Source organism: Stenotrophomonas maltophilia complex sp. Om-AH-Sm3 (genome assembly GCF_059337855.1).
Genome location: NZ_JBYBLQ010000007.1, coordinates 172,244 through 229,914 on the forward strand (window position 1 = coordinate 172,244; position 57,671 = coordinate 229,914).

General features: G+C 66.6%; 45 protein-coding genes (1 of these 45 cut by a window edge). 35 read left to right on the forward strand and 10 right to left on the reverse strand.

Going from position 1 to position 57,671, the window contains the following annotated elements; all coding sequences use genetic code 11:
* On the forward strand, positions 1–544 hold the 3' portion of the coding sequence (locus AC10QF_RS10980; RefSeq protein WP_494542191.1) for an autotransporter family protein. The gene continues 2,705 nt to the left of window position 1, outside the view; 544 of the gene's 3,249 nt are visible here — the last part of the coding sequence; the start codon falls outside the window, past its left edge; it ends in the stop codon at positions 542–544.
* Between the two features lie 311 nt (positions 545–855).
* Here AC10QF_RS10980 and AC10QF_RS10985 read toward each other — a convergent pair whose 3' ends face one another.
* The 3 genes from AC10QF_RS10985 to AC10QF_RS10995 form a co-directional block, all read right to left on the reverse strand.
* The gene (locus tag AC10QF_RS10985) at positions 856–1,044 is read right to left on the reverse strand and encodes a hypothetical protein (protein ID WP_494542192.1); all 189 of its coding nucleotides are present in this window, start codon (positions 1,042–1,044) and stop codon (positions 856–858) included.
* Between the two features lie 146 nt (positions 1,045–1,190).
* Entirely contained in the window at positions 1,191–1,739 is a 549-nt protein-coding gene (locus AC10QF_RS10990; RefSeq protein WP_494542193.1) for a TetR/AcrR family transcriptional regulator, read from the reverse strand.
* Between the two features lie 5 nt (positions 1,740–1,744).
* Positions 1,745–3,277 (reverse strand): MFS transporter, encoded by a 1,533-nt coding sequence (locus AC10QF_RS10995; RefSeq protein WP_494542194.1) that lies wholly within the window; start codon positions 3,275–3,277, stop codon positions 1,745–1,747.
* Positions 3,278–3,567: 290 nt separating this feature from the next.
* Here AC10QF_RS10995 and AC10QF_RS11000 point away from each other — a divergent pair, with 290 nt between their 5' ends.
* The 10 genes from AC10QF_RS11000 to AC10QF_RS11045 all read left to right on the forward strand — a co-directional run bounded on the left by AC10QF_RS11000 (position 3,568) and on the right by AC10QF_RS11045 (position 19,269).
* A complete protein-coding gene (locus tag AC10QF_RS11000) occupies positions 3,568–4,506 on the forward strand; it encodes a nucleoside hydrolase (protein WP_494542195.1) in 939 nt (312 codons plus the stop codon).
* 88 nt (positions 4,507–4,594) lie between these two features.
* Entirely contained in the window at positions 4,595–4,837 is a 243-nt protein-coding gene (locus AC10QF_RS11005; protein ID WP_079223041.1) for a type B 50S ribosomal protein L31, read from the forward strand.
* 296 nt (positions 4,838–5,133) lie between these two features.
* Positions 5,134–6,411, forward strand: a complete 1,278-nt coding sequence (locus AC10QF_RS11010; protein WP_494542196.1) for a citrate synthase — start codon at positions 5,134–5,136, stop codon at positions 6,409–6,411.
* Positions 6,412–6,723: 312 nt separating this feature from the next.
* A complete protein-coding gene (locus AC10QF_RS11015) occupies positions 6,724–7,827 on the forward strand; it encodes a hypothetical protein (RefSeq protein ID WP_494542197.1) in 1,104 nt (367 codons plus the stop codon).
* A 597-nt stretch (positions 7,828–8,424) separates the two neighbouring features.
* Entirely contained in the window at positions 8,425–8,928 is a 504-nt protein-coding gene (locus AC10QF_RS11020) for a CS1 type fimbrial major subunit (RefSeq protein ID WP_447906248.1), read from the forward strand.
* 62 nt (positions 8,929–8,990) lie between these two features.
* Entirely contained in the window at positions 8,991–11,705 is a 2,715-nt protein-coding gene (locus tag AC10QF_RS11025) for a TcfC E-set like domain-containing protein (RefSeq protein WP_447906249.1), read from the forward strand.
* 32 nt (positions 11,706–11,737) lie between these two features.
* Positions 11,738–12,826, forward strand: coding sequence for a CblD like pilus biogenesis initiator family protein (locus AC10QF_RS11030; protein WP_494542214.1), 1,089 nt, complete (start codon positions 11,738–11,740; stop codon positions 12,824–12,826).
* Positions 12,827–12,837: 11 nt separating this feature from the next.
* Positions 12,838–13,557, forward strand: coding sequence for a fimbria/pilus periplasmic chaperone (locus AC10QF_RS11035; RefSeq protein WP_447906250.1), 720 nt, complete (start codon positions 12,838–12,840; stop codon positions 13,555–13,557).
* Positions 13,558–13,602: 45 nt separating this feature from the next.
* On the forward strand, positions 13,603–18,456 hold the full coding sequence (locus AC10QF_RS11040) for an ESPR-type extended signal peptide-containing protein (protein ID WP_447906251.1): 4,854 nt from the start codon (positions 13,603–13,605) through the stop codon (positions 18,454–18,456).
* 69 nt (positions 18,457–18,525) lie between these two features.
* Positions 18,526–19,269 (forward strand): hypothetical protein, encoded by a 744-nt coding sequence (locus AC10QF_RS11045; protein WP_494542215.1) that lies wholly within the window; start codon positions 18,526–18,528, stop codon positions 19,267–19,269.
* Between the two features lie 177 nt (positions 19,270–19,446).
* Here AC10QF_RS11045 and AC10QF_RS11050 read toward each other — a convergent pair whose 3' ends face one another.
* Together AC10QF_RS11050 and AC10QF_RS11055 are read right to left on the reverse strand one after the other, a co-directional pair.
* Complete coding sequence (locus tag AC10QF_RS11050) at positions 19,447–20,091, reverse strand: hypothetical protein (protein ID WP_494542198.1); 645 nt, start codon at positions 20,089–20,091, stop codon at positions 19,447–19,449.
* 360 nt (positions 20,092–20,451) lie between these two features.
* Complete coding sequence (locus AC10QF_RS11055; protein WP_332328905.1) at positions 20,452–22,875, reverse strand: penicillin-binding protein 1A; 2,424 nt, start codon at positions 22,873–22,875, stop codon at positions 20,452–20,454.
* Positions 22,876–23,094: 219 nt separating this feature from the next.
* Between AC10QF_RS11055 and AC10QF_RS11060 the strand changes: the two genes are divergently transcribed.
* The 14 genes from AC10QF_RS11060 to tkt all read left to right on the forward strand — a co-directional run bounded on the left by AC10QF_RS11060 (position 23,095) and on the right by tkt (position 39,332).
* On the forward strand, positions 23,095–24,153 hold the full coding sequence (locus AC10QF_RS11060; RefSeq protein ID WP_010484061.1) for a pilus assembly protein PilM: 1,059 nt from the start codon (positions 23,095–23,097) through the stop codon (positions 24,151–24,153).
* Positions 24,153–25,037, forward strand: coding sequence for a PilN domain-containing protein (locus AC10QF_RS11065; protein WP_111178309.1), 885 nt, complete (start codon positions 24,153–24,155; stop codon positions 25,035–25,037). Before AC10QF_RS11060 ends, AC10QF_RS11065 begins: the two co-directional genes overlap by 1 nt.
* On the forward strand, positions 25,034–25,690 hold the full coding sequence (locus AC10QF_RS11070) for a type IV pilus inner membrane component PilO (protein WP_005418916.1): 657 nt from the start codon (positions 25,034–25,036) through the stop codon (positions 25,688–25,690). The genes AC10QF_RS11065 and AC10QF_RS11070 overlap by 4 nt, the downstream gene beginning before the upstream one ends.
* Entirely contained in the window at positions 25,690–26,223 is a 534-nt protein-coding gene (locus AC10QF_RS11075; RefSeq protein ID WP_005418914.1) for a pilus assembly protein PilP, read from the forward strand. The genes AC10QF_RS11070 and AC10QF_RS11075 overlap by 1 nt, the downstream gene beginning before the upstream one ends.
* 21 nt (positions 26,224–26,244) lie before the next feature.
* Positions 26,245–28,215, forward strand: a complete 1,971-nt coding sequence (locus tag AC10QF_RS11080; RefSeq protein ID WP_138952622.1) for a type IV pilus secretin PilQ — start codon at positions 26,245–26,247, stop codon at positions 28,213–28,215.
* Positions 28,216–28,388: 173 nt separating this feature from the next.
* Positions 28,389–29,414, forward strand: a complete 1,026-nt coding sequence (locus tag AC10QF_RS11085) for an AAA family ATPase (protein WP_005418911.1) — start codon at positions 28,389–28,391, stop codon at positions 29,412–29,414.
* An 8-nt stretch (positions 29,415–29,422) separates the two neighbouring features.
* Positions 29,423–30,352 carry a DUF58 domain-containing protein gene (locus AC10QF_RS11090; protein WP_095379233.1) on the forward strand — a complete coding sequence of 310 codons (930 nt, stop codon included), beginning with the start codon at positions 29,423–29,425 and terminating at the stop codon, positions 30,350–30,352.
* Positions 30,349–30,798 (forward strand): DUF4381 family protein, encoded by a 450-nt coding sequence (locus AC10QF_RS11095; RefSeq protein ID WP_005418904.1) that lies wholly within the window; start codon positions 30,349–30,351, stop codon positions 30,796–30,798. Before AC10QF_RS11090 ends, AC10QF_RS11095 begins: the two co-directional genes overlap by 4 nt.
* On the forward strand, positions 30,795–31,799 hold the full coding sequence (locus tag AC10QF_RS11100) for a vWA domain-containing protein (RefSeq protein WP_494542199.1): 1,005 nt from the start codon (positions 30,795–30,797) through the stop codon (positions 31,797–31,799). Before AC10QF_RS11095 ends, AC10QF_RS11100 begins: the two co-directional genes overlap by 4 nt.
* Positions 31,796–33,619: a VWA domain-containing protein gene (locus tag AC10QF_RS11105; RefSeq protein WP_494542200.1), complete on the forward strand. Its 1,824-nt coding sequence runs from the start codon at positions 31,796–31,798 to the stop codon at positions 33,617–33,619. Before AC10QF_RS11100 ends, AC10QF_RS11105 begins: the two co-directional genes overlap by 4 nt.
* Positions 33,616–35,331, forward strand: coding sequence for a BatD family protein (locus tag AC10QF_RS11110; RefSeq protein WP_494542201.1), 1,716 nt, complete (start codon positions 33,616–33,618; stop codon positions 35,329–35,331). Before AC10QF_RS11105 ends, AC10QF_RS11110 begins: the two co-directional genes overlap by 4 nt.
* A gap of 57 nt (positions 35,332–35,388) precedes the next feature.
* Entirely contained in the window at positions 35,389–36,708 is a 1,320-nt protein-coding gene (locus tag AC10QF_RS11115; RefSeq protein WP_005418900.1) for a dicarboxylate/amino acid:cation symporter, read from the forward strand.
* A gap of 77 nt (positions 36,709–36,785) precedes the next feature.
* On the forward strand, positions 36,786–37,208 hold the full coding sequence (locus AC10QF_RS11120) for a hypothetical protein (protein ID WP_235646784.1): 423 nt from the start codon (positions 36,786–36,788) through the stop codon (positions 37,206–37,208).
* Between the two features lie 126 nt (positions 37,209–37,334).
* Positions 37,335–39,332 carry a transketolase gene (tkt, locus tag AC10QF_RS11125; protein ID WP_494542202.1) on the forward strand — a complete coding sequence of 666 codons (1,998 nt, stop codon included), beginning with the start codon at positions 37,335–37,337 and terminating at the stop codon, positions 39,330–39,332.
* Between the two features lie 128 nt (positions 39,333–39,460).
* On the opposite strand, the gene AC10QF_RS11130 is transcribed toward tkt, so the two are convergent.
* Positions 39,461–41,413, reverse strand: a complete 1,953-nt coding sequence (locus AC10QF_RS11130; protein WP_494542203.1) for an acetyl-CoA hydrolase/transferase C-terminal domain-containing protein — start codon at positions 41,411–41,413, stop codon at positions 39,461–39,463.
* A gap of 34 nt (positions 41,414–41,447) precedes the next feature.
* Positions 41,448–42,005 (reverse strand): flavin reductase family protein, encoded by a 558-nt coding sequence (locus AC10QF_RS11135; RefSeq protein ID WP_494542204.1) that lies wholly within the window; start codon positions 42,003–42,005, stop codon positions 41,448–41,450.
* Between the two features lie 118 nt (positions 42,006–42,123).
* On the opposite strand from AC10QF_RS11135, the gene AC10QF_RS11140 reads away from it, so the two are divergent.
* From AC10QF_RS11140 to AC10QF_RS11150, 3 genes are read left to right on the forward strand one after another with little or no spacing between them, the layout of a single operon-like run.
* Entirely contained in the window at positions 42,124–42,489 is a 366-nt protein-coding gene (locus AC10QF_RS11140) for a BlaI/MecI/CopY family transcriptional regulator (RefSeq protein ID WP_111128041.1), read from the forward strand.
* Entirely contained in the window at positions 42,482–43,684 is a 1,203-nt protein-coding gene (locus AC10QF_RS11145; RefSeq protein ID WP_494542205.1) for a M56 family metallopeptidase, read from the forward strand. The genes AC10QF_RS11140 and AC10QF_RS11145 overlap by 8 nt, the downstream gene beginning before the upstream one ends.
* Positions 43,681–44,244, forward strand: a complete 564-nt coding sequence (locus AC10QF_RS11150; RefSeq protein ID WP_069139291.1) for a hypothetical protein — start codon at positions 43,681–43,683, stop codon at positions 44,242–44,244. The genes AC10QF_RS11145 and AC10QF_RS11150 overlap by 4 nt, the downstream gene beginning before the upstream one ends.
* 53 nt (positions 44,245–44,297) lie before the next feature.
* On the opposite strand, the gene AC10QF_RS11155 is transcribed toward AC10QF_RS11150, so the two are convergent.
* The 3 genes from AC10QF_RS11155 to AC10QF_RS11165 all read right to left on the reverse strand — a co-directional run bounded on the left by AC10QF_RS11155 (position 44,298) and on the right by AC10QF_RS11165 (position 46,984).
* Positions 44,298–45,098 (reverse strand): MBL fold metallo-hydrolase, encoded by an 801-nt coding sequence (locus AC10QF_RS11155; protein WP_065179072.1) that lies wholly within the window; start codon positions 45,096–45,098, stop codon positions 44,298–44,300.
* 11 nt (positions 45,099–45,109) lie between these two features.
* The gene (locus tag AC10QF_RS11160; protein WP_494542206.1) at positions 45,110–45,928 is read right to left on the reverse strand and encodes a S1/P1 nuclease; all 819 of its coding nucleotides are present in this window, start codon (positions 45,926–45,928) and stop codon (positions 45,110–45,112) included.
* A 426-nt stretch (positions 45,929–46,354) separates the two neighbouring features.
* Positions 46,355–46,984, reverse strand: coding sequence for an OmpW/AlkL family protein (locus tag AC10QF_RS11165; RefSeq protein ID WP_049410595.1), 630 nt, complete (start codon positions 46,982–46,984; stop codon positions 46,355–46,357).
* Between the two features lie 192 nt (positions 46,985–47,176).
* On the opposite strand from AC10QF_RS11165, the gene gap reads away from it, so the two are divergent.
* From gap to AC10QF_RS11200, 7 genes are all read left to right on the forward strand, one after another.
* Positions 47,177–48,181, forward strand: coding sequence for a type I glyceraldehyde-3-phosphate dehydrogenase (gene gap / locus AC10QF_RS11170; RefSeq protein WP_005418885.1), 1,005 nt, complete (start codon positions 47,177–47,179; stop codon positions 48,179–48,181).
* 125 nt (positions 48,182–48,306) lie between these two features.
* Entirely contained in the window at positions 48,307–50,970 is a 2,664-nt protein-coding gene (locus tag AC10QF_RS11175) for a DUF2339 domain-containing protein (RefSeq protein WP_494542207.1), read from the forward strand.
* Entirely contained in the window at positions 50,967–52,343 is a 1,377-nt protein-coding gene (locus tag AC10QF_RS11180) for a DUF3999 domain-containing protein (protein ID WP_065197135.1), read from the forward strand. Before AC10QF_RS11175 ends, AC10QF_RS11180 begins: the two co-directional genes overlap by 4 nt.
* A gap of 642 nt (positions 52,344–52,985) precedes the next feature.
* On the forward strand, positions 52,986–54,161 hold the full coding sequence (locus tag AC10QF_RS11185; RefSeq protein ID WP_494542208.1) for a phosphoglycerate kinase: 1,176 nt from the start codon (positions 52,986–52,988) through the stop codon (positions 54,159–54,161).
* A complete protein-coding gene (locus tag AC10QF_RS11190; protein ID WP_065179512.1) occupies positions 54,158–54,811 on the forward strand; it encodes an HAD hydrolase-like protein in 654 nt (217 codons plus the stop codon). The genes AC10QF_RS11185 and AC10QF_RS11190 overlap by 4 nt, the downstream gene beginning before the upstream one ends.
* A 178-nt stretch (positions 54,812–54,989) precedes the next feature.
* Positions 54,990–56,456: a pyruvate kinase gene (gene pyk / locus AC10QF_RS11195; RefSeq protein ID WP_494542209.1), complete on the forward strand. Its 1,467-nt coding sequence runs from the start codon at positions 54,990–54,992 to the stop codon at positions 56,454–56,456.
* Between the two features lie 196 nt (positions 56,457–56,652).
* Positions 56,653–57,657, forward strand: coding sequence for a class I fructose-bisphosphate aldolase (locus AC10QF_RS11200; RefSeq protein ID WP_019660018.1), 1,005 nt, complete (start codon positions 56,653–56,655; stop codon positions 57,655–57,657).
* The last annotated feature ends 14 nt before the right edge of the window (positions 57,658–57,671 follow it).

Consider the following 57,671-nt stretch of genomic DNA (forward strand, 5'->3'; position numbering starts at 1 on the left):
AGGCGCGTATGTGGATGCGACGGCGCAGTACGGCCGGTTTGCCAACCGCGTGCAGGGCGTGGGCCTGGAGCGCGAGCACTACGACGCGCGCGTGGCCAACGCGTCCTTGGAAAGTGGTTATACGGTGGGTGTGCGGCAGGACCGCAGCGGCGCTCTGTATGTGCAGCCGCAGCTGCAGCTGTCCTACGCGGCATATGCCGCTGACCGCCACGTGGAAAGCAACGGTACGCGGGTTGACCGCGCTGATGCGGGGGGGCTGAGTGGCCGTGCGGGCGTGCGGGTGTTTGGCCACCGCGATGGCATCGCTGGCCGGCTGCAGCCCTATGCAGGCGTGAACTGGCTGCGGGGCAGTGGCCGCAGCACGCTGGCGTTCAACGGTGAACGACTGGGTGCTGATGTGCCGCGCAACCGCTACGAACTGCAGGCCGGTGCCGAGCTGATGCTGGATGCGCGCTGGAGTGCGTGGGGCGGCATCAGTGCGCAGCGCGGTGACCACGGTTACCGCAACATGAGCGGCCAGGTGGGCATGCGCATGGCCTGGTAAGGCGAGGTGGCGGGGTCGGAGCCCATTGCCACGGCAATGGGATCCGGCCCCGGCGGGTCTCTGTAGAGCCGAGCCCATGCTCGGCTGCGCTTCGCGCCGGGGTCAGATCCCTTTGCCACGCAAAGGGATCTGACCCCAACCACGCCGGCGCGTAGGTAGCGCCGGGCCACGCCCGGCGGCATTTCGCGGCCCCCCCCCCTGTAGAGCCGAGCCCATGCTCGGCTGCGCTTCGCGCTGCGCGCATGAGTCGAGCATGGCTCGACTCTACAGAAGCGTCATCCACGCATGGCGTAGATCTACTGGGCAACGACCTACGCCGCCGGCAACTGCATCCCCATATAGTCGGACAACCCGCGGCACGCCAGCAGCGGGCCCTCACGCACGTCATCGCGGACGTTCTGCACCTCTTCGCCATCCACACGCAGGCGCTTACTGGCGTGCAGCATTTCCAGCAGCAAAGTCAGACCCGCCGCCGCGCGATCGACGCGAGCCAACGCCATGCATGGGCCCGGCGAATGCTGCGCACTCGGCCATGGTTGGTCATCGGCACCTGCGCCGTGGCGGAAGCGGCGCAGGCACTCCAGCAGGTGGGGGAGTCTCGGCTCTACTGACGCGGCAGTCGAGCAAGCTCGACTCTACAAACGCGTTACGCTTTGCCGGCCGACAACAATCCGGCAATGCGCTCGGTCACCTGCGCACGCACCTCGGGATCCAGCTGGCCCTCGTACATCGCCTCGTAGATCCACAGCCCATCGGCGGCCAGCCGCGCCACGAAATCATCCAGCGCGGCCGGGTCGGCCACGGCCCTGGCCGGGGGTGACGGTGCCCAGCGCTTCACTACCGGGGCCCACGGGCGTTCGCCCGCTTCCGTGTCCATCGATTCGAGCATGAACATCAGCTCGGCCCGGGTCGCGCTCTGTGCCGACACCCGCACGAACGTCCGGTAGCGCTCCAGCGTCGTTGCCTCCTCGGCGCGCTTGCCGAGCAGTGTTTCCATCGACGCCTCCCAGGCCTTCACCAGGTGCTCGTCGATGCCGCGCAGCAGCGCCTCGCGCGAGGGGAAGTGGTAGAGCAGGCCACCACGGGTCAGCTCCGCCTCGGCTGCCACCGATTCAAAGGTGACGGCACCGAGGCCGTCACGGTTGATGACGCTCACGGCGGCGTCGAGGATGCGGTCGCGCTTGCTGGTTCTCATTGCCGTTATTTTACGCGATCACCTGCGCCGTCGCGGCCACCCACGCGCCCGCGCAGCAGGCGGGCCAGGAATGCTGCACCCGCCACGAGCACCGCCATGATGACCAGCAGCACGATCTGGTAACCGCGATCATAGGCGGCGGCCGCCTGTGCGAACCACGCACCCTGCCCGCCTTCGCGCGCCACGTGCAATGCCTGGCTAAATCCTTCGCGCGCCGCGACCGGCATGTCCGCCGCATTGGGCAGGAAGGCGCCGTACATCGCTGCACCCAGGCTGCCCAGCAATGCCACCGCCAACAAACCACCGAATTCATAGGACACCTCTTCCACCGACGAGGCCATGCCCGCACGGTGCGCCGGCACGTTGTTGAGGATGGCGGTGGACGCGACCGAGATCGCCGCGCCCATGCCCAGGCCGGTCAGCGCCATGCCTGCCACCACCCAGCCCAAGCCATGCGGGAAGCCGAACGCGACCACCGCCACGCCCGCTGCGCCCGTGGCCAGGCCACCGCAGATCAGCGGGCGCAGGCCGACGCGGTGCAGGAGGCTGCCACCCAGCAGTGCGCTCGGCAGGCTGCCCACTGCCGCCACCGAGACCAACAGGCCGGCCTGGAGCGGACTGAAGCCGGCGACCAGCTGGAAGCGCTGGGTGGTGACCAGTTGCAGGCCGGCCAGTGCGAACAGGGTGAACACCGCGGACAACGTGCCGGCGAGGAAGGCGGGATTGCGGAAGATCGCGAAGTCCAGCAGCGGATACGGCAGGTGCTGCTGGCGGCGCGCAAAGGCCACCGCGCTGACCACCGCCAGCAGCAGTGCACCGGCACCGAGTGCATAAGAGGGTGGCGTGGCGATCAGCGACTTGATCGCCATCACCAGGCCGGACAGTGCCGCCAGCGCCAGCAGCGAGGACAGCAGATCCCACGGGCGCGAAGTATCGCGCTGGCCTTCAGGGGCGAGCAGCAACGTTGCAAGGAAGGCCACCAGCACCACCGGCACGTTGACCAGGAACACCGAACCCCACCCGAAGTGCCGCAGCAGCAGGCCACCGATGATCGGGCCGAGCGCCGCACCGACGATGGCCACCGAGCCCCAGATCGCGATGGCGATGTTGCGCTCACGCTCTTCGTTGAAGCTCAGGCCGATGAGTGCCAGGGTGGCCGGCATCATCGCCGCCGCGCCTACCGCGAGGAAGGCACGCGCGCCGATCAGCTGGGCAGGTGTAGCCGAAAATGCGGCCGCCAGCGAGGCGATGCCGAACACCACCAGCCCGATCAGGAACATGCGGCGATGACCCAGTCGGTCGCCCAGAGTACCGGCGCCGAGCAGCAGGCCGGCCATCACCAGTGGGTAGGCGTTGATGATCCACAGCGCCTGCCCGGGGCTCGCCGACAGCCCCTTGGTGAGGGTGGGCAACGCGGTGTACAGCACTGAGTTGTCCAACGTGACCAGCAGCAGGCCGGCGGCGACGGTGAAGAGCAGCGCCCAGCGACGGGCACGGGACAGGGCCGGAGCACCGGCTAAGGGCTGGAAAAGGGCCATGGAGCACACCACGAGGGGATTTTTGGTGACCATAACTATACAGGATGTACTGTGCAGTTATGAGGCCGGGCGCGGGCGTGGTGCAGTTTTCGCCTCTGTAGAGTCGAGCCGTGCTCGACTTCATATAAGCTTCATCCTCGCGTGGCGTGGGTCTGCCGGGGGCGGATCATCGCCCGTACTCTGGGCAAGAGATCCAACCCTGTTCCTGCCGCATTTGCTCCCGTGCAGGGTGGTCTTGCAACGCTCATCAACCCGGTCCACACTTCGTTGCCGATCTGAAGACGGCAACGATGACCCACAAGATCCCGCTGTTGATCGACACCGACCCCGGTGTGGACGACGCCCTGGCCCTGCTGATGGCCTTCGCCGATGAACGGCACGACGTGGTCGCCCTGACCATCGCTGCCGGCAATGTCGGCCTCGACTACACCGTCCGCAACGCGCTCAAGCTCTGCGACATTGTCGGCCGCACCGACGTGCCGGTGTTCGCTGGCAGCCCCGATCCGCTCATCCATCCCTCGATGGACGCTGCCCACGTGCACGGCCGCGACGGCTATGGTGACGTCGACCTGCCGCCGCCCAGCCGCAAGGCCGAGGCCGAGCACGCCGCGCTGGCCATCCTGCGCCTGTCGCATCAGTACGCCGGCGAGCTGATGCTGGTGATGCTTGGCCCGCTGACCAACCTCGCGCTGGCGCTGAAGCTGGACCCGACCCTGCCCCAGCGCATCAAGCGCATCGTGGTGATGGGCGGTGCCGTCACCTGCCACGGCAACATCACCCCGGCGGCCGAATTCAACATCGCCTTCGACCCGGAAGCCGCGCATGTGGTGTTCACCTCGTTCAAGCACCTGCTGGTGTCCGACTGGGAGGCCACAGTCGCCCACGGCCTGCCGTTGGCGCAGGCGGAGCAGTGGCTGCAGGCCGATTCCGACCGCGCACGCTTCTATGAGCTGATCTCGCGCAAGACCCGCGCGCTGTCCGAAGACGCCAAGGGTGGCCGCTGGTACACCGCCGATGCGGTGGCCATGGCCTGGGCGCTGAACCCGGAAGGCCAGCTGCAGGTGGAATCGCGTCCGCTGAATGTGGAACTGAACGGCACGTTCAGCCGCGGCGCCACCATCGTAGACTGGAATCGCCAGACCGGCCAGCCGGACAACTGCGACCTGCTGATGGCCTACGACCAGGCCCGCTTCGAGGCCCTGGTCCGCCAGGCGCTGGGCGCCGATTGATCCCGGCGTGCACACATCGGTTGCCCCGCGCGGCAACCGGTGCTTATAATGCCGCTCTTGACCACCAGCCCATTTACGGTGTGAGCCCATGAAGGCCGATATCCATCCGAACTACCGCGACGTCGTCTTCGAAGACGTCACTTCCGATTTCAAGATCCTGACCCGCTCCACCATGGCGACCAAGGAAACCACCACCTGGACCGACGGTAACGAATACCCGCTGGTCAAGGTCGAAATTTCCTCGGCTTCGCACCCGTTCTATACGGGCAAGCACAAGGTGATCGACACCTCGGGCCGTATCGACAAGTTCCAGAAGCGCTACGCGCGCTGATCCGTCGATCCAGCTGCGAACCGACGGCCGCGCTTTGCGCGGCCGTTTGTTTTTGTACGGCGCTCACCCAACAGGCGTTTGGAATGGCGGAACAGACCGTTCAGGGGATGGCACCTTTGCCCATCAAGGCCGCTTGCCGGCACGGTTGCGCCTGCCCGTCGTCTACGACTTGCGTCTAGCACCCGACAAATGCTGCTGTGCGATAATGGTCTGATCCCCGGCACAGGCCGAGGACGTCATTCACGTGCCTGACCAACGCGCTTGGGCAGGCGCCTTCCCATGAAGGAGCGCACACAGTGTCCGATCTTGATCAGGTCACGCTCAACGCCGGCGACAAGTCGGTCGTTCTGCCCGTCATCAAACCCACCCTCGGCAACGACTGCGTCGACATCGCAAAGCTGACCAAGGAAACGGGGTTCTTCACCTACGATTCCGGCTTTACCGCGACGGCCAGCTGCAAGTCTGCCATCACCTACATCGACGGCGACAAGGGCGTGCTGCTGTACCGCGGCTACCCGATCGAACAGCTGTCGGAGAAGTCCAGCTACGTCGAAGTGGCTTACCTGCTGATCAACGGCGAGCGCCCGAGCGCCGAACAGCTGAAGGCCTTCACCGATGAGCTGGCTGCCGAAGCCAACGTCGATGCGTCGATCAACGCCCTGATCAGCAGCTTCGCCAAGGATGCCCACCCGATGGCCATCCTGACCGCTGCCATCGCGCAGCTGTCGGCCATCTACCACGACTCGCTGGACCTGTCCGACGCCGAACAGCGCCGCCAGGCTGCCGTGCGCCTGATCGCCAAGGTGCCGACCCTGTCGGCCCTGATCTACCGCCACGGCAAGGGCCTGCCGGCCAACAAGCCGGACACCTCGCTGGATTACGTCAGCCGCTTCCTGAAGCAGACCTTCGAGTCGGCTGATGGCCAGTACGATCTGAACCAGGACGTGGTCAAGGCGCTGGACCTGCTGTTCATCCTGCACGCCGACCACGAGCAGAACGCCTCGACCTCGACCGTGCGTCTGGTCGGTTCGACCGGTGCCAACCCGTACGCGTCGGTCGCCGCTGGCGTCACCGCGCTGTGGGGTCCGGCCCACGGCGGTGCCAACGAAGCCGTGCTGAAGATGCTGGAAGAGATCGGCAGCGCCGACAACGTCGAGTCCGCCGTGGTCAAGGCCAAGGACAAGACCTCCGGCTTCCGCCTGATGGGCTTCGGCCACCGCGTGTACAAGAACTTCGATCCGCGCGCCAAGGTCATCGGTGAGATGACCAGCAAGGTGCTGGACCAGCTGGGCGTGCAGGACCCGCTGCTGGACGTGGCCGTGAAGCTGGAACAGGCCGCGCTGCAGGACGAGTACTTCGTCGCCCGCAAGCTGTACCCGAACGTCGATTTCTACAGCGGCATCATCTACAAGGCGCTGCAGATCCCGACTGAGATGTTCACCGTCATGTTCGCCCTGGGCCGTACCTCCGGCTGGGTGTCGCATTGGCTGGAACAGCAGGTCGACCCGGAAATGAAGATCGGCCGTCCGCGCCAGGTCTACACCGGCAGCGACGTTCGCGACTACCAGGGCTGATCGCCCGCGTAGGTTGTGCTGAGAGCGCCCCGCATCCGCGGGGCGTTTTTTTTGCGCCGGATGGGCCTGCCGGGCTCTGGTAGCGCCGGGCCATGCCCGGCGGCTCTTGCCTTTGCGCGCCCGCGCAAAATCATCCACGCATGGCGTGGAACTACTGACACCCGGCACCGTACCCCGGTAGCGCCGGGCCACGCCCGGCGGCTTACAAACGCCAAGACCGCGTGATTTACAGGTCTCACCAGCTTCACAAGCGCTCGCGCAGCCTCGTCATGGCCAGCTGCAGCCGCAGCACTGTTACGGAGCCTTCATTCCATGAGTACCCGATTCGACCCACCCGAGCGAGGCCCGCTCGGCCCCGACGTCGCCACCGTCGTCACCGCCCCCATCGTGGCGCCGCCCAGCGAAAGCGCTGTCTCTTGGGGCGCGATCTTCGCCGGTGCTGCCGCTGCCGCCGCACTCTCCCTCATCCTGCTGATTCTCGGCGTGGGCCTGGGCCTGTCCTCGGTCTCGCCGTGGTCGTTTGAAGGCGTCAGCAAAGAAACCTTCGGCTGGTCCAGCATCGCCTGGCTCACCTTCACCGCACTGGCCGCGTCCGGTCTGGGCGGCTACATCGCTGGCCGTCTGCGTACCAAGTGGACCCAGCTGCACGGTGATGAGACCTACTTCCGCGATACCGCGCACGGCTTCGTGTCGTGGGCCGTTGCTACCCTGCTCACCGCTGGTCTGCTGACCTCGGCCATCGGTGGCGTGCTGGGTGCTGGTGCCAAGGTTGCAGGCGCGACTGCAGGTGCTGCGGCATCCACCGCGGGCGTTGCGGCAGCCGGTGCCGGTGCGGCGGCCGCCGGTGCCCCCGAAGGCGACCTCAACTATTGGGTGGATTCGTTGTTCCGTAATGTCACCACGGCTGGGCCGGATGCCGCCGCTGCACCGCCAGCGCCGGGCACCCCGCCGGCACCGGGTGCCGCGCCGGGCAATGGTCCGATGGACCCGGCTGCACCGCCGCCGCCGGTCGCTGCCAACGCCGCCCCGCGCGACGCCCGCATGGCCCCGCCGCCGCGACCGATGCCGGGCAACGGCCCGATGGGTGATCGCCGCGAAGTGCGTGCTGAAGTGAACCGCATCATCGTCAACAGCCTGCAGGGCGATGGCCTCGACCCGGCTGACACCCAGTACCTGGCCAGCCTGATTGCCCGCGAAACCGGCATGAGCCAGGCCGAAGCCCAGGCCCGTGTGACCGACGTGCAGACCCGCATGCGTGCCGCGCTGGAGAAGGCCGAGAACACGGCCAAGCAGGCGGCTGACGACGCCCGCAAGGCCACCGCCTATGCCGCGCTGTGGCTGTTCATCACCCTGCTGATCGGCGCGTTCTTCGCCAGCCTCAGCGCCACCTGGGGCGGCCGCCGCCGCGATCTGTAACCCGCATTCCATGCAAGGAGATCTGCCATGAAAATGATTCTGCTTTGGCTGTTGGGCGTGCCGATTCCGTTGTTGATCCTCTACGCGATCTTCTTCTGATATCGCGACGTTGAACGAGTACGCATCAGGCCGCCGAAAGGCGGCCTGATGTTTTTTGCGGGGAATGGCCGGGGGCAGGGCATGATGCCGCTCTCTTTACGCATTTCGGTAGCGCCGGGCCGTGCCCGGCGGCTTTGCCGCGTGCGGTGGGTCTCTGCAAAGCGCATCCACTTATGGAGTGCCTCTACTGCGGTACGCGCGGTGCGCTTTGAACGTCGCAATTGACCAGCGTTGCTCCGTCACCGTGTGCTCTGCAATGCATTTAATTGCAATCTTGATTGAGGAAAGTTGTATCTCTCGAATAATTTGATCGCCTTCAAGAATTGCGCTTAACAGGCACAGATTTAGGAATCGTTGAATAGATTCGACAGTCAGACAATTCCTACCATTCTCTCCGTCGCCCCACCACCCACCCTCCGGTGAGGTGACGCTCTCCTCCCACCCTCCTTCCTCCGGGAGGGGAGCACCTTCCTTCTATTGTCCGAGAGAGACAACCCGATGAATACTCTTCTGAAGAAGGCCGCGTTGGCTGCAGCGCTGGTCACCGCGTCGCTGTCCGCGCATGCTGCCCAGACCGATATCACCATCGTCGCAACCGTCGACAACAACATGACCCTGCTGCGTGCCGACGGCAGCGCACTGCCGGACTCGGTCAAGATGAGCTACAACCCGGTGCGCGGTCTGAGCACTTGGAGTGACCAGGTGCGCATCTACTCCAACGACACCACCAAGGACATCCAGGTTCGCCTCACTGCGCCGGTGGAACTGGTGCCGACCAATACGGCGGGTACCCCCGTTCCGGTGCCGCTGACGGTCAGCATGAAGGGCAGGGCACTCTCCACCACGGTCGAGGAATTCACCGCGGCGGAACTGTTCGACGGTGCCATTCCCAACGCCTCGGTTTCCATGGAATTGGCCATTGCCCAGACCACCCTCGGCAAGATTGCCGCTGCCGGCGACTACCAGGGCATGGCCAGCATCGTGCTGAGCCCCAAGCCCTGATCCGAAGGTATCCATAGCGCTGGCCCGCTGAAGCGGGCCGGCCTTACGTCGGCTGTTTCCCCATGAAAGTACCTGCCCCCGCTGCCACGCAGCTGGCGGCCGCGCTCGCCTTGCTGTTGGCCACGCCAGCGGTGATGGCGCGAGCGGTGCCGCCAGGATTCGAGGATCTGGTCGAAGGCCAGACCGAGCAGCTTGACGTCCGCCTGTTCGATCGCTCGGCCGGGTTGCAGCCCGTGCGCGTCACGCTGGACACCGTGCAGCTGGAAGCGCCCGCTGCAGTGCTTTCCGCGTTGGGTCTGTCAGATGAGGCGAAGGCGGCGCTACTGCCGGCACTGTCCCGGCCACTGCCGCGTAACAGTCATCTGGCCTGCCGGTTTGGTGGCGCAAGCGCGGGCTGCGGTTACCTTGAGCCACCCGAGGACGCAGGCACCGCGCGCGCGCTCTATGACGAAGGCGAAGGCGCGGTCACGTTGTTCGTCGCGCGGCAATGGATACCCGGCAAGCCGGCCGTTTCGCGTTTCAACCAGGTCAGCAGCCAGGCAGAAAATGCTTTCCTGCACCAGCAGACGGTCAACCTCAGCGGCGGCCGCGATTACCAGGCGCTGGCGGCGCAAGGTGTCGGCACGCTGGGCGTCGGTGCGCGTGGGCATCTGGCAGCCGAGTGGAACATCAGCCATCAGCGCTACCGCAGCACCGATGGGTTGACCGATTTCCAGCTGGACAACGCTTATTACCGCCATGACCTCGGCGTTGAACACTATCTGCAGCTGGGCCGCATGGACCGCCGCAACCTGTCCAGTCCGCAGGGCGGGACCTTCAGCTTCACCATGCTGCCGCTGGACCGTTTCCAGGGGCTGCGCATAGGCACCACGCAGGCCTACGTCAACGCCGACGCCGCGGTGCAGGCAACGCCGCTCACCGTGCTGCTGGCCCGCGATGCGCGCGTGGATGCCTTCGATGGCGACCGCCTGCTGCAGAGCTTCTATCTGCAGGCCGGCGTCAATCAGCTTGATACGCGCCGCTTTCCGTTCGGTGCCTACACCGTGGGTCTGCGCATCTACGAGGATGGTGTGCTCGTGCGCACCGAAGAGGCGCCGTTCGACAAGGGCGGCGACTGGACCGATACCAGTGTGCAGTGGTTCCTGCAGGGCGGCCGCCGCAGCGAGCGGCGTGACCGTCAGTTCAATGATGAGCTGGCCATGATGGGTGGCCTGCGCGTGCCGATGGGGCGCCACCTCACCACCACCTTTGGCGTGGCCGACGTGGGCGGCTTCAGCTATGGCGAGGTGCGGCTGGATGCGCGCCGCAGCTTCGCCACCCAGGATCTGCGTGCCAGCGTCAGCGCACTGCGCGGCAGCGACGGCAGCAATGGCCAGCAGCATCAGCTGTCCTACCGCCGTCGCGCCTCCTGGAATGTTTACCACCAGCGCCTGCGCGGCGTCGCCTGCACCTTTGACGACAACGCGCGCGACCGCCTGGGCTGTACCGACTCGCTCAGCGCGTCGATGGCACTGCCGGTGGCCGGCGGCAGCGCTTACCTGGCCTATACCCGCCGCCAGACCTGGCCCACCGGGTTGAGCCTGCAGGACGACGAACTGGGCGTGCCGGACCCGTTGCTGCCGCCGCTGCTGCCGGTCTACAGCCGCCAGCCGCAGCGCACCGGTACGTGGCAGGCCAGCTACACCCGCAGCCAGCGCTGGGGCGAGTTCAGCGTCAGCACGCGTATCGGCGTGTGGCACCAGACTACCCGCAGCGAGCAGCGCGATGAACGCGACCGCGGCGTGTACTTCAATCTCAGTCTGACCCGCACGCAGCAGGGCGCACGCGGTAGCTCGCAGCGCCGCTACGCGGTGGATGTGCGCCAGCCGCAGCACAGCCGCCCCGACGTGAACTACAGCGCTGGGCAGAGCCTGCGCCAGGAAGACGAAGGCAACTACCGCGAGTTGGCTGCCGAACTGCGCGGCAACAACAGCCACCGCTACAGCGCCATGGCCAGCGCACAGGTACAGAACGGGGTGGGGCATACCGGCGTGACCGTGGCCCATTACCAGCAGCCCGGCCGCGATGAACTGTCCTACAGCGCCACCCACAGTTCCGGCATGGCGCTGGGTGGGCAAGGCTTCTACTGGGGCGAGGGCATGGGCGCCGAGGCGGGCCTGGCCGTGCAGGTGGACGACGCCGACGATCTGGACCTGAGCGGTGTGGCCGCCGAACTGCAGGTGAGCGGCCTTCGCCGCCAGCGCCTGAAGCTGGGCGAGCGTCGCCTGCTGCCGCTGGCGGCCTACCAGGCCCACCAGGCCGAGCTGCAGGACACTAGCGCCCTGGACAGCATTGCCTCGGTGCGTGTGACCGGCGCCAGCGGCGTGCGCCCGCTGTTCCTGCCGCCGGGCAAGTTGATGCGCATGCCGGTGCCGATCGAGGTGACCTACACCTTCATCGGCAACGCGCGCGACATTGCCGGCGCACCGCTGGGCGGTGCCCGCATTCTCAACGCACCCGTGCCCGGCACCGGTGCCAATGGCGGCTTTGTCGCCGATTTCCCGCGTCGCGAACGCACGCTGTACCTGCTGCAGGACGATCATCTGCTGCAGTGCCCGCTGGAGGTGCGTGAGCGCCGCAGCGTGGTGCTGCTGGTGGGCGCTGTCCAATGCGAACCGCTGGCCGTGGCCCAGCTGCCGGCGGAGATCCGCCAGCAGGCCCGGGTGACCCGGCTGCTGCAGGAACAGGCGCTGATTGCCGCGACGCCCCAGACCGCTGCGGCGGGAGGTGTGAAGTGAACTGGCGAGTGATGGTGTTGGGCGTGGTGGCGATGGTGTGCGCGCCGGTTGCGTGGGGGCAGCGTCCGCCTGAAACGCACCCTGTCAGTGAGCAGCGGGACATCGTGATGACGTGGGATCGCTCGGCGATGCCGGGGGATATTGAGTTGTGGGCGCCGAGGACAGTGCTGGGATACGAGCGACTAGGCACGCTTTCCTATGGGGAACTCTTCCTCACCTGTAGATCAAACAGCGACGCATCGTATGGCCGGTGCCCTACGGCAGATACGCATGAGGATTCGCCAGGCAGGGATAGCAGAATTCCGGTTCAATTCATCGAACGCCGGTCTGGCACAAGGGCAGAGATAGAGTTTGTCGCTGAGATTCGTCGTGCAGACCCGACTGCTGCATGCAGTCTTGACTATTGGTCTTCAGAAATTAGGCCAATCTGGTCCTCGGCGGCAGGGACGTGTAACTCTTGGAAGCCGGTTGGTACTGGCGCCGGACTGACAGTTCGCTCGGAAAGCCTAAGAAAGCTGGTGGCCGGTCGATGGAATGCGGTGCTGGAACTGACTCTGCAGAATCCATCGAGCGGCGTGCTTGCCACGTACACGTTCACTTTTGACTTCACGATCACCGACCACAACGCCGCTGCAATCTACCTGCCCGAATTCGGGCACGCCTCGCCCACTGTCGGCCTCAACCTGCGCTACGACCCGTTTGCCCACACCCTCAGTGGCAGCAAGCTGGTAGACGTGTGCCTGTACGACGGCCTGGGCTCACAGAGCCAGTATCTCGGCCTGACCGTTCGTGACACCAGCGGCCCAGCACCCGGTCCCACCGGCTTCTCTGTCTGGCACGACGACGGCGGCACGGACGCGCGACGCCGGCTGGACTACACGCTCACCCTCGACCACGCGGGTACACCCGTGCCGCTGGTCAACGGCCAGGAGCACCAATTGCGCAACATCGATTCGGTGCCGTTGCGTCTGGTGATGCTGCCGGGCATGACCTACCCCGTTTACTGCGTGCCGACGCCCATCACCTTCCAGACGCCGACAGTGCCCAGCACCAGCAAGGATGCCGGCCACTACGGCGGCAGCCTGCACGTCGAGCTGCGCATCCCCACCACTTCGCCCTGACTGGAGCGCCCATGAAGCGATCTCTTGCCACCCTGATGCTGCCCGTGTGCCTGCTGCTGGCAGTACCCGCCCAGGCAAACCTCACCATCCACCCCATGCGGACCTCGGTTGACGCAAAGAAGGGGACGCAGATCCGCGTCTATTCGCAGTCTACCCAACCGCAGTACGTGCAGCTGTCGCTGCGCCGCATCGAAAACGCCGCCGATGCCGACGAACGCGAAGTGGAGGTGGACAGCAGTGAAGCGGCCTTTGCCGTCACGCCTGCCAAGTTCGCGTTGGCCGGCGGTGGAAACCGCCTGATCCGCGTCATTCCACTGCAGCCCGTGCAGCGCGAGACCGCTTACCGGGTCTACTTCGAAGGTGTGCGCGGCCCGGAAGAGTCGGCCAGCGAGGGCGGCGGCGAAGGTGCCGCGGCGAGCCTGGGGGTCAGCCTTGTCTGGGGCGCCCTCGTGAACGTGCTACCCCCAGATGGTGAGGTGGACGTGCGGGTGAGCGGCAACGAGCTGCGCAACGTTGGCACCCTGCGCGTCGGCATCACCAGCCTTGCCGATTGCGATGGTGCGCGCTGCACCGCGCATGACATTTCCCGGAGCCTCTATCCGGGCAGCACCTTGAAGCTGCCGTTCGCCATCGTACCCGGCCACAACGTGCAGCTGCGCTACACGCTCACCCGCGATGGCTATCGCGAGCACGTACAGACGCTTTCTCCTTCGCCGATAACTGCGCCCTGACCAGGGCGGCGTCTGACCGCACTATTTCCCAACCAAGGACTTTCAATGAACAAGATCTATCGACGCCTCTGGTCAACCGCCCGGCAGTGCTGGGTGGTGGCCAGTGAACTGACCGCCGCGCGTGGCAAGGCCAGCCGCACGGTACGCTGCGGCTCTGTCTTTGCGCTCAGTCTGTTGATGGCGCCTTCGGCGTTTGCTGCCGAGGGACTGCCGGATGATGCGCCGAACTCGACGCAGTCCACTGCATTGATCGCGCAGGCATTTGGCGTAGCTGTGACGACCGCGCCAATCATTGGCCCGCGCTCGATAAGCGTGAATTCCATTCACGCGCAGTTTGCGATCGTTTCCGATCCATATTACCGAGACTCGACCATCAATGGTGATCATCTTCTGGTCCTAGGATCTCGCTCCAGCCTCGCCGGGTCGCAATCTGTTGCCTACGGCAACCTGATCGAGAGTAGTGGCGACAACAATACGGCCATCGGGCATGGGACCAAGAGTCGGAAGGGCTACGCAACAGGAGTCGGCGCGATGGCCGTTGCCGATGGGGTTGGCGCGACAGCACTGGGAAACAATGCAAAGGCCTATTCAGAGAATTCCATCGCGGTTGGCAGCGGCTCAAGGACCAACGATGGTGCGGGTATCTCACGGATTGCCATTGGCGGGGATGCGTACGCCGGATCAGGTGGCTACACCGGCGCGATTGCAGTGGGTGGCCGCGCCAACGCCAGTCACGACAGCGTTGCAATTGGCTACGAGGCAAGCACGTCGACCAACCAGTCGGTTGCACTGGGCCGCGGCTCGGTGGCCAACGAGTCGTACACGGTGTCTGTCGGCAAGGCTGGCACGACGCGCCGCGTTGTCAACGTCAAGGAGGGGCGATTGGTTAATGGAGGCACGGACGCTGTAACCGGCGGCCAGCTGTTTGCAACCAATACTGAAGTCGGCAAGGCCAAGACGGCCGCCGCATCAGCGCAGACCACGGCAAACACGGCCAACACCACTGCCAACACCGCACGAGCCACGGCAAATACCGCCAAGACGGCAGCTGATGCTGCCACTGCGCGGCTGAATGTTGCCGCGCTCGCGTTGGGTAGCGCGGCATCTGCCGAAGGCTCGGGAACTACTGCCAGCGCCGCGCTGGGCTCGGCGGCCAAGGCCTACAACATCAACAGCGTTGCTGTGGGCGCCGATGCGCGCGCCGGTGTGGATGCCAATGGCAACAAGACCACTACTGCCACTGGCGCGGTGGCCCTTGGCGCCGGCAGCCGTGGCGGCAATGGTGCGGTGGCCAATGGTCTGCGTGCCATAGCAACAGGCGACCGCGCAGTGGCCATCGGCAATGACGCCCAGGCCAAGGCCACCCACGCTACCTCGCTGGGTTACAAGGCAACGGCTAGCGCCAATCAGTCCACTGCGATGGGTCGTGAAACAGTGGCATCGGGCACTTACGCCAGCGCGGTGGGTAACCTGGCCAAAGCCACTGCCGAAAGCGCCGTTGCCGTAGGCAATAGCGCCGTAGCAAGCCACACGGGCAGCGTGGCACTGGGCAGTGGCTCGCAGACCACCGCCAACAATCAGATCTCGGTGGGTAATGGCACGACCCGCCGCACCATCACCCGCGTGGCCGATGGCGCGTTGAACAGCAACAGCACCGATGCAGTTACCGGCAAGCAGTTGAACGACACCAATCTGGCTGTGACAGCTGCGCGCACGACCGCCACCGCGGCACAGACGGCGGCCAACGGCGCAAAGACCACGGCCGACAGCGCGCTGTCCAAGGCCAATGCGCTGGGTGGCCTGCTCAGCCAGGCTTCGGCTGCGGGCAACGTGCGAGTGGGCGGTGAAAACACCGGCACCGTGCTGGATGTGCGCAACAAGGGCAACGCCAATCGCACCATTACCGGGCTGGCCGACGGCGCGCTGAGCGCCACCAGCACCGAGGCAGTGACTGGCAAGCAGCTCAACGCCACCAATGTAGGCGTGACCGCAGCGCAGAACGCCGCCAATGCCGCGCAGGCCACGGGTGACAGCGCACTGTCCAAGTCGAACGCGCTGGGTGGCCTGCTCAGTCAGGCTTCGGCTGCGGGTGATGTGCGCCTGGGTGCCGAAAACACCGGCACCGTGCTGAATGTGGCCAACAAGAACGGCGGCAAGCGCCGTATCAACAACGTGGCCAATGGCACGATCAGTGGCAGCAGCACCGACGTAGTGACCGGGCAGCAGTTGCATGCCACCAATCAGTCTGTCTCCACCCAGGGTCAGTCGCTGGTGCTGCACGGGCAGCAGCTGGCAACGCTGACTCAGTCGCTCAACGCGCAGGATGTGCGGGTTTCCGACAACCGCGAGGATATCGACAAGCTGCGCGCTGACGTGGACAACTTCGATCCGGACCTGGATGGCGTGGTGAAATTTGCCAACGACGGCAGTGTGGATATGGAGGGTGGCAAGGTGCGAAACGTTGCCACAGGCGATATCAGTAGTGCGAGCAGCACTGACGCGGTGAATGGTGGACAGCTGTTCGAGACGAACACTGCAGTTGAGGAGCTCAAGCAGCAGTCAAAATTTATGGCCGTTGGAGGCGGCGGCGATCAGGAAGCTGTGCGCGTAGGCTTGGTTGGTGTTGCGTTGGGCGACTCTGCGGAGGCATCTCCGCTCTCCGAGGGCGGCGTTGCAGTGGGCAGCTTCACGTCTGCACTCGCGAAGAACTCTGTTGCACTGGGGCGAGCTGCGTATGTAAGCGATCGTTCGGAAGGAGGGTTTGCTCTGGGCGTTCGTTCGTCGGTTGGGGAGGTCGGCGGTCTGGCCGTGGGTGCATCGAGCTCTGTTAAGTCCGGTGCAACCAACGCCGTCGCGATTGGTGCAAACTCCATTGCGAACGAGATTGCTACTGTTTCTTTTGGCAATGATGGTTTTAAGCGCCGTCTGGTTAATATTCAGCGCGGTACTGCGGATGACAATGCGACCACAGTTGGCCAGCTTAAAGACAGCCTTGCCAAGCTGGGTGGCGGCGCAGGCATGGATGCCAATGGCAACGTGATGGCGCCGACCTACACGATCCAGGGTGTAAAGAAGAACACCGTAGGTGACGCACTGGAAGCGCTGGATGGTGCAGTGGTAAAGAGCACGTCCCGCGTGGATCGCGTAGAGAATCAGCTGCGCAGCGTCTTCCAGGACAACGGCACGCTGCGGGCCAATGGGCTGAACCAGATCGCCCTGGCGGGCGTCAACGGCGCGGTGCTGACCAATCTTGCGGACGGTCGTATCTCGGCAGGCAGTCGTGATGCGGTGACCGGCAGCCAGCTGTATGCGGCCAAGCAGGATATTGCGCGGAATCGAAATGATATCGAGCAGATGAAGGGTAATGTGGATGCGCCCAAGGCTCAGTCTCGTGTGGCTTCGCTTGAATCGGGTCGCGGCCCGATCGATTTTGCCGGATCTCGCCTCACCGGTGTTGAAGCTGGAGATATCACCTCCGGTGCCAGCACTGATGCAGTGAATGGTGGACAGTTGTTTGCGACCAATGCGCGTGTCGAAAAAATGGAGTCAGGTAGCAGATACTTTGCCATTGGTGAAACCCTGTCGACAGAGGGAGCGACTGCAGGGCTGCTGTCTGTCGCTATCGGTGAATCATCTATCGCTAGTCCCGATTCAGAAGGCGGGACTGCCATAGGGACATACTCGAGTGCACTGGGCTTCAATTCAGTTGCAATTGGGCGTGCCTCGACAGTAAATGAGTCCGCTGCCAACGGATTTGCATTGGGTGCGGCATCATTCGTAGAGGCTGTCAACGGCGTGGCAATTGGCCTTTCTGCGGAAGTAGCGCCAGGCGCTGAGGACAGTGTGGCCCTGGGCTCAGGGTCGATTGCCAGCGATGCGACCACTGTTTCAGTGGGAAATGGAAGTCTCAAACGCCGACTAGTGAATGTCGCCAACGGCCGCAACAGCAACGACGCCGCCACCGTGGGTCAGCTCAGCGCCTCGATGTCCGCCATTGGCGGCAGCATCGACAGCAACGGCAACATCATCGCACCCACCTTCAACGTACAAGGCCAGTCGCAGGCAACGCTGAGTGACGCCCTCACCACCCTAGACGGCGCCGTCATCACCACCACCTCCCGCGTCGACCGCGTGGAAGGCCAGCTCCGCTCCGTCTTCCAGGACAGCCCGGCGGTCCGCAGCGACGGCCTCAACCAGCTGACCTTCGCCGGTGCCAACGGCATGGTCCTCTCCAACGTGGGCAACGGCCTGATCGCGGCCGGCAGCCGCGATGCAGTCAATGGCGGCCAGCTGCACTCCATGCAGCAGCAGCTCAATGGCCGCATGGATGGCCTGGAGCAGCGCATCGAGGGTCAGCCGCAGGCACTGCAGTCGCGCGCCGTGCAGGTCGCCTCGGCCGATGCCGGCGCAGCACTGGAGGCACCGGGCAGCACGCCGGCCACCGACGATGCCACGCCGTCCACCGGGAGCGATGCGCCGCTGGCCGCGTCAGGCAACGCGCCGAAGTCCGCGCCGCAGCCGAAGGCCGAGGCCCCGGCACCGGAATCGCCCACCCCGCAGGTGGATACCGCAGAGCTGGAAAAGATGCTGGCCCGTGCCAACGAGTACACCGATGGCATCAGCCGCGAGGTGGATGCGCGCCTGGACAAGATGGACAAGCGCTTCAACCGCATGGCTGCCATGACCAGCGCACAGAGTGCGATGGCCATGAATACCGCCGGCCTGAACACCTACAACCGCCTCGGCGCGGGTGTGGGCTACAGCGAGGGCGAATCGGCCATGGCCGTGGGTTACCAGCGCGTGTTGAACGACAAGGGCTCGGCCACCTTCAGCCTCAATGGTGCCTTCACCAACAGTGGTGAACGCAGCATGGGCGTGGGTGTGGGCATCGGCTGGTAAGCCGTGCAGCCCCGGCGTGGCGCGCGTAATGAACCCCGCCGCGCCGGGGTCCTTGCCGAGGAGAAGGCAATGTACAGATGGGTAAGTGGAATCGTCAGCTATCGCACGTTCTATATCTGGCGGGCGCGCTTTCGCTACTACACCCGGAACCTGGATCTGTGGACGCTGATGAGCGGGCTATGCATTGCCGGTCTGCTGCTGGTGCTGTGGTACCTGTGGCAGATGCTGGGTGTACCGCCGCCGCGCGTGCAACCGAAAGCCGCGGCGCTGCGCATCGAAGGCGTCACCCGCGAGGCGATCCATCGCATCGTGCTGGTGCGTCACGCTGGCAGCACGCGGGGGGCCGAGTTCACCACGCCGGAAGAGGTGCGGGCGAGTACGCTGCGCACGATGCGGGTACGGCAGGTGATGGACAGCGAGGTGGTGTGGCGTCTGAAGGCCGACATGCTGGCGGACATCGCCGACTACATCACCGCCACGGGTGGGTGCGTCCCGTACGACTGCCGGCAGATTCGGGATCGGTTGGACCCCGTGCGCAAGGCCGCTGTGGAGAATGCGCAGATCAACGCCTCACTGGCGACGATCCTGGACGTGCCGCTGGACCAGATGCCGCTCTTGAAGGGCGGCGAGCGTGAGCGGGTGAAGAGTGGGTGGTCGGATGGGTTCAACGACATCTATGACCAGATCTGGTTGCTGCGGGGCCTGCAGGTCATGCATGCACAGATGATGCGGGAGTATCCGCAGCGAGCCCCAGTACCGTGGCTGCCGCGGCTGCTCAGCGACCCGCTGCGCGATACCCGTTTTGTCTGGTAGCGGGAGCATGATGGGCATCATCTGCCAGCGCAGGTAGCGCAGCTTTTGTAGAGTCGAGCCGTGCTCGACTGCTCTCCGGCCAGCAATCGAAATGCCTGAAGCACGGTGCGGACCAACGGTCCGCACCCATCACTGGCAGGTACCGCTGCGCTCGCCGGCCATGGGCCGGCGCTACCGTCATCCGCTGATGTACGCGGTGATCTCGGCCTCGGCCAGCACCTGCCGCAACTGCGCCACGGACGCACGTCGCATCGGCTTCTCATCCACCGGCGACAGCGGTGCCTGGCGCAGGGCATCGTAGGGCAGCACGGCCAGGTCGAAAGTCAGCTCCTCGGCACTGAACACCCACACCGGCACATCCAGGCTGCGCTCGCGATCCATGCGCAGGCGACGCGTCCGCGATTCGGCGGGAATGCCGTGCTCCTCCAGGAAGCGGTGCACGGCTTCCGGGTCGTCGCTGTGCAGGTGCAGCTGCACGGGGCTGTTGGCGTCGGCGGTGCCCTCCAGCACCGGGCCAGCCAGGCGCGGGGCGAAGCCGTGCAGGAACTCCAGCGCACGCATGGCAGCCTCTCGGCGGCGCTGCAGTTCGTTGCCGTGCTGGGGCCCGGAGAACAGCCGCTGGTATTCGCGCAGGGCGTCTTCGATCTCGGTGTTGCGGGGCAGGGAGGCATCGTCGTGGATGCCGAGCCGGCTGGCGGCCTTCAACTTGGCCTGGTGGTAGTCGCGGATGCCGCCTTCGGCCATCAGGCGGGCGGCTTCGTGGGCGAGGCGGTGGCGCCGCTCGCGGGTCTGGCTGGCAGCATGCTGACGGGCGCGATGCATGCGATGACTCCCTGTTGCGACCTGGCTACAGAGTAGCGCACGGATGTGACATCTGCGTGGGTATGGCGCGGAGATGCCAACCAACGGTTGGCACCCACCACGGCCGACGGGTGCCGTTGATCCTGTAGAGCCGAGCCCATGCTCGGCTGCTCTATCGCGAGCGCCCGGAGCCGAGCATGGCTCGGCTCTACAAAGGCGGCGCCAACCAAGGTTGGAATCTACCGGAGCAAAAGGGTGCCGTTGATCCTGTAGAGCCGAGCCCATGCTCGGCTGCTCTACCGCGGGCCCCCGAAGCCGAGCATGGGCTCGGCTCTACAAAGGGCAGTGCCAACCAACGGTTGGCACCCACCGAATCCTTCCTCAGAAGATATCGAACGCGGCGGCGTCGGCCTGCGGCGTATTGAGGTTCAGGTCGTAGTCGGTCAGGCGGTCCATGTCTTCCACCTTCACCCACTCGGTCGCGCCGTTGAGGGTGGCCTGGACCATACCGCTGGGCGGTTCGTTCTGCGCAATCGGGGTGTCTTTCAGCGCGGTGCGCATGTAGTCGATCCAGATCGGCAGGGCGGCCTTGCCACCGTACTCGCGGTAACCCAGCGAGCGGAAGTCGTCGCGGCCCACCCATACGGTGGTCACGTACGGGCCGCCGAAGCCGGAGAACCAGGCGTCGCGGTGGTCGTTGGTGGAGCCGGTCTTGCCGCCCACGTCCTCGCGTCCGAGCACCTTGGCCTGCACACCGGTACCGCGCTGGACCACGTCGCGCATCATCGACACCAGCTGGTAGGCGGTGCGGGCGTCGATCGCGCGCGGGGCGGTGCGGGCATCGGGGTTGACCGGCGCGGCCGGGGTCTCGGCCTTGGCTTCGGCCTTGGCCGCAGCAGCCGGGTCCACCTTCGGGGCCGGGGCGCCGAAGTTGAAGCCGTCCACCACCTGGTTGACCGGCTGGTCGCTGCTGCCGGCGCAGTCGCGGCAGGCCATCGCCGGGTTTTCCTTGAACACCAGGTTGCCGTCGCGGTCGTTCACCTGGTCGATCAGCCAGGTGTCCACGCGCGAGCCGCCGTTGGCGAACACGGCGTAACCACGGGCCACCGACAGCGGGGTGAGCGAGGCGGTACCCAGCGACATCGACAGGTTCGGCGGAAGCTCCGATTCGGCGAAGCCAAATTCGCTGATGTACTTGCGCGCATAGTCCACGCCCATGCCATCGAGCAGGCGCACCGAGACCAGGTTGCGCGACTGCACCAGCGCTTCACGCAGGCGCATCGGGCCGCGGAAACCGCCGCCGTCGTTCTGCGGGGCCCAGGTCTTGCCGCGGCGGTCGCGGAACACGACCGGGGCGTCGAGCACGATCGAGGCCGGGTTGTAGCCCTTGTCGAAGGCCGCGGCGTAGATGAAGGGCTTGAAGCTCGAACCCGGCTGGCGGCGGGCCTGGGTGGCACGGTTGAACTTGTTGCCGGAGAAGCTGAAACCGCCAACCAGCGCCTTCAGCGCGCCGCTGTGGGCATCCAGCGAGACCAGCGCGGACTGGCCGCGCGGGATCTGGTCCAGCAGCCACTCCCCTTCCTTGGCACCGGCACGCACGCGCACGATGTCACCGCGCTGCACCAGCTTGCCCGGGGTCTTGTTGGTCCACTTGGCGGCACCGGCCGGCAGCACGATCTCGCTGCGGTTGGCCAGCACCACGGTGGCGCTGCCATCGGCACCGGTGCTGGCAACGATGGCCGGCAGCAGGCCGGCCTGGCCGTACAGGCCACGCAGGTGCTCGGCCAGGGCGGCGGCGTCTTCACCGGCACCCACCTGCACCTGCTTCTCCACGCCGTGCCAGCCGTGGCGGTGGTCGTACAGCAGCAGGCCGTCGCGCACCGACTGGTTGGCGGCGGTCTGCAGGGTCGAATCGATCGTGGTGGTGACGTGGTAGCCCTTGTTGACTACATCGCCGCCGAAGCGGGCGATCATCTCCTGGCGCACCAGCTCGGCCACGTAGGGCGCGTCGACCTGCACCGGCGGCTCATGCGCGGTGGCGTGCATCGGCACGGCCTTGGCCGCGTCGGCCTCGGCCTGGCTGACGAACTTCAGGTCGGCCATGCGCTGCAGCACATAGTTGTCACGACGCTGGCGGGCGCGCTCCGGATTGGAGATCGGGTTGCCCGAGGAGGGGAACTTGGGGATGCCGGCCAGCGAGGCCATCTCGTCCAGGTCCAGCTCGTTCAGCTTCTTGCCGTAATAGAACTCGGCGGCGGCGGCCACGCCGTAGGCGCGGTTGCCGAAGAAACTCTTGTTCAGGTACAGCTCGAAGATCTCGTCCTTGCTCAGCTCGGACTCGATCTTCCGCGCCAGCAGGATCTCGGCCAGCTTGCGGGTGTAGCTGTACTCGGAACTGAGGAAGAACTGGCGGGCCACCTGCTGGGTGATGGTGGAACCACCGGGCACGCGCTTGTCGTTGGTGGTGGCCAGCAGCCACACCGCGCGGCCGATGCCCTTGTAGTCCACGCCGCCATGCTCGTAGAAGCGGGCGTCCTCGGTGGCCAGGAAGGCCTGCTTCAGCTTCTCCGGCACGTCCTTCATGGTGATCGGGGTACGCCGGGTCTCGCCGAACACCGCCATCAGCTTGCCGTCGGCGGCATAGACGTACATCGGCTCCTGCATTTCCACGTCGCGCAGGGTCTGCACGTCGGGAAGCTTGGAGGACACGGCGTAGTACAGACCGCCCACGGCGGCCGCGCCGATCAGCGCCAGGACCAGGACAATCAGGAAGATCCAGCGCAGCCAGCGGCGGAGTCGAGTCATCGGGTTCAGATTCCGATTGCGAATTTCGTGGTCGCAGAGTATAGATTACGCAAGGTGGCGGCTGGGGTCGGCACCGGGGAGCGCAAGGGGAACAGTCAGGGGCTGCATCGTGAATCCGTGAGGAACTTCACAGCAGGGCCGTTGCCATTTGCTAAGAATACGTTATTAATGCTCGGGCGCAGGTCTTGCGTCCAAGTGCCCGTCGGCAGGGGAGAAACCGTGGGGCTCATCCCAAAAAGTCAGTCGCCGCTTGTAGGCGTCGACATCAGTTCGACTGCGGTAAAGCTTTTGCAGCTGTCCCGCAGTGGCAACCGTTTTCGCGTGGAACATTACGCTGTGGAACCTCTTCCGCCGAATGCGGTGGTGGAAAAGAACATCGTGGAAGTGGAGGCCGTGGGTGAGGCCATCCGCCGCGCGATGAACCGCTCGGGGAGCAAGGCCAAGCTGGCCGCTGCCGCCGTTGCCGGTTCGGCGGTGATCACCAAGGTGATCCCGATGCCGGCCGAGCTCGACGAGAACGACATGGAAGCCCAGATCGAGCTGGAAGCGGTCAACTACATTCCGTACCCGATCGAGGAAGTGAACCTGGACTTCGAGGTGATCGGGGCGATCCCGAACAACCCGGAGATGGTCCAGGTGCTGCTGGCCGCGTCGCGTTCGGAGAACGTGGAACTGCGCCAGTCGGCCCTGGAACTGGGTGGCCTGCAGGCCAAGGTGATGGACGTGGAGGCCTTCGCGGTCGAGAACGCCTACGCCCTGGTCGCCAGCGAGCTGCCGGTGTCCATCGAGGGCGTGGTCGCGCTGGTCGATATCGGCGCCACCATGACCACCCTCAACGTTCTGCGCGGCGGCCGCAGCCTGTACAGCCGCGAACAGGTGTTCGGTGGCAAGCAGCTGACCGACGAGATCATGCGCCGCTACGGCCTGAGCTACGAGGAAGCCGGGCTGGCCAAGCGCCAGGGCGGCCTGCCGGAAAGCTACGAGATGGAGGTGCTGGAGCCGTTCAAGGAAGCCACGGTCCAGCAGATCAGCCGCCTGCTGCAGTTCTTCTATGCGGGCAGCGAATTCAACCGCGTCGATCACATCGTGCTGGCCGGCGGCTGCGCCGTGCTCGGTGGCCTGCCGGAGATGGTCGAGGAACAGCTGGGCGTGCCGACCGTGGTCGCCAACCCGCTGGCGCAGATGACCCTGGGGCCGAAGGTGAACGCGCATGCGTTGGCCCAGGATGCCCCCGCGCTGATGATCGCGACCGGTCTGGCGCTGAGGAGCTTCGACTGATGGCACGCATCAATCTATTGCCTTGGCGCGCCGAACGGCGCAAGCAACGCCAACGCGAGTTCTACGCAATGCTGGGCATGGCCGCTGTCGGTGGCCTGCTGTTGTCGCTGATGATCTGGTTCTATTACGACCGCCAGGTGAGCGGCCAGATGGACCGCAACGCCTATCTGGAAGCCGAGATCGAGAAGGTCAAGGAACAGAACAAGGAGATCGATCGCCTCGACGCGCAGAAGGAACGCCTGCTGGCCCGCAAGAAGGTGATCGAGGAACTGCAGGCCAAGCGCTCGCAGATGGTCCACCTGTTCGACGCGCTGGTGCGCACCATTCCCGATGGCGTGGTGCTGACCGCACTGAAGCAGGAAGGGGATGTGCTGACGCTGGAAGGCCGCACCCAGTCCAACGCCCGCGTTTCGGCCTACATGCGCAACCTGGAGACCTCCGGCTGGATGACCAATCCGGAGCTGTCGATCATCGAAGCGCGTGACCCGGAGAAGGACAAGGATGGCAAGGTCGGTCCGCTGGCCGACATCAAGGCGCTGCCCTACGTGTTCGTGGTCAAGGTGAAACTGCCGGCACAGAGCGAAGAGGTCTCGGCGACGCCGGGCCTGAACGCCGATGGGTCGGTGGCGACGGCTGCGCCGGCACCGGTGGCTCCGTTGGCCGCAGGTCCGGGTGCCGCGACGCCTGCGGCTCCGGCAGCGGGCCAGCCGGCAGCGGCTCCCGCCGCACCGGCCGCTGCACCGCCGGCCACTCCGGCCAAGCCGAACCAACCGGCCGCTCCGGCTGCCGCGCCGGCTCCGGCACCTGCCCCGAAGCCTGAGGGCAGCCGCCTGGCGCAGCCGCCGCAGGCCTTCAATGCGCTGCTGCAGGGGGACCGCGCATGAGCCAGAAGATCGACATCAAGAACCTGGATTTCAACGACATCGGCAACTGGCCGCAGAAGGCCAAGATCGTCTTCTGCTCGTTGCTGGCGCTGGTCATCATGTTCGTGGCGTGGATGCTGCTGATCAGCGGCAAGCGCGAGGAACTGGCCGGCCTGGAATCGAAGGAAGTCGAGCTGCGCACCGAGTTCACCAAGCAGCAGGAACGCGCGGTGAACCTGGGGCCGCTGAAGCAGCAGCTGGCGCAGATGGAGCAGGTGCTGCAGCAGATGCTGCGGCAGCTGCCGAGCAAGACCGAAATGCCCGACCTGATCATCGACATCTCGCAGACCGCGCTGTCCAGCGGCCTGACCAACGAGCTGTTCGAGCCGGAGCAGGAGCAGATCAAGGAGTTCTACGCCGAGAAGCCGATCAAGCTGCGCATGGTGGGCAGTTACCACCAGTTCGGCGCATTCGTCAGTGGCGTGGCCTCGTTGCCGCGGGTGGTGATCCTGACCATGCATGACATCAACCTCAAGCCCAAGGAAAAGACCGGCGGCAACGTCCGCAGCGGTGCACTGGAACTGTCCGGTACGGTCAAGACCTACCGTTACCTGGACGAGACCGAAGTGCAGGCGCAGCAGGCGGCCGACGCTGGCAAGGAGGGCAAGAAGTGATGCGCGCGCAGACCGTACGTGGTGCGATGGTGCTGGCTGTACTGCTGCTGGCCGGTTGCGGCCGTGGCGTGACCAGCACGCCCGGCGACGCACCGAACCTTGAGAAGTGGGTGGAAGGCGAGCGCGCGCGACCGGCGCAACCGCTGGAGCCGCTGCCGGTGATGCAGCAGTTCGAGACCTTTGAATACTCCGCGCAGGGTATGCGCGATCCGTTCACCGATGCCTGGACCAATCCGCAGCAGGGGAACGGCGGATTGCGACCGGACCCGAACCGGCGCAAGGAGCCGTTGGAAGGCTTCCCGCTGGATGCGCTGGACATGGTCGGCACCATCGGTACCGGTGCAGGCACCGTGGCGCTGGTGATGGGGCCGGACAAGGTCACCTACCGGGTTCGCCCGGGCGGTTACCTGGGGCAGAGCGACGGGCGGGTCACGGCGGTCTTCGAAGACCGCGTGGAGCTGATCGAACTGGTGCCGGATGGCGCGGGTGGCTGGCTGGAACGGCCGGCAACGCTCTCGCTTGAAGATCAATGATCGTTTACTGGGGATAGCACGATGACCTTTCACCAAGCCAAGGGGCTGCGTCCCATCCGGCGCTCTACCTTGAACCGTGTCAGCGCGCTGGGAGTCGCGCTGATGCTGGCCTGCGCTCCGGCGCTGGCTGCCGCACCGGCGGAAAAGCCGGTGGGCGCCACCGTGGTACCGGCCGCTGCGCCGGCAGGCCTGTCGGTGGCCAAGATCGATTTCAAGCGTGGCGATGACGGCGCCGGGCGCCTGATCGTGCAGTTCGACGGGCAGGGCGCGATTCCTGACCTGCGCACGCAGGGCAACAGCGTGGTGGTCGACGTCGGCAATGCCCGACTGCCGGCCAACCTGCAGAAGCCGATGAACGTCACCGACTTCGCCACGCCGGTACAGCGCATCGACGCCAAGCCGTCCGGTGCCGGCACCCAGCTGGTGCTGAGCACCGGCGGTGCAGTGGAGTCGCTGGCCTACCAGAGCGGCAACGAGTACGTGGTCGAGATCAGCCCGCGGCAGGCCCAGGCCGCCGTCGGCGCGGTCACCGCCGGCAGCGTCACCCAGGCGGCCAAGGCCGTCGGCCAGCGCGGCTTCACCGGCAAGCCGGTGACCTTCAACTTCCAGGACGTGCCGGTGCGCACCGTACTGCAGTTGATCGCCGAGGAGTCCAACCTGAACGTGGTTGCGTCCGACTCGGTGCAGGGCAATGTGACCCTGCGCCTGGTCAATGTGCCGTGGGACCAGGCGCTGGACATCGTGCTGCGCGCCAAGGGCCTGGACAAGCGTCGCGACGGCAGCGTGATCTGGGTGGCGCCGCAGGCCGAACTGGCCAAGTTCGAGCAGGAGAAGGAAGACGCGCGCATCGCCATCGAGAACCGCGAAGACCTGCAGACCGACTACATCCAGATCAACTACCACAGCGCCACGCAGATCTTCAAAGCGCTGACCGAGGCCAAGGGCATCGGTGGCAGTGGCGGTGGTGGCAGCGGTGGTGGTTCGGGCAGCTCGTCGCAGGAAGACAGTGGCTTCCTGTCCTCGCGCGGCCGCATCGTGGCCGACGAGCGCACCAACACGCTGATGATCAGCGACATCCCGAAGAAGATCGCGCGCATGCGCGAGCTGATCAACGTGATCGACCGCCCGGTCGACCAGGTGCTGATCGAAAGCCGCATCGTCATCGCCACTGATACCTTCGCCCGCGAACTGGGTGCGAAGTTCGGTGTCAGCGGCAGCCGTGACAACGTGTACTTCAGCGGCAGCCTGGATGCCAATGCCGAGACCCGCAAGTCGCAGGTCGCAACAGACCTGGCCAACGCCAAGGCCGAGCGTGACTGGGAAGCCGGTGGCCGGGTCGGCCCGCCGCCGGTGAAGTCCGGCTCGGCGATCACCCGTGGCCTGAACTGGAACCTGCCGGTGGCCGCTGCCAGCAACCCGGGTTCGCTGGCACTGTCGATCCTCAATGCCGGCTACCTGCTGGACGTGGAACTGTCGGCCATGCAGCAGGAATCGCGAGGCGAGGTGATCTCCAACCCGCGCGTGGTCACCACCAACCAGCGCGAAGCGATGATCAAGCAGGGCAAGGAGATCGGTTACGTCACCATCAGCGGTGGTACCGCTGGCGGCGTGGCGACGCCGAACGTGCAGTTCAAGGAAGTGGTGCTGGAGCTGAAGGTCACTCCGACCATCACCAACGACAACCGCGTGTTCCTCAACATGCAGGTGAAGAAGGACGAAGTCGACCAGCTGATCCAGCTGGAGGGCTACGGCACCGTGCCGTCGATCAACCGCCGCGAAGTCAATACCGCGGTGCTGGTCGAGGACGGGCAGACCGTGGTGATCGGTGGTGTCTACGAGTTCACCGATCGCAACAGCATCAGCAAGGTGCCGTTCCTGGGCGACGTGCCGTTCCTGGGCAACCTGTTCAAGAAGCGCGGCCGCAACAAGGACAAGGCCGAACTGCTGGTGTTCGTCACCCCGAAGGTGCTGCGCGTGGCCAAGCAGAACTGAGCCACCGCTCCGAAGTCTTCGAAGAAGGGCCGCCCTGTGCGGCCCTTCCTCGTTTCCGCCGGTAGATCCACGCCATGCGCGGATGCGCTGTTCAGCCGTTCTTGATGCCAATCGCAAGGCACCCTGCGATGATGTCGGGAACCCGTGCCGTCCTGCGCCGGTCAAAGGCCCCCATGAACCTGCCACCGCCGATGCCCGAAACTGTCTCGCCGCCGCCCGCGCCGGCAACCTCCCGCCTGCATGCGGCATTCACCCAGCTGCGCGATGCGTTGTCGACCGAGATCGTCGGCCAGGCGGCCCTGGTCGAACGCCTGCTGATCGCGTTGCTGGCCGACGGCCACCTGCTGGTGGAGGGCGCGCCGGGCCTGGCCAAGACCACGGCGATCCGTGCACTGGCCTCGCGCCTGGAAGCAGACTTTGCCCGCGTGCAGTTCACCCCCGACCTGCTGCCGGCCGACCTCACCGGCACCGAGATCTGGCGCCCTCAGGAGGGCCGCTTCGAGTTCGTGCCTGGCCCGATCTTCCACCCGATCCTGCTGGCCGACGAGATCAACCGTGCGCCGGCCAAGGTGCAGTCGGCGCTGCTGGAAGCCATGGGCGAGCGCCAGGTCACGGTTGGCCGCCATACCTATGCGCTGCCGCCGCTGTTCCTGGTGATGGCCACGCAGAACCCGATCGAGCAGGAAGGTACCTTCCCGCTGCCGGAAGCGCAGCTGGACCGCTTCCTGATGCATGTGCGCATCGGTTACCCGGACCAGGCCGCCGAATCGGAGATCCTGCGGCTGGCCCGTGAGCGTGCCCGTGGCGCATTGGGCGAGGCCGCGCCGGCGCCGGACAAGATGCCGATGCAGGACGTCTTCGACGCCCGCCGCGAAGTGCTGGACCTGCACATGGCACCGGCACTGGAACGCTACCTGATCGAACTGGTGCTGGCCTCGCGCGATCCATCGCGCTACGACGCCGGCCTCGGCCGCCGCATCGCATGGGGGGCAAGCCCGCGCGGTTCCATCGCACTGGAACGCTGCGCCCGCGCGCGGGCGTGGTTGGCTGGCCGTGACTTCGTCACGCCCGACGATGTGCGCGCGGTCGCCGCCGACGTGCTGCGCCATCGCGTGCTGCCCAGCTATGAAGCCACCGCCGAAGGCTGGGACGGCGAGCGCCTGGTGCAGGAGCTGCTGGCCCGGGTGCCGGCACCCTGAGCCTGCGCATGACCGATCCATCCGTGGAACAGGCACCGTCTGCGCTCGAAGGTGACGGGCTGCGCCCGCAGCTGGCCGAACTGGTCGCGCTGCGCCGGCTGGCACAGCGTCCGCCGCCGCCGCGCCGTGGCCGCACCGGCAACGCGGGCCAGGCACCGTCCCCGCTGCGCGGCCGCGGCATGGAGTACGCCGAGTCGCGCGAATACGTGGCCGGCGACGACGCGCGCCACATCGATTGGCGTGTGACGGCGCGCACCGGTCGCGCCCATACCAAACTGTTCCAGGCCGAACGCGAACGGGTCAGCCTGATCGTGGCCGATACCTCGCCGGCGCTGTACTTCGGCACCCGCGTGCGCTTCAAATCGGTGCAGGCCGCACGCGCCGGTGCTGTTGCCGCGTGGTCGGCGCAGCGCCGTGGCGACCGCGTGGGCGCATTGCGTGGCAGCGACCGCGAAGCGCCGATCGCTCCGGCAGGTGGGCCACGCGGCGTGCTGCGCGTGCTCGACGCGCTGACCCGCTGGTACGCACAGCCGCCAGCCGACGATCTGGGCCTGGAGCGCGCGCTGGACCATGCCGGTCGCGTGCTGCGCCCGGGGGCACGCATGCTGGTGCTGGCCGATCCGCAGCAGGCCATCCGCATTCCGCCCGCGCGCTGGAGCGCGCTGGCCCAGCATCACGACCTCAGCCTGGTGCTGCTGGTCGATCCACTGGAGCTGCGGCCACCGTCGGCGGCGTTGCAGTTCCAGACCGCGCAGCAGCGCATCGGCCTCGACCTGCGCCGCAGCGAAGTGCAGGCGCACTGGCAGGCGCACTTTGTCGAGCCGCTGCAGGAACTTCGGCGCCAGCTCGGCGCACGCCGTGTCGACGTACAGGTGCTGTCTACCGATGCGCCCAGCGACGCCTGGCTGGCGCCGTCGCCGACCGAGGTGCCGGCATGAGCGCCGCGCTGCCGTTGCGCGATGTGCAGCTGCCGCCAGCACCGTCATGGTGGCCGCCAGCCCCTGGTTACCTGATGATCGGCGCGGTGGTCGTGCTGTTGCTGCTGGTGATCGCCGTGGTGATGTGGCGACGTCGCCGCCGCCGCCAGCGCTGGTTGCAGCTGTTCGATCAGGAACTGGCAATCGCCCCCGACGCTACGGCCGAACTGGCGGCCATCGCCGGACTGCTGCGCCGTGCCGCACGCCATGCGAAGCCGGGCAGCGAATCACTGCGCGATGACGCCTGGTGGCAACGCCTGGACCCGCAGGGCACGTTGCCCGATGCGCGCCGCAGCCTGTTGGCCGAAGGCGCGTATCGCCCGCGCGTCGACAGCAACGACGTGGCCGCTGTGCGCAGCTGGGCCCGCGAACGCTATCTGGCAATGCTGCTGGAGCGGCGCCGATGAACCCGCTGGCAAGTTACTGGCCATGGCCGGACCTGCAGCTGGCGTGGCCGCTGGCCCTGCTGGCCCTCCCGATGCCGCTGCTGATGCGCTGGTGGAAGCGCCGTGCAGAACCCGGCGCCGCACTGCGTGTGCCCTATGCTGCCGCCGAGCTCGAAGCCCTGTCTGGTGGCGGCCGTGTTGACGCGTCGTGGCTGCGCACGCTGCTGCTGTGGCTGGGCTGGTGTGCACTGTGCATCGCGCTGGCACGACCGCAGCAGCTGGGCGAAGCCATCACCCCGCCGCAGCAGGGGCGGCAGATGATGCTGGCGATGGATGTGTCCGGCAGCATGGGCGAGGGCGACATGGTACTGGGCGGCCAGGCGGTCGATCGCCTCACTGCGGCCAAGGCCGTGCTGGCCGACTTCCTGGATCGTCGTGCCGGCGACCGCGTCGGCCTGCTGATCTTCGGTGACCGCGCCTACACGCTCACGCCGCTGACTGCGGACCTGGCCAGCGTGCGCGACCAGCTGCGCGACAGCGTGGTCGGGCTGGCCGGGCGCGAGACCGCCATCGGGGATGCCATCGGCCTGGCGGTGAAGCGCCTGCGCAGTCAGCCGGAGGGACAGCGCGTGCTGATCCTGCTGACCGATGGTGTCAGCAATGCCGGTGTGCTGGAACCGCTGCGCGCTGCGGAAGTCGCGCGTGCCGAGGGCGTGCGCATCCACACGGTTGCATTTGGTGGCGATGGCAGCATGCGGTTGTTCGGCATTCCGATTTCCACCGACCAGGATCCGGTCGATGAGGCCACCCTGAAGAAGATCGCCAGCATGACCGGCGGCCAGTTCTTCCGCGCGCGTGATACCGCGCAGCTGGCCGGGATCTACGCCGAGCTCGATCGCCTGGAGCCAGTGGCCGCAAAGGGCCCGAGCCTGCGCCCTCGCGAGGAACGCTATGCGTGGCCATTGGCCCTGGCATTGCTGCTGGGCGCATTGGCATGGCTGTGGCCGGAGCGTCGCCGATGATCGCGTTTGCTTCGAGTCTTCCCGACTGGAACGCGCTGCACTTCCTGCGGCCCGCCTGGTTGTGGGCACTGCTGGCGCTGCCGCTGATCATCGCGTTGGCGCTGTACCGGCAACGGCGCAGTGATGCGTGGCGGCAGGCGGTGGATGCACATCTGTTGCCACATCTGCTGGCCGCCGGCGCGAAGCGTCGCGTGCGCCTGCCATGGGCGCTGCTGCTGGGCTGGACACTGGCATCGCTGGCGATGGCCGGGCCGAGCTGGCGGCAGCAGGCGCAGCCGATGTTCCAGGCCAGCGCACCACTGCTGGTGGTACTGGACCTGTCCAGCCGGATCAGCGCAACCGATCTGCCACCGTCGCGCCTGCTGCAGGCGCGCGCGAAAGTGGGCGAGCTGCTGCGCGCGCGCCAGGGCGGGCAGGTGGGACTGGTGGTGTATGCCGATGATGCCTACACCGTGGCGCCGCTGACCGACGACGGCAGCAACGTCGCGCTGTATCTGGATGCGCTGTCGCCGGACGTGATGCCGCGTGATGGCCAGCGTGCCGACCGCGGCATCGACTGGGCAACACGGCTGATGCGGCAGATTGGTGCGCTGCAGGGGCAGATCCTGCTGGTCAGCGACCAGGCGGATGGTGAAGCTGCACTGGCGGCAGCGCAGGCACGCAGCCTGGGCCTGCAGGTGTCGGTGCTGGGCCTGGGCACGCCTGCCGGTGCGGCCTACCGCGATGGCAGCGGGCAGATCCGCCAGGCTGCGCTGGATGAGGGCAGCCTGCGCGCGGTGGCCACTGCAGGCGGCGGCCGCTATGCACGCATCTCCGCCGATGACAGCGATCTGCGTGCGCTCGGTGTACTCGACGCGCGCGAAGGCACGGCGGCGCAGCGGCCGGGCGAAGGCAAGCAGTGGCGTGACGAAGGCTTCTGGCTGCTGCCGCCGGTGATGCTGCTGGCATTGCTGGCCTTCCGCCGTCGTGCGCTGCTGGCCGCGGTGCTCGCGGTCGGCCTCGTGCCATGGATGAATGACGCGCAGGCGCAGGCACCTGCGACGCAGGCCTCGCAACCCGCGCAGGGCACGCTGTGGAAGCGTAACGACCAGGCGCAGCATCAGCGCCTGGCCGAGGGGGTCCAGGCTTACCGCAAGGGCGACTTCGCCACTGCGCGCAGGCAGTTCGAGGGTATCGACAGCGATGCCGGCTGGTACAACCTGGCCAACACGCTGGCACGCGAAGGCAACTACGACGAAGCGATCGCCGCCTACGACCGCGCGCTGGCGTTGCATCCCGGCATGGCCGATGCGGTCGCCAACCGTGCCGTGGTCGATGCCGCGCGCAAGCGCAGGCAGTCGGGTGGCAAAGGCCAGGATCAGCAGAAGCCACCGCAGAACGGGCAGCAGAAGCAGCAGAACGATGCCCCGGGCCAGCAGAACCCGCAGGGCCAGAAGCCGCAGCAGGGCCAGCAGAATCCCGGCCAGGGCCAGCAGGGGCAGCCCAAGGCGGGTGACGACAAGAACCCGTCGAGCCCGCAGCCCGGCGAGCGCGGCCGCGATGGCCAGCAGGCGCCACCACAGGTGGAGGATGCCAAGGCACAGGCCCAGGCCGATGAGCAGCAGCGCCAGCGCATGCAGCAGGCGATGCAGCAGGCACGCGAGGGCGAGGCTGGCAAGGACGGCAAACCCGTACCGGGGGGGGAGGGCCGCACGCCGCGCGAGCGCGAGGAGCAACAGGCGGTGGAAGCGTGGATGCGGCGTGTGCCGGATGATCCGGGCGCGCTGCTGCGGGCCAAGTTCCAGCTGGAAAACGAACGCAGGAAGAGGGAAGGGCGATGACGCGGGCGATCAACATGCACGGGCACTGGTCACGGCCGGTACTGGCGGCGCTGTTGCTGTGGCTGCCGCTGCTGGCCTGGGCGCAACCACGCGCCTGGCTGGACCGCGACCGCATCGCGATGGGTGATACGGTCACCCTCAATGTCGAGAGCGATCAGGGCGCTCCCGACTTCACGCCATTGCGCACCGACTTCGACCTGAGCGGCCAGACCAGCAGCCGCCAGGTGGAATGGAGCAATGGCAGCATGCAGCAGCGCAACCTGTATGGCGTGGCGCTGACGCCGCGGCGCAGTGGTGCGCTGGTGGTACCGGGCCTGCAGGTGGGCAGTGTGCGCACTGCGCCGCTGACGCTGCAGGTCGATGCGGCCGCCGTGGCCGGACCTGACAGCAATGCGATGGCCTTCATCGAAACCGTTGTCGATGACGATACGCCGTACGTGCAGCAGAGCGTGGGCGTGGTGGTGCGGTTGTATTTCGCCTCGCAGCTGGCCTCCGGCGAGCTGGTGCTGGATACCCCGGCGGGCGCGTCGTTGCAGCGCGTTGGCGACGACCGCACAGATGTGCGCCAGGTCAACGGGCGCCGCTACAACGTGGTCGAACGACGTTTCCTGCTGATCCCCGAGCGCAGCGGCACGTTGCGGCTGTCCGGTGCGCGTTTCAGCGGGCGCAGCGCCGGAGGTTTCTTCGATGACTTCTTCGGGGGCGGCGATGGCCGCATGAATGCCACTGGCGCAGACCGCACGTTGCAGGTGCAGGCACAGCCGGCACAGGCGCCGCAGCCGTGGTTGCCCCTGCAGAGCCTGCAGCTGCGCTACACCAGCGCGCCCACCAGTGCCCGTACCGGCGAGGCAGCCAACGTGGTGGTCGAAGCGGTTGCCGAAGGCGCCACCCGAGCACAGTTCACCGACCTGCCGGTCCCCGATGTCGGCAACGCAGCGCAGGTGTTTGCCGAACCGGCACAGTACGAAGAGACCTTCAACGGCAGCACGCCGCGCCTGAAGATCACCCGCCGCTATTCGATCGTGCCGCGCCAGCCGGGTTCGCTGGTGGTGCCGGGACCACGCCTGCCCTGGTGGGATGTGCGCAACGGCAAGGCACAGGAAGCGAAGCTGCCGGACCTGACGCTGGCCGTTGCGGCCGGTACCGGCGCCGCCACTGCCTCGCCGGCAGCGCTGCCACCGATCGACACCGCTGCCGCGCTGCCCGGCAGCGATGGACAGGATGCGCGTATCGCCGCGACCGATCCACGCGCCAGCGGCCTGTCCGAGCGACCGTGGCCATGGATGGCGGCGGCCATTGGCCTGGCGCTGCTGTGGCTGCTGACCCTGTTGTGGGGCTGGCAGCGAGGCCGACGCCCGCGTGTGGCGGCGCCTGCAGCCGGCACGCCCTCTGTGCCGACCGTGGTGAGCGGGCGTGCCGGCTTGGCCGAACTGCGCCGTGCGCTGGATGGTGAAGGCTTCGACCAGGTGGAGGCACGGCTGTGTGCGATGGCCGGCGTGAAACGCATCGAGCAGGTCATCGCCCGGCTGGATGACCCGGCCCAGCGCCAGGTGTTGCTGGACCTGCAGCAGGCGCGCTGGGGCGGGCAGGGCGAACTGGCCCCTTTGCGCACGCGCCTGCGCGAGGTCTTCCGTGACGGACCGCACTGGTCGGCGGCTAAGGGCACCGCCGAAACTGGCCTGGCGCCGTTGTATCCAACGCGGCGAACCTGAACCGGCGCCGCTTGCGCGCTTTGTTAGAGTGCATTCATTTTTCGAGGAAACCCGCGTATGACAGCAGCTGCTGCCGACAAGAAGAAGTTGCCCCTGCATTGGAAGATGGGCATCGGCTTTGCGATCGGCCTGGTCCTGGGACTGATCGTGCACGCCCTGGGCGGCAGCGTCGATGGTCTGCAGGCCGGTGCCAAGTGGGTCATGGACTACGTCACCACCCCGGCGTCGGGCCTGTTCCTCAACCTGATCTTCATGCTGATCGTGCCGCTGATCTTCTCGGCGCTGATCATGGGCGTATCGGAGATGGGCGACATCCGCGCCCTCGGCCGCATCGGCTGGAAGACCCTGGCGTATACCGTGCTGCTGTCCGGCATTGCCGTGGGCATCGGCCTGGTGCTGGTCAACCTGCTCAAGCCGGGCGCGGGCGTCGATCCGCAGGTCGCCGCCATGATGCTGTCGGAGAACGCCGAGCGCAGCAAGGAAATCGTCGCTGGCATCCATGGCACGCCGAAGGGCATGGACATGCTGCTGTCGATCGTGCCGAGCAACGTGCTGCAGGCCGCGTCGGACAACGGTGCGATCCTGTCGCTGATGTTCTTCGCGCTGATGTTCGGCATCGGCATGGTGCTGACCGACAACGAGAAGGTCGCCCCGCTGCGCCGCGCCATCGAAGGCGTGTTTGAAATCTCGATGACCCTGATCAACCTGGTCATCCGCTTGGCCCCCTATGCGGTGGCCTGCTTCATGTTCAACCTGGCCGCGCTGTTCGGCTTCGAGCTGATCATCCGCTTGGGCGCCTACGTGGGCGTGGTGGTGCTGGCGCTCGGCCTGCACATGGTCGTGACCTACGGTACTGCCGTATGGCTGTCTGGCCGCTCGCCGCTGTCGTTCTTCCGCGATACCCAGGAAGCGACGGTGATGGCGTTCTCCACCGCCTCCAGCAACGCGACCCTGCCGACCGCACTGCGCGTGGCCGACCAGATGGGCCTGCCGCAGCGCGTGTCGCGCTTCGTGCTGACCGTGGGCGCCACCGCCAACCAGAACGGCACCGCGCTGTTCGAGGGCGTGACGGTGATCTTCCTGGCCCAGTTCTTTGGCGTGGACCTGAGCATTGGCCAGCAGATCATGGTGATGGCGGTCTGCATCCTCGGCGGCATCGGCACTGCTGGTGTGCCGTCGGGCTCGCTGCCGGTGGTGGCGATGATCTGCGCGATGGTCGGTGTGAATCCGCTGGGCATCGGCCTGATCCTGGGCGTGAACCACTTCCTGGACATGTGCCGTACCGCCCTGAACGTGACCGGCGACCTGGCTCTGACCACGCTGGTGGCCAAGGGCGAGTCGCATGACGGACCGGCGCTGGGCACGCCCCTCGATTGAACGCGCCCTGAATGCCATGGATACTATCCCGACGCATGGAAGGCGTCGGGATTGGCGCCGTGCGAAAGGGAGCAGAAATGAGGATTTCGTACGTGATGGTCGCCGCCCTGGGCCTGCTGGCTTTCGACGCCAGTGCCCAGAAGGCCTGTGAAACCAACTACACCAAGACCGGCAGCTTCTTCGCGGGGCGCACCTTCACCACCTGGGACGTGGTGCCCAACGTTACCCCGGCCGACGCTCTCAAGCGTATCCAGATCGAGGGCGTGAAGTCGGGCCTGAAGGTGGCCAGCGTGGACAAGGACCTGGGCATGCTGACCCTGGAACAGAACGTCCAGTTCAATGGTAGCCAGACCACCCTGCCGTGGAACGTGCTGGTTGAAGCCGAGGGCAAGGGTTCCAAGATCACCGTGACCAAGACCACCCCGGCCACCTACGCCACTGGCGAGGACTTCCAGAAGAAGTCGATGTGTGGCGTGATCGAGGCTGCCGCGCCCAAGTAAGGGGTTGGCGGGACCAGATCCCTTTCACTGGCAAGGGATCTGGTCCTACGCCTGAACCCGGCCCCGCGTCTGTGGGACAATAGGCCGCCCGCACGTCCGCGGCCGCCTCCCGATTCCGACAGAACCATGACGCAGCCTACCCGTCGCCAGTTGGCCAACGCCATCCGCTTCCTCGCCGCCGATGCGGTTGAAACCGCAAAGTCCGGCCACCCCGGCATGCCCATGGGCATGGCCGACATCGCCGAAGTCCTCTGGAACGACTACCTCCGCCATAACCCGAGCAACCCGCACTGGTTCAACCGCGACCGTTTCGTGCTGTCCAACGGCCACGGTTCGATGCTGCAGTATGCGCTGCTGCACCTGAGCGGTTACGACCTGCCGATCGAGCAGCTCAAGCTGTTCCGCCAGCTGGGCAGCCACACCGCCGGCCACCCGGAGCGCCACGAGACCCCGGGCGTGGAAACCACCACCGGCCCGCTGGGCCAGGGTTTCGCCAATGCCGTGGGCTTCGCCCTGGCCGAGAAGCTGCTGGCACAGCGCTTCAACCGCCCGGAGCTGGAAGTGGTCGACCACCGCACCTGGGTGTTCATGGGTGATGGCTGCCTGATGGAAGGCGTGTCGCACGAAGCCGCCTCGCTGGCCGGTACCTGGGGCCTGCACAAGCTGGTCTGCTTCTGGGACAACAACCACATCTCCATCGACGGCAACGTCGAGGGCTGGTTCACCGACAACACTCCGGAGCGTTTCGAGGCCTACGGCTGGAACGTGGTGCGCGACGTCGATGGCCATGACCCGGAAAGCATCAAGGCCGGCATCGAGGCCGCGCTGTCGCAGAGCGACAAGCCGACCCTGATCTGCTGCCGCACCACCATCGGCTTCGGTTCGCCGAACAAGGCGGGCAAGGAATCCAGCCACGGTGCCCCGTTGGGCAAGGACGAGCTGGAAGCCACCCGCAAGCAACTGGGCTGGGAATACGGCCCGTTCGAGATCCCGCAGGCGATCTACGATGGCTGGCGCGCCAATGGCGCCGGCACCCTGCGCCAGGCCGAGTGGGAGCAACTGTTCGACAAGTACGCCAGCCAGTATCCGGCTGAGGCGTCCGAGCTGACCCGCCGCTCGCACGGCGAGCTGCCGGCCGACTTCGTTGCCAAGGCCGATGCCTACATCGCCCAGGTGGCCGCCGAAGGCCCGACGATCGCCTCGCGCAAGGCCTCGCAGCTGGCCATCGAAGCCTATGCGCCGCTGCTGCCGGAAATCGTCGGTGGTTCGGCCGACCTGGCGCACTCCAACCTGACCCTGTGGAAGGGCAGCACGTCGGTTGCCAGCGACGACGCCAACGCCAACTACGTGTACTACGGTGTGCGCGAGTTCGGCATGACCGCCATTGCCAACGGCCTGGCCCTGCACGGTGGTTTCATTCCGTTCGACGCCACCTTCCTGGTGTTCAGCGACTACGCTCGCAACGGCGTGCGCATGAGCGCGCTGATCCCGGCCCACGCCATCCACGTCTATACCCACGACTCGATCGGCCTGGGCGAAGACGGCCCGACCCACCAGCCGGTGGAGCACCTGGCTTCGCTGCGCTACATCCCGAACAACGACGTGTGGCGTCCGTGCGATGCGGTCGAGTCGGCGGTGAGCTGGAAGGCCGCGATCACCCGCCAGGACGGCCCGAGCTGCATGGTGTTCAGCCGCCAGAACCTGCCGCACCAGCCGCGCAGCGCCGAGCAGATCAAGCAGATCGAGCGCGGCGGTTACGTGCTGGCCGATGCCGCCGGTACCCCGGACGTGATCCTGATCGCCACGGGCTCGGAAGTCTCGCTGGCTACCGAAGCCAAGGCCCAGCTGGATGCGGCCGGTATCAAGACCCGCGTGGTCTCGATGCCGTCCACCGACGTGTTCCTGCGCCAGGATGCGGCCTACCGTGAATCGGTGCTGCCGAACGCGGTGCGCAAGCGCGTGGCCGTGGAAGCTGGCGTCACCGGTTTCTGGCGCCAGTTCGTCGGCCTGGACGGCGCCGTGATCGGTATCGACACCTTCGGTGCCTCGGCCCCGGCCGACCAGCTGTACAAGCACTTCGGCATCACCACGGCGCACGTGGTGGAGGCCGCCAAGGCGCTGTAAGCAGCCTCTCGGCGCAACAAAGGAAAGGCCGGCGCAAGCCGGCCTTTCTCGTTGCCGGAAGAAAAAGGGGACGGAGGGAATTAAGTCGTTTGTGCACAAACGACTTAATTCCCTCCGTCCCCTTTTTCTCAGGCGGTACGCGCCAGCGCCAGCCGCAGCAGCCGCGCGTCCAGGCGTTCGGCGAAGTCTTTCGGTGCCTGCAGGCCCATGCGCTGCAGGTACACGGCATCGCCGTCGCCGGCCGGTTGCCGCAGCGCTGCCCAGACGGTGCGCAGCTTGTCGCTGCGGGACTGCGTGTTGGCCTTCAGCCACGCCAGCGCTTTGACCAGTACCTGCTCGATCTCGTTGAAGTCGCTGCCCAGCGGGTAGTCCGGCAGGCTGCCATCGGCACGGAATGGGGCCAGTGCCGCGGCCAGTGCCTGTGGCGTGTTGCGCTGCTGGCGCTGCGGGTCGGGCTGGGACGCCGCCAGCAGCTTGCGCGAGGCGTGTGCCTGCTGCAGCAGATCGCCCTGGAAGGGCGCTTCGGTGATCGCGGTCATCGCATGCACGCAGTCTTCGTCGGTCAGGCCGCGCAGATCGGCGATGCCGTACTCGTTGAGGTAAATGTCGCGCAGGTGGCGCGGGATGGTGGTGTGGCCGTAGTTCCAGCGCACGTTCGATTCCCGGTGGCCCTTGTCATCGCGTGCGGCACGGAACATCAGCACGCTGCGTGCTTCCGGCAGGGCATGTGCCATCGCCACGAAGTTGTACTGGCCGCCCACGCCGGACACCACGCGTCCATCGTCCAGCGCGTCCGACACCGCCGCGCCGAGCGCGGTAGCCATCATGCAGGAATTGAAGAAACGCGCATGGCGGCGCTGCAGGCGCTCCAGTGCCTCGTTACCGCCATACAGCTGGTTGATCACGCTGATGCGGCGCATGCCGATCGCACGGCATTCGTCTTCCGGCAGCGTGCGCAGCCACTCGTAGAACTCCGGTGAGCCCAGGTAGAACGCACCGTGCAGGTACTCGCCTTCGGCGGCCAGGGTGGCATGGTCGATGGACAGCGTGCTGCCATTTTCGATGCGTTGCATCAGCGCCAGGTCGTCGTGCACCTTGCGCTTGATCACCCCGGTCTGCACCAGCCTGCGGAAGCCCTCGTTGAGCATCTCGCTGCAGCCGTACAGTCCCACTTCGAACGGGTCCACGCCGCCGATCTCCTGCACCAGCGGGTGGCTGGCCAGCTGCGGATCAAGTGCATGCAGCACGCGGCGATAGCGCGCGTTGTCGGTGTGGCGCAGCACCAGCGCATGGCTGAGCGCGTCGGCCAGCGTGCCGATGCCGATCTGCAGGGTGCCGCCGTCGCGCACCAGGGTGCTGGCATACAGGCCGATGGCGTAGTCGGCATCGCCGACCGGCTGCCGCGGCAGCCCGAACAGCGCCGGGTACGGTGGCGGTGGGGTGATCACCAGATCGAAGAACGACACATCGACCGTCGCCGAGCCGGCCAGGTAGGGCAGCTGCGGATCGATCTCGGCGATCAGCAACGGGCGCGGCAGGCCGCGCGCGGTCATCGCATCGAGCGTGTCCTGGGTGATGTCGTTGTTGCACGACAGCGAAAGCCGGCGGTCATTCGGCCGCATCGCCACCTTCTGCACGATCACCTGCGGTGCGCGCTGAGCGACCGCATCGGCGGCGTGGGTGTAGTTCAGGCTGGTATAGCTGGATTGCGCCTGCCGCGAACCGAGCAGGGCGCCGGACTGCATGTAGAACTCTTCCACCTGCACGTGCGCTGGCAACGCGTCGCGCGCGATCGCATCGGCATAGGCCAGGCGCGGGAAATCGTCGCCGAAGTGGCGCTGCGCAAACGGCGCCAGGAAGCGTGCCTCCAGGCCGTTGCCACGCGCCTTCGGCGGATTCAACGACAGCGCGGTATACAGCTGCAGCGGCCGTGAGGGATCGTGCTCGACGCGCGCATACAGGGCGTTGAGCAGCCGATGTGGCTTGCCCAGCGCCAGCGGTGCCCCGATCCGCAGCGGCCCGTCCACGCGCGCTAACAACCAGTCGACGGCGGCGTCCAGGTCGGTGAGGTGTTCGGTCATGCGTGGCGGTCCTGCGTGCGGGGGAGTGCGGGCATTACAGCATGTCGGGCTTGAACCGCCGTCGACGCGAGACTTCCACGCCGGACACCATGAACTGCCCGTCGCCGCGGTAATGCACCGTGCGCGGCAGTTTCGGCCGGGACGCAACATGGGCGCGCACGATCTCCCAGATGAACAGGTTGCTCGACGCCACCTGGCTGTCGTCGTACAACCGGCATTCGAAGTTCGAGTGGCATTGCCCGACCAGCGGCGCACCGACCTCGCGCGCGGGCAGCGCATCGAGCCCGAAATGGGCGAACTTGTCGACCTCGCGGCCGCTGCAGTTGCCGATGTCCACCACGGTATCGAGCAGTTCCACGCCGGGTACGTTGATCACGCACTCGCCACTGCCGACGGCCAGTGCATGGCTGTGGTTTTCATTCCACAGGTAGGTGGCGACCAGTGACGGCGAGAAGCCCATCACCATGTGCCAGCCCATCGTCATCAGGTTGTGCTGGCCGCGCCAGGCGGTGCTGACCAGCACGATCGGGCCGGGTTCGAGGAAGCGGCGGGCCTGCTCGACCGGGAATTCCTTCTTGGGAAGCGCTTTCATCCGAGGCCTCGGCCGGGAGGGCTCGATGCTGGCGCAAAGCCGATGAATCCGGAGTCGAGGGGCTTGACAGCCGGTTCGATTACGCGCGTAATCGAGATGTCGATTACGGATGTAAATCATGACCCCGATCAGCGAAGCCGAAGCCGTTGTGATGGAGGTGCTGTGGCAGCAGGCACCGCGTAGTGCCGATGACGTGGTGGCCGCGCTGGCCCACCGCGACTGGGCCGAGCCGACCATCAAGACCCTGCTCAACCGCCTGCTGACCAAGGGCGCGATCGCCGCCGAGCGCGATGGCCGGCGCTATCTGTATCGCCCGCTGTTGCAGCGCCAGGTGTGGGTGGAGGCGCAGAGCCAGGACTTCATCGGCCGTGTCTTCGAAGGGCGCGTGGCGCCGCTGGTCGCGCACTTCAGCGAACGCGGCCAGTTGAGCGCACAGGACATCGCCGAACTGAAGAAGCTGATCCAGGAGCTGGACCATGACTGAGCTGCTCGGTGGACTGTGGCAGGCCAGCGTGTGGCTGGCCATGGGGGTGATCCTGCTGGCCGTGCTGCGACCGCTGCTGGTGTGGATGGGGGGCGCTGGACTGGCTTATCGCAGCTGGTGGTTGTTGCCGATGCTGCTGGTGACCTTGCTGCTGCCGTTGCCACAGGCTGCGCTGTTGCAGCAGGTACCGACGTTGCCGCTGAAAGTGATGCCCGGTGCCATCGATGCGCTGAGCCGGCCGTCGCTGCCATGGGGTGGGCTGTTGGCGGCGCTGTGGGCGACGGGCGCAGGTGCCTGCCTGTTGCGCGACCTGCGCGCGCAGCGTCGCTTCGAACGGCGCATGGGCCAGCTGACGCCGCGCACCGATGGCAGCTGGCAGGCCAGTGGCGACCCCGGCCTGCCAGCGCTGGTCGGGTTGTGGCGGCCGCGCATCGTGGTCGGTCCTGACTTCGATCAGCAGTTCAGCGCGCAGGAACAGAGCCTGATCCTGCTGCACGAGCGCAGCCACCGCCGCAATGGCGATCACTGGGCCAATGGTGCGTTGCTGCTTATGCGTGCCGTGTTCTGGTTCCACCCGCTGGTGCCCTGGGCCGCACGCTGCTTCCTGCGCGACCAGGAACTGGCCTGCGATGCCCGCACCATCGCCCCGCAGCCTGCGCTGCGCGGGCTTTACGCCAGCACGCTGCTGAAGGCGCAGCTGGTCCACCCGGTTGCGCCAGCGGTCTGCCATTGGCGCAGCCAACCCGTGTTGAAGGAGCGTATCGCCATGTTGAAGCAGTCCAAGCGGAAGGCATTGCCGTGGGTATCGGGGCAGGTGCTGGTCGTCGGGTTGTGCCTGGGAATGGGCGCAGTAGCGTGGGCCAGCCAGGGCGATGCGATGGCTGGCCGCCCGGCAGCGGCGGTCATGGATCGGGAGATCCAGGTCGTCAAGATGCCACCGCCTTCCTATCCGAAATCCGCGGTCGAGGAGCGCCAGGTGGGCGTGGTGAACCTGCGCGTGGAAGTGGATGCCAGCGGCCAACCCACCGATGTCAGGGTGCTCAGTGCCACCAATCCGGGCGTGTTCGACGCGGTGTCGATCACCGCAGCGCGCAGCTGGACCTATCGGCCGGCGATGAAGAACGGCAAGCCGGTGGCAGGCGCAGTGAAGATTCCGATCACCTTTGCGATGGACAACAGCGAGGACGCCCAGTGAAGTCCGCGCCGCTGCTCGTGGTGGCGGCGCTGATGATGGGGTGTGCGAGCCAGGAACGGCTGGCCACCGTGCACACCCGCAGCGAGAATGTCGGCCACCAGCGACTGCAGCCGCAGGCGGGCGGTGGCAGTGGGCAGTTGCAGGCGTATTCGCTGGGTGCGACCGAGGGCTACCGGATGCCGCAGTTGTACGCGGCACCGGACCCGGAGGTCGGCGATCGTGACCCGCGTGCGGAACTGGCGCCGACCACGATCTGCCTGCAGGTGGTGGTTGATGCCAACGGCGTCGTCGAGCGCAGCCTGCCATTGACCGATCGCCCGGAGTGCGCGGCAGGTGCTGCGGGCGAGAATGCGCCCCTGCTGCAGGCTGCGCAGGAGGCCGTGGCGATGTGGAAGTACTCGTCCGCAGCGGTCTGCCACTTCGCGGCTGGCAAGGTGCCTGCCGACCGCGGTGACTGCCGGGGCGCCGAACGGGTCGAGCCGGTGGCGGTCACCCTGCAGTACGCCTTCACCTTCGAGATCGTGAAGGGCCAGCATGTGGTGCGCACGCAGGGAAAATGAACGCTCGCGGTCCGTGATGGAAACCGATGGCGCCGGGCTCTGCCCGGCGTACGTCAGGCCCCTCCCTGGATGTTGGCCTTCACCGCCGGTTGCATCAGCTTCGGTTCTTCCAGCGTGGCATCGCGGGCCTGGCGCACGCTGACGAACTCTGCCTCGGCCACGCCGTCATGCACGTGGATGTTGTGCGCGCGCTGTTCACCGATGGTGGTTTCGTTGGCGAAATCACGGCCCCCCGGGCCGTAGTCGTGGCAGACGAAAACCCGGGTGGTATCGGGCAGCGCCAGCAGGCGCTGGATCGAGCGGTACAGCTGCGCGGCATCGCCACCCGGGAAATCGCAGCGTGCGGTGCCGCCGTCGGGCATGAACAGCGAGTCACCGGTGAACAGCGCATCGCCGATCAGGTAGGCGATGCTGTCGCTGGTGTGGCCGGGCACGGCGATCACCTGTCCTTGCAGCTCGCCAATGGCAAAGGTTTCGCCGTCGCTGAACAGGTGATCGAAGATCTCATCGGCGGCCGGAAGCTGCAGGCCATAGCGCGGCGCGAACGTGGCCTGCACCGCGCGGATGCCTTCACCGATGGCCAGCGTGGCGTGCGGGAAGCGCTGCTTGAGCCGGCGCCCGGCCGACACATGGTCCGCATGGGCATGGGTTTCCAGCAGCCAGCGGAGCTGAAGGTCCTGCTGTTCGATGGCCTGCAATGCCCCGCGCAGCGGTGATTCACTGCTGGCGTCGGTGTCCGGGTCGTAGTCCAGGACCGGGTCGATCAGCGCCGCCTCACTGCTGGCCGGATCGCTGACCAGGTAGCTGAAGGTATTGCTGTCACGGTGGAAGAACGACTGCACCTGGACCGGCATCGGAATTCTCCTCAGCGCGTGCCTAGCACGCGATTCAGCAACTGCGCCAGGTTTTCACCGGCCAGTCGCAGCTGCGCTTCGGCCAGCGGCCGGTAGCGCTCGGTGTATTCGTCACCGATTTTATGCGACGCCGGATAAACGCCAGCTTGCATGGAGATGCGGCAGCTGGCCTCGGCCCAGGCCTGCGGGTCACGCTGCGGGTTGGACTGGCGCGCCAGCTTCGGCGCGCGCAGGCCCTGCAGCACGGGCAGATAGCCGGTGTCGTCGAGCTTGCGGGTGTTGAGCATGCCGCTGTCCCACAGCGAGTGCAGGTTGGTGCCGCGGTTGCCGAACTGCAGCTGGAAATCGTTGCCGCCCTTGTCATGGGCGTAACCGGCATGCATCGGCTGGTGGATGTCGCCGACCAGGTGCACGACGAACTTCAGTGCCTGCAGGCGCTCGCCATCGGTCAGGCTGCGGTCGCCCAGGATGGCGCTCTGTGCTTTCAGGGCCTCGACGATGCAGTTGCCGTTTTTGCAGTGCTTCGGTGCTTCGTAGTGGCAGTCGTCTTCGGCGATGTTGACGTAGTGCCAGCCGGCCGAACGACGGCCCAGGCCGGGCTCCTTGGCGCGCAGCTGGTCGGCCCACGGCGCGATGCTGGCCAGGGTGGCGTCCGCTTCTGTGGCCAGCAGGCGGTCCACTTCGGCGCGGGCGGCGGGGTTGAGGCGGGCGTCGGCGACTTCGGCAACCAGGCGGTGGCCTTGCGCGCCCCAGGCATGGGCGGGGGCGGAGACGGACAGCAGGGCCGGCGCCAGGGCGGCGGCGAGGAACAGGGAGTGCAGGGCTTTCATGCACACATTCTAGCGGGGTAGGTGGATTGAAGAGCGGCGCGTTCCTGTCTGCTGGGGGCTGGCTGCAGGGGCAGGCGCTGCGGGACACGCTGCAAGTACGTCCCTGTAAGCTCGGCCGCGGCATCCATGCCGCGGACGGTCCCGCAGCGCCTGCCCCTGCAGCCCCATCCAACATGGCCGCGGAGGCGGATGCAAACGTCAAAGGCAACATCAAGAACAAATGCAGGATCAAAATCCGCCTTTTGCAATTGCAGGCAACCATTACGCCTCGGATGTACAGGCTCTGCTCCCCGCCTCGCCCCAGCTCCGGAACTGCTTCAGTCCCAGGAACAAAAAAAGCCCCGGCAATCACCGGGGCAACATGCTGCGAGGGTTTCGCGTGCAGCGGGGGAGCGGGGGCGAAGCCCCCGCGCCCAACACGCCGCTTTAGAACTTGAAGACGTACGAAGCGCCGTAGACCAGCGGATCGATGTTGACGGTGCCGATCTTCTCGCCGTTCAACTTCACCTTGCTGTCGATGTCGATCCAGCGCATGTCCACGCGCAGGGCGCCCTTCTCGCCGATCGCGAAATCGATGCCCGCATGCGCGGCCAGGCCCCACGAATCCTGCAGCTTCAGCTTGCTGCCGGCCAATGCACCGGTGGTATCTTCGCTGAAGAAGGTGGTGTAGTTCACACCTGCACCGACGAACGGCGACACCTTGCCCTTGCTGTTGAAGTGGTACTGCAGGGTCACCACCGGCGGCAGCTGCTTGGTGCTGCCGACGCGGCCCAGGCCGTTGATGTTGATGTCGTGCTTGAACGGCAGCGCGGCCAGCACTTCGATGCCCAGGTTGTCGGCGATGAAGTACTCGCCGGTGATGGTCGGCTTGACGTCGTTGTCGACGTCGACCTTCAGGGTGCCGCCGGCCAGCCAGCCGTTGTTCGACTTCGGCGCCACCTGATGCACGCCAGCCGAAACGGTCCAGTCGCCCTTGGACTGGGCCATGGCCGGGGCGGCGGCGAGGGACAGGGCGGCGGCCAGGCTGGCCACGATCAGGGGGGAGGTCTTGCGCATGGGGGTGTTCTCGTTGCTGGGTGGATGGCGACAGTCTCGGCCTCACGCCGCGCTAACGCTTTGATCCGGATCAAATCCTGTCCGCCGACCTGCTGGCGGCCCGGCCTGGCCCACGGTGGCCAGCCCCGGCCTGCTAGACTTGTGGGCCCTATCCATCCCGCCGCACCCGTCGCGGCTGCAGGAGCTTGAGAAATGGCAATCAAGGTTGGTATCAACGGTTTCGGTCGCATCGGGCGTAACGTCCTGCGCTCGGCGGTGCTGAACTTCGGCGACGACATCGAAATCGTGGCCATCAACGATCTGCTGGAGCCGGATTACCTGGCCTACATGCTCAAGTACGACTCCGTGCACGGTCGCTTCAAGGCCGATGTGGCGGTGCAGGGCAACGACCTGCTGGTCAACGGCAAGAAGATCCGCCTGACCCAGGAACGCGACCCGGCCAACCTGAAGTGGGACGAAGTCGGCGCCGACGTGGTGCTGGAAGCCACCGGCCTGTTCCTGACCAAGGAAACCGCGCAGAAGCACATCGATGCCGGCGCCAGGAAGGTCATCATGTCGGCCCCGTCGAAGGACGACACGCCGATGTTCGTGTTCGGCGTGAACGACAAGACCTATGCTGGCCAGGCAATCATCTCCAACGCGTCGTGCACCACCAACTGCCTGGCTCCGCTGGCCAAGGTCATCAATGACAAGTGGGGCATCAAGCGCGGCCTGATGACCACCGTGCATGCGGCCACCGCCACCCAGAAGACCGTCGATGGCCCGTCCAACAAGGATTGGCGCGGCGGCCGTGGCATCCTGGAAAACATCATTCCCTCGTCCACCGGTGCGGCCAAGGCCGTCGGCGTGGTCATCCCGGAACTGAACAAGAAGCTGACCGGCATGAGCTTCCGCGTCCCGACCTCGGACGTATCGGTGGTCGACCTGACCGTCGAGCTGGAGAAGGAAGCCACCTACGCCGAGATCTGCGCTGAAGTGAAGGCACAGAGCGAAGGCGCGCTGAAGGGCATCCTCGGCTACACCGAAGACAAGGTCGTGGCCACCGATTTCCGCGGCGAGACCTGCACCTCGGTGTTCGACGCCGACGCCGGCATCGCCCTGGACGGCACCTTCGTCAAGCTGGTGACCTGGTACGACAACGAGTGGGGCTACTCCAACAAGTGCCTGGAAATGGCCAAGGTCATCGCCGCCAAGTAAGGCCGGTGTAGATCGCAGACGGACCCCGGCCTGGCCGGGGTTCGTCGTTTATGGGACCCACCCTGTCGTAGCATGGGGCGGTCGACCGCCGCCGCTGGGGCGCGGGATCGCATTGGAAGCACGCAATGGAAGCACTGATAGCCCTGGTCGTACTGGTTCTTCTGGCCATCCCGCTGTTGCTGGTGGTCGCGCTGGTGATGATTGCCGGCCTGCGCCGCCGCGTCGCTGCGCTGGAAAGCGCGATGGCCGCCGCGCCGGCCGCCGTCAGGCCGGCCGCCACCGCACCCGCGCCTGAACGGCCTGTGGCCGCACCTGCTGCCAGCGCCGATCCGCCGTTCCTGCGGCCGGCCGCCGCTGCTGCTGCGCCTCAGCCCCCGCAGCCACCGGTGCGCGAAGCAACGCCCACCGGGGTGCCTGTCCCCCGTCCTGCTGCGCCACCGCCGGTGCCGGTGCAGCCGCCGCTGCCTTCCGAACCGGCACTGCCCAATGTCATCGAGCGTGGCATCGGTGCGGTCAAGCGCTGGTTCACCGAAGGCAACGTGCCGGTCAAGATCGGCATGCTGGTGCTGCTGGCCGGTGTCGCAGCGCTGCTGAAGTACGTCAGCGACCAGGGCTGGCTGGTGCTGCCGATCGAACTGCGCCTGGCCGGCATCACCGTGGCTGCGCTGGGCCTGCTGGCCTTCGGTTGGCACCAGCGTGAACGCCGGCGGCTGTTTGCCCTGGCGCTGCAGGGCGGTGCCATCGGCGTACTGCTGCTGACCATCTTCGCGGCGTTCAAGCGCTTCGACCTGATTCCGCCGGCCTTTGCCTTTGCCAGTTCGATCGCACTGGTGGCCGGGCTGTGCGTGCTGGCGGTGGTGCAGAACTCGCGCACGCTGGCCGTACTGGGCATCCTGGCCGGCTTCATGGCACCGCTGTGGCTGTCCACCGGCAGTGGCAACCACGTGGGGCTGTTCAGCTATTACGCCGTGCTCAACGCGGGCATCTTCGCCATCGCCTGGTTCCGCCCGTGGCGCGCGCTGAACCTGCTGGGCTTCGCCTTCACCTTCGGCATTGGCACCTTCTGGGGCGTGCTGCAGTACGCGCCGGACAAGTTCAGCAGCACCGAGCCGTTCCTGGCGCTGTTCTTCGTGTTCTACCTGCTGATACCGCTGCTGTACGCGCGTCGCCAGCCGGCCGGCCGGCGCGACCTGATCGATGGCAGCCTGGTGTTCGGCACGCCGCTGGTCGCGTTCTCGCTGCAGGCAGGCATGCTGCACGCGCAACCGATGACGCTGGCACTGTGCGCGCTGGGCCTGGCGGCGATCTACGCGGTGTTGGCCCGGGCGCTGATCGCACGTGCGTCGTACACCGTGCTGGCGCAGTCGCATGCCGTGCTCGCGGTGGGTTTCGCCACGCTGGCGGTGCCGCTGGCATTGTCGGCGCGCGCCACGGGCGCCGTGTTTGCACTGGAAGGCGCTGGCCTGGCGTGGTTGGGGCTGCGCCAGAAGCGGTGGCTGCCGCAGGTCTCCGGCGCGTTGCTGCAGATCGGCGCCGCATTCGCCTTCGTTGCCGGTGGCGACCACTGGCACGAAGACCTGCGCTTCCTGATCAACCCGACCGCCGTTGGCGCGCTGTTGCTGGCCCTGGCCGGCTTCGCGTCGGCGTGGAGCTACCAGCGCAGGCCGCGTCATGAGGTCGCACTGGTGTATTACCTGTGGGGCCTGCTGTGGTGGCTGGGCGGCCTGGTCCATGAGATCACCCGCTTCTTCCCGTACCGCACCGAAGTGGACGCGTTGCTGGTGCTGGCCGCGGTCACTGCCTGGCTGGCGGCCGAAGCGCAGCGTCGCCAGCCGGCGCGTGCGCTGGGCGTGACCGCGCTGGCCATGCTCGCGCTGGGCTTCCCGCTGGCCCTGATGCAGAGCGATGCACACCACCAGCCGTTCGCCGGCCACGGCGCGCTGGCCTGGGCGGTGTTCGCGGTACTGGGCGTGCGTACCCTGCTGTGCCTGCGCCAGGGCGGCGATACCGTGGCCCGCATCGCGCAGTTCCTGTGGTGGCTGCTGTGGCCGTCGCTGCTTTCGTTGCTGGCCTTGTGGGGTAGTGGCGAGGCCGGCCTGGCGCAGGGTTGGACGACCCTGCTGGTGACCTTGCCGTGGCTGCTGATGGCGGCGCTGTCGCTGTGGCGCTGGAACGCATTGCGCTGGCCGCTGGGCGCGGCATTCGACAGCGCGCGCGTCCCGCTGCAGTGCGTGCTGTTCGGCCTGCTGGCGATCGGTTGGCTGCTGGGCCAGCTGCTGCCGGGCGACGCCGCACCGCTGCTGTGGCTGCCGGTGCTGAATCCGGCCGAGATCGGCCAGTGGCTGAGCCTGCTGCTGCTGGCGCGCTGGCTGTACGGCAGTGAGGCACCGCAGGCATTGCTGAACATCCGCATGCCGCTGCTGGCACTGGCGGCCTTCCTCGCGTTGACCAGCCTGGTGCTGCATGGCGTACACCAATGGGGTGGACTGGCGTGGAATGCGTCGATGATGCGCTTCAGCCTGGCGCAGACCAGCCTGACCGTGTTGTGGAGCGTGCTGGGTGTGATTGCCTGGGTGTGGGGTTCGCGTCGCAGCCAGCGTGTGTTGTGGATGGTCGGTGCCGTGCTGATGGGCGTGGTGCTGGCCAAGCTGGTTGTTGTCGATCGCCAGCACCTGGGCAACCTGCTGGGCATCGCGTCGTTCATCGCCTACGGCCTGCTGTGCACGGTCGTGGGTTATCTGGCACCGGCACCGCCAAGCGCGGCGCCGACCGTGGAGGAATCGCAATGAGGAAGTGGAGCAGGGCGCTGCTGCCGGCGATGTTCGGCATGCTGGCCGCCGTCGTGGTACAGGCGGCTGATTACCGCACGCAGTATGCCGAGCAATGGCCGCTCACATTGTCCAGTGCGCAGTCCGGTGCCTACCGTATCGTGCTGGAGCCGGCGATCTACCGCCGTGCCGTGACCGCCGATCTCAGCGATCTGCAAGTGTTCAACGCGGCCAGCCAGTTGTTGCCGTCGGCACTGCTGGCGCCGGACCAGCCGCTGGCGCAGTCGCCGGTGCAGCGTGAACTGCCGTGGTTCGTGCTGCCGCCGCTGGCCGATGCACAGCGCAACGACCTGCAGCTGCTGACCGAGCGTGATACCGATGGGCGCGTGCGCCGGGTCGAAGCGCGGGTGGGTGGCGGGGCCGGGTCGAGCGGGCAGGGCGGCTGGCTGATCGACGCCAGCATGCTCGATCAGCAGCCGCTGGCGGCACTGGTGCTGGACTGGAACGACAGCGGCCAGCCGCTGCAGGTGCAGGTGCAGCTGGATGCCAGTGACGACCTGCAGCACTGGCGATCGATTGGCCGCGACGTGCCGCTGGTGGATCTGCAGCGCGCCGGCAAGCGCCTGCTGCAGCGCCGCCTGCAGGTGGACGGCGCTGCACGCTACCTGCGCATCCTGGCGCAGGGCGACTCGCGCCTGCCGACCCTGCGCGGCGTACTGGCGGAACTGCCGCCAGCACCGGCCACGCTGCCCTGGGAATGGCTGTCGCTGGAGCCGACGTCGTCGGGCAAGGGCGAGTACACCTTCGAGATGGATGGCCGGTTCCCGGTGGCACGTGCCGATGTCGCCAGCACCGATAACAGCCTGGTGCAATGGACGCTGTTCAGCCGCGATGACGAGAGTGCGGAATGGCAACGTCGCAGCGCGCCGTGGATCGCCTACCAGGTGCAGCAGGGCACGCAGGGCCAGCGCCAGCAGTCGGCGGCACAGCCGCTGGGCGGGGTGCACCGCGACCGCTACTGGAAACTGGTGGCGAATCCGGCGGAAACCGCCACCGCGCCGACGCTGCGCCTGGGTTACCAGCCGGAAGTGCTGGTGTTCCTGAGCCAGGGCGCGGCGCCCTACGCACTGGCGGTGGGCAGCGCGACCGCGCGCCGCACGGACGCGCCGATCGGGGTGCTGATCGAGGAACTTCGGCAGCGCAACGATCCTTCGTGGCAGCCAACACTGGCGCGCCTGGAAGGCAGTCCAGAGCCGCTGGCCGGCGATGCGGCGCTGAAGCCGCAGCGCGATTGGAAATCGTGGTTGCTGTGGGCGTTGCTGGGCCTGGGCGTACTGGTGGTGGGTGGCCTGGCGCTCAGCCTGCTTCGGCAGAAGCCTGCGCCTTCGGAATAGGTTCCAGCGAACGGCGCAGCCCCTCGTGGGTGGGATTGGTCGTGTAAAGCAACAGCCGCGCTTGGCCGGGCGGGTGGGCTTGGCAGGGGACGCCGTGAATCCGTCCCTGGAGGCTTAGCCGCGCCATCCATGGCGCGGATACCCCTGCCCAGCCCACCCGCCCGGCCTCTGACAATTTCCGTGTGCGTCCACCCACGGAAAGAAAAAAGAAGAGCAAAAGCTGCTTGGCAGGGCGCTCTTTGTAGAGCCGAGCCCATGCTCGGCTGCTGTTCGCGATAGACCCAGCCGAGCACGGGCTCGGCTCTACATTTTTCTCCGACACCAGAAACCGCTTTTGCCTTTGCCATCTGCATCACCTCAGGTGCCTGTCGAGGCCGGGGCGGTGTGGGCTGGCAGGGGTGTCAGCCGCATGGATGCGGCTGCCAAGCCTCCAGGGATGGATTCACGGCGTCCCCTGCCAGCCCACACCACCCCGGCCCACTCACAGCACCACGAAGCGCCAGCGCTTTGGCCGTTGCCGTTGCTGTTGCATTTGCCCTGCGCCTCTGCCTGCCGCAGGCATCGGCCCTCCCACCAGCCGCACCCGATACAATGGCCGTCTGCCGCAGACCGGCATCCCGTCCCCGAGCCAAAGAGTTGCCCATGTCCATTGTCCGCATGACCGACCTCGACCTCTCCGGCAAGTGCGTGCTGATCCGCCAGGATCTGAACGTGCCGATCGAGAATGGCCGCATCACCTCCGAACAGCGCATCACCGCTTCGCTGCCGACGCTCAAGCGCGCGCTGGAGCAGGGCGCGGCGGTGATGGTCACCTCGCACCTGGGGCGCCCGAAGGAAGGCGTGTGGAGCGAGGCCGATTCGCTGGCACCGGTCGCCCAGCGCCTGTCCGAACTGCTGGGCCGCGACGTTCCGCTGGTGCGCGACTGGGTCGACGGCGTCGACGTGCAGCCGGGCCAGCTGGTGCTGCTGGAAAACTGCCGCATGAACGTCGGCGAGGGCAAGGATGACGAGGCCCTGTCAAAGAAGTACGCCGCCCTGTGCGACGTGTTCGTGATGGATGCCTTCGGTACCGCGCACCGTGCGCAGGCCTCCACCCATGGTGTCATCCGCTTCGCACCGGTCGCGGCCGGTGGCCCGCTGCTGATGGCCGAGCTGGACGCGCTGGCGCAGGCGCTGGATGCACCGGCCAAGCCGCTGCTGGCCATCGTCGCCGGCAGCAAGGTCAGCACCAAGCTGGAGTTGCTGGCCAATCTGGTTGGCAAGGTCGACCAGCTGATCGTCGGTGGCGGCATCGCCAACACCTTCATCGCCGCAGCTGGCTACAACGTCGGCAAGTCCCTGTACGAGCCGGACCTGCTGGATACCGCGAAGAAGATCGTGGCCGATGCCAAGGCACGCGGCGCCGACATTCCGCTGCCGGTTGACGTGGTCACCGCCAAGCAGTTCCTGCCCGACGCTGCCGCGGAAGTGAAGGCGGTCGATGCCGTTGCCGAAGACGACCTGATCCTGGACATCGGCCCGCAGACCGCCGCGCAGTACGCGCAGCTGATCGAGAAGGCCGGCACCGTGGTCTGGAACGGCCCGGTCGGCGTGTTCGAGTTCGAGTCCTTCAGCAAGGGCACCGAAGCGCTGGCCCGCGCGATCGCCAGCTCGAAGGCGTTCTCCATCGCCGGCGGTGGCGACACCCTGGCCGCAGTCGACAAGTTCGATATCGCCGGCGACGTCAGCTACATCTCCACTGGTGGTGGTGCGTTCCTGGAATTCCTGGAAGGCAAGACCCTGCCGGCTGTCGCCGCACTCGACGCGCGCGGCGCATGAGCGCCGAGCGCGGCAAGGATGTGCTGTTCTTCGATCTCGACGGCACGCTGATCGATTCGCAGGTGGGCATCACCGCCTGCATCGCCTATGCGCTGCAGAAGATGGACCATCCGGTGCCGCCGCAGGAAACCCTGCTGGGCTGGATCGGTCCTTCGCTGCGCACCACCTTCGCGCCGTTGTTCGTCGAACCGGCGCGGGTGGAACAGGCCGTGGGCTACTACCGGGAGCGCTTCGACGTCGAAGGCTGGCGCGAGCACACGGTGTACCCGCAGGTGGAAGGCACGCTGCGCACGCTGCATGGCCGTGGACACCGGCTGGCGGTGGTCACCGCCAAGAACGAGCCGCACGCGCGCCGCATCCTCGCCCACCTGCCGTTCGGTGGGCTGTTCGAGGAGATCGTCGGTTCAACCCTGGATGGCTCGCGCAGCCACAAGCCGGAACTGGTCGGCGAGGCACTGCGCCGGCTGCAGGTGCAGCCTGCACAGTGCTGGATGATCGGCGACCGGCGCATGGACATCGAAGGCGCGCGCCACCACGGCCTGCGTAGTGTCGGCGTGCTGTGGGGCTTTGGCGGAGAGGCGGAATTGACCGAAGCCGGTGCCAGCCAGCTGGCACGTGAGCCGGCGCAGCTGGAAGCGCTGCTGGCCTAGCTTCCTGTGGAGCCGAGCCCATGCTCGGCTCCACAGAACCGCCCCCCTGCGCCAGCGTATGTCCGGATGATGTCCGTTCCATGACCCGCGAAGTCAGGCGGCACAAGGCTGTAACCGTATACATGCGGCGTGAAGGATGTGCTAATTTCCGTTCTTTATCGGGAGAGGCCCATCCACCATGTTCGAGCGTCAGCGTCGCACCAAGATCCTTGCCACCCTCGGTCCGGCCACTGACCCGCCGGGCGTGCTGGAGGATCTGTTCCGCGCCGGCGTCAACGTGGTGCGCCTGAACTTCAGCCATGGCGATCCGTCCGGCCAGGCCAAGCGTGCCGCCGAAGTGCGTGCCGCTGCGGCCCGCGTGGGCGTGGAAGTGGGCATCCTGGCCGACCTGCCGGGCCCGAAGATCCGCATCGAGCGCTTCGCCGAAGGCAAGGTGCAGCTGAAGGCGGGCGACCGCTTCGACCTGATCGCCAGCGAGAACGCCGGCCCGGGCACTGCCGGCGAGGTGGGCGTGAGCTACCTCGGCCTGCCGCAGGACGTCGGCCCGGGTGATGTGCTGCTGCTCGACGACGGCCTGATGCAGTTGCAGGTGGTGGAAGTGCAGGGCGACCGTATCGTCAACACCGTGCTCAACGATGGTGTGTTGTCCGACCGCAAGGGCCTGAACAAGCAGGGCGGCGGCCTCTCGCTGGGTGCGCTGACCGAGCGCGACAAGGAGCTGATCGGCATCGTTGCCAAGATCGGCGTGGACTTCATCGCCGTGTCGTTCTGCCGCAATGCGCAGGACATGAACGATGCGCGCGACATCGCCCGTTCGCACGGCTGTGATGCCGCGCTGGTGTCGAAGATCGAGCGCACCGAGGCAATCGAGAACCTGGAAGAAATCGTCGAGGCCAGCGACGTGGTGATGGTCGCCCGTGGCGACCTGGGCGTGGAAATCGGCGATGCCGAGCTGCCGGGCCTGCAGAAGAAAATCATCAAGGCCTCGCTGGCGCAGAACAAGGTGGTGATCACCGCCACGCAGATGCTGCAGTCGATGGTGGAAAGCCCGATCCCGACCCGCGCCGAAGTACTGGACGTGGCCAACTCGGTCATCGACGGCACCGACGCAGTGATGCTGTCGGCGGAAACTGCCGCTGGCGCCTACCCGGTCAAGGCCGTGGAGGCGATGGCACGCATCTGCCTGGGTGCCGAGCGCCAGTTCCAGACCGAGACCGACTTCAACGCGTCGCCGCGCAATCTGGAACGTGCCGACCAGGCGATTGCCATGGCCACCATGTTCCTGTCGCAGCACGTGGGCGTGCGCGCGATCGTGGCGATGACCGAATCCGGTGGCACCGCACGTTACCTGTCGCGTTTCAGGGCCAAGGCGCCGGTGTTCGCGGTGACCCGCCATGACGGTGCGCGCCGGCAGATGGCGCTGATGCGCGATGTGTTCCCGATCAACTTCGACAGCCGCGGCCTGACCCCGCGTGAAGCCGCGCGCGGCAGCATCCGCCTGCTGGTGGAATCGGAACTGCTGCAGGCCGGTGATCGCGTCGTGTTCACCAGTGGCGAGCACATGGAAACCCACGGTGCCACCAATACCCTGCGCCTGCTGGAAGTGGGTGAGGACGGCCGCGCCATCGGCCTGGGCGATCTGTAAGTAGTGCTGCCCTGGGGCCGGCGCCGCGTTGCGGATCCGACCCCGGGGTCAGATCCCGCAGGGGCCCTGACCCCCGACGGCAGGACACGTCGTGTCCGGTGCGGACATTGGAAGCGTTTCCATCCTGTCCTCCACGGCGAGGCAACGGGCCGCGGGGCTATACTTGTGTTTTTCCCGCACCCGCCACAGGAAGTACATGAGCATCGAACAGCTGGCTGAAACCGCCCAGGCCATGGTTGCCCCGGGCAAGGGCATCATCGCGATCGACGAATCCACCGCTACCATCGCCAAGCGTTTCGCTGGCGTCGGTATCGAGAACACCGAGGAGAACCGTCGTGCCTACCGCGAACTGCTGCTGACCACGCCGAAGCTCAACGAGCACATCTCCGGCGCCATCCTGTTTGACGAAACCATCCGCCAGTCGACCAAGGACGGCGTGCCGTTCGCCAAGTACATGGCCGACCACGGCATGATTCCGGGCATCAAGGTGGACAAGGGCGCGCACCCGCTGGCCGGCTGCCCGGGCGAGCTGGTGACCGAAGGCCTGGATGGCCTGCGCGAGCGCCTGCAGGAGTACTACAAGCTGGGCGCACGGTTTGCCAAGTGGCGTGCTGTGATCAACATCGGCGAGAGCATCCCGTCGGGCACCTGCATTGAGTCCAACGCCCATGCGCTGGCCCGCTACGCAGCGCTGTGCCAGGAATGCGGCCTGGTGCCGATGGTCGAGCCGGAAGTGATCATGGACGGCGACCACGACATCGAGACCTGCTACGAAGTCACCGAAGCGACCCTGCGTTCGCTGTTCGACGCCCTGTACCAGCAGAACGTGCTGCTGGAAGGCACCATCCTGAAGGCTTCGATGGTCATCTCGGGCAAGGACTGTGAAGAGCAGGCCGACGTCGAGGAAGTGGCCGAGTCGACCGTGATGTGCCTGAAGAGCACCGTGCCGGCCATCCTGCCGGGCGTGGTGTTCCTGTCCGGTGGCCAGAGCGACGAGCAGTCCACCGAGCACCTGAACGCGATGAACCAGCTGGGCAACCTGCCGTGGCCGCTGAGCTTCTCCTACGGCCGTGCCATGCAGCAGGCCGCGCTGAAGCTGTGGGCCAAGGACATGAAGGGCAACTACGCTGCTGCCCAGAAGACCGTGTACGAGCGCGCCAGGGACAATGGCCTGGCCGCGCTGGGCAAGTGGAACGGGTGATCCGTCCCATCGCT

What these genes read in the sequence shown, in the direction of transcription:
- AC10QF_RS10985 (WP_494542192.1), bottom strand. Translation starts at nt 1,044, where the DNA reads ATGGCGTTGGCTCGCGTCGATCGCGCGGCGGCGGGTCTGACTTTGCTG.
- AC10QF_RS10990 (WP_494542193.1), bottom strand. Translation starts at nt 1,739, where the DNA reads ATGAGAACCAGCAAGCGCGACCGCATCCTCGACGCCGCCGTGAGCGTC.
- AC10QF_RS10995 (WP_494542194.1), bottom strand. Translation starts at nt 3,277, where the DNA reads ATGGCCCTTTTCCAGCCCTTAGCCGGTGCTCCGGCCCTGTCCCGTGCC.
- AC10QF_RS11000 (WP_494542195.1), top strand. Translation starts at nt 3,568, where the DNA reads ATGACCCACAAGATCCCGCTGTTGATCGACACCGACCCCGGTGTGGAC.
- AC10QF_RS11005 (WP_079223041.1), top strand. Translation starts at nt 4,595, where the DNA reads ATGAAGGCCGATATCCATCCGAACTACCGCGACGTCGTCTTCGAAGAC.
- AC10QF_RS11015 (WP_494542197.1), top strand. Translation starts at nt 6,724, where the DNA reads ATGAGTACCCGATTCGACCCACCCGAGCGAGGCCCGCTCGGCCCCGAC.
- AC10QF_RS11020 (WP_447906248.1), top strand. Translation starts at nt 8,425, where the DNA reads ATGAATACTCTTCTGAAGAAGGCCGCGTTGGCTGCAGCGCTGGTCACC.
- AC10QF_RS11025 (WP_447906249.1), top strand. Translation starts at nt 8,991, where the DNA reads ATGAAAGTACCTGCCCCCGCTGCCACGCAGCTGGCGGCCGCGCTCGCC.
- AC10QF_RS11030 (WP_494542214.1), top strand. Translation starts at nt 11,738, where the DNA reads ATGGTGTGCGCGCCGGTTGCGTGGGGGCAGCGTCCGCCTGAAACGCAC.
- AC10QF_RS11035 (WP_447906250.1), top strand. Translation starts at nt 12,838, where the DNA reads ATGAAGCGATCTCTTGCCACCCTGATGCTGCCCGTGTGCCTGCTGCTG.
- AC10QF_RS11040 (WP_447906251.1), top strand. Translation starts at nt 13,603, where the DNA reads ATGAACAAGATCTATCGACGCCTCTGGTCAACCGCCCGGCAGTGCTGG.
- AC10QF_RS11045 (WP_494542215.1), top strand. Translation starts at nt 18,526, where the DNA reads ATGTACAGATGGGTAAGTGGAATCGTCAGCTATCGCACGTTCTATATC.
- AC10QF_RS11050 (WP_494542198.1), bottom strand. Translation starts at nt 20,091, where the DNA reads ATGCATCGCGCCCGTCAGCATGCTGCCAGCCAGACCCGCGAGCGGCGC.
- AC10QF_RS11055 (WP_332328905.1), bottom strand. Translation starts at nt 22,875, where the DNA reads ATGACTCGACTCCGCCGCTGGCTGCGCTGGATCTTCCTGATTGTCCTG.
- AC10QF_RS11065 (WP_111178309.1), top strand. Translation starts at nt 24,153, where the DNA reads ATGGCACGCATCAATCTATTGCCTTGGCGCGCCGAACGGCGCAAGCAA.
- AC10QF_RS11070 (WP_005418916.1), top strand. Translation starts at nt 25,034, where the DNA reads ATGAGCCAGAAGATCGACATCAAGAACCTGGATTTCAACGACATCGGC.
- AC10QF_RS11075 (WP_005418914.1), top strand. Translation starts at nt 25,690, where the DNA reads ATGCGCGCGCAGACCGTACGTGGTGCGATGGTGCTGGCTGTACTGCTG.
- AC10QF_RS11080 (WP_138952622.1), top strand. Translation starts at nt 26,245, where the DNA reads ATGACCTTTCACCAAGCCAAGGGGCTGCGTCCCATCCGGCGCTCTACC.
- AC10QF_RS11085 (WP_005418911.1), top strand. Translation starts at nt 28,389, where the DNA reads ATGAACCTGCCACCGCCGATGCCCGAAACTGTCTCGCCGCCGCCCGCG.
- AC10QF_RS11090 (WP_095379233.1), top strand. Translation starts at nt 29,423, where the DNA reads ATGACCGATCCATCCGTGGAACAGGCACCGTCTGCGCTCGAAGGTGAC.
- AC10QF_RS11095 (WP_005418904.1), top strand. Translation starts at nt 30,349, where the DNA reads ATGAGCGCCGCGCTGCCGTTGCGCGATGTGCAGCTGCCGCCAGCACCG.
- AC10QF_RS11100 (WP_494542199.1), top strand. Translation starts at nt 30,795, where the DNA reads ATGAACCCGCTGGCAAGTTACTGGCCATGGCCGGACCTGCAGCTGGCG.
- AC10QF_RS11105 (WP_494542200.1), top strand. Translation starts at nt 31,796, where the DNA reads ATGATCGCGTTTGCTTCGAGTCTTCCCGACTGGAACGCGCTGCACTTC.
- AC10QF_RS11110 (WP_494542201.1), top strand. Translation starts at nt 33,616, where the DNA reads ATGACGCGGGCGATCAACATGCACGGGCACTGGTCACGGCCGGTACTG.
- AC10QF_RS11115 (WP_005418900.1), top strand. Translation starts at nt 35,389, where the DNA reads ATGACAGCAGCTGCTGCCGACAAGAAGAAGTTGCCCCTGCATTGGAAG.
- AC10QF_RS11120 (WP_235646784.1), top strand. Translation starts at nt 36,786, where the DNA reads ATGAGGATTTCGTACGTGATGGTCGCCGCCCTGGGCCTGCTGGCTTTC.
- tkt (WP_494542202.1), top strand. Translation starts at nt 37,335, where the DNA reads ATGACGCAGCCTACCCGTCGCCAGTTGGCCAACGCCATCCGCTTCCTC.
- AC10QF_RS11130 (WP_494542203.1), bottom strand. Translation starts at nt 41,413, where the DNA reads ATGACCGAACACCTCACCGACCTGGACGCCGCCGTCGACTGGTTGTTA.
- AC10QF_RS11135 (WP_494542204.1), bottom strand. Translation starts at nt 42,005, where the DNA reads ATGAAAGCGCTTCCCAAGAAGGAATTCCCGGTCGAGCAGGCCCGCCGC.
- AC10QF_RS11140 (WP_111128041.1), top strand. Translation starts at nt 42,124, where the DNA reads ATGACCCCGATCAGCGAAGCCGAAGCCGTTGTGATGGAGGTGCTGTGG.
- AC10QF_RS11145 (WP_494542205.1), top strand. Translation starts at nt 42,482, where the DNA reads ATGACTGAGCTGCTCGGTGGACTGTGGCAGGCCAGCGTGTGGCTGGCC.
- AC10QF_RS11155 (WP_065179072.1), bottom strand. Translation starts at nt 45,098, where the DNA reads ATGCCGGTCCAGGTGCAGTCGTTCTTCCACCGTGACAGCAATACCTTC.
- AC10QF_RS11160 (WP_494542206.1), bottom strand. Translation starts at nt 45,928, where the DNA reads ATGAAAGCCCTGCACTCCCTGTTCCTCGCCGCCGCCCTGGCGCCGGCC.
- AC10QF_RS11165 (WP_049410595.1), bottom strand. Translation starts at nt 46,984, where the DNA reads ATGCGCAAGACCTCCCCCCTGATCGTGGCCAGCCTGGCCGCCGCCCTG.
- gap (WP_005418885.1), top strand. Translation starts at nt 47,177, where the DNA reads ATGGCAATCAAGGTTGGTATCAACGGTTTCGGTCGCATCGGGCGTAAC.
- AC10QF_RS11175 (WP_494542207.1), top strand. Translation starts at nt 48,307, where the DNA reads ATGGAAGCACTGATAGCCCTGGTCGTACTGGTTCTTCTGGCCATCCCG.
- AC10QF_RS11180 (WP_065197135.1), top strand. Translation starts at nt 50,967, where the DNA reads ATGAGGAAGTGGAGCAGGGCGCTGCTGCCGGCGATGTTCGGCATGCTG.
- AC10QF_RS11185 (WP_494542208.1), top strand. Translation starts at nt 52,986, where the DNA reads ATGTCCATTGTCCGCATGACCGACCTCGACCTCTCCGGCAAGTGCGTG.
- AC10QF_RS11190 (WP_065179512.1), top strand. Translation starts at nt 54,158, where the DNA reads ATGAGCGCCGAGCGCGGCAAGGATGTGCTGTTCTTCGATCTCGACGGC.
- pyk (WP_494542209.1), top strand. Translation starts at nt 54,990, where the DNA reads ATGTTCGAGCGTCAGCGTCGCACCAAGATCCTTGCCACCCTCGGTCCG.
- AC10QF_RS11200 (WP_019660018.1), top strand. Translation starts at nt 56,653, where the DNA reads ATGAGCATCGAACAGCTGGCTGAAACCGCCCAGGCCATGGTTGCCCCG.